Here is a 55,798-nt window from a genome sequence, read left to right on the forward strand (position 1 = left end):
TTGCGATAACCAACCTTGGCACATCGATGCCGCAAGGGGGCCATCCACCCCATCAAGTCCGGGCATGACAGCAGAGTTTAAGAAACGAGTGTCAAGCATTTGATCAGATACGATTTCTCCGGTCAGGTGGCCGTCGTCACCGGCGGGGCGCAGGGCATCGGCAAGGCCATCGCCGAGGGCCTCGGCCGCTTCGGCGCCGTAGTGCGGGTCTGGGACCTCGAGGCGCCGGAGTCCGAGGACCTGATCGGGCAGCGGGTCGACGTGACCGATCCCGACGGCATTGCCGCGGCGCGCGACGGCCTTCTGGCGGAGCAGGGCCGGATCGACATCCTGGTCAACTGCGCCGGCATCGCCGGCTCGACCCGGCCGGTGGTGGAGACCGATCCGGCGGAGTGGCGCCGGGTGGTCGAGGTCAACCTCTTCGGCGTCTATCACGTCAGCCGCCTGGTCGTGCCGGTCATGCAGACGGTCGGGCGGGGCCGGATCGTCAACGTCGCCTCCCTGGCGGGCAAGGAAGGCACGCCCAACGCCTCGGCCTACAGCGCCGCCAAGGCGGGGGTCATCGCCTTCACCAAGTCCCTGGGCAAGGAGCTGGCGGCGACCAATATCCGGGTCAACGCCATCGCGCCCGCGGCCGTGAAGACCGCGATCCTCGATCAGATGGCGCCGGCCCACGTCGAGACCATGATCGCCAAGAGCCCGATGCAGCGCCTGGGCAGGGTCGAGGAGGTAGCAGCGCTCACCCTTTGGCTCTGCTCCGAGGCCTGTAGCTTCAACAGCGGCGCGGTTTTCGACCTCTCCGGCGGCCGCGCGACCTACTGACGCCGCCGGTCAGTTGCGCGACAGGGTCAGCCGCAGGTAGTTCAAGAGGCTGATCACCGCGAAGCTGCGCAGGCGGCGGCGGTCGCCGGGCAGGGCGATGCTGGTCGCCTGTTCCGCCTCGGCGCTCGAGATCGCCAGTGCGACGGTCTTGCTCGGCCCGTCGTCGCCGCCTGCGACGAGAAGGGCGGCGAGGCCGAAGTCGCTGCCGAAGGCCTCGCGGACAGCGCGGGCGGCGGCGAGCGCCCGGTCTTCGCCGGCCGTGTCGCTGTCCTCCGCCGGCGCGATACGGGCGCCGCGGAAGACCGCCATCGCTGGGTCGATCTCGCTCAGGCGCAGGGCCATGAGGCCGCCGGTCAGGCTCTCGGCCACGGCGAAGCCCTGACCGCGCGCGCGCAGCATCTCGATGACCACGTGCTCCATGGTCTCGCCGTCGACGCCGAAGACGATGTCGCCCAGGGCCTCCCGGATCACCCCTTCTTCCGCCGTCAGGATCTTTTCGGCCGCGGCTTCGTCCCTGGCCTTGACCGTGATCCGGACCTTGATGCCCTCGATGCCGCTGGCCTGGAAGGCGAGGGTCGGGTTGCCGGGGCCGTCCAGTTCCTCGACCCGCGCGGCCAGGATCTCGGCCAGGCCGGACTCGCTCTGGCCCCAGGTTCGCAGGACCCGGCTGCGGATCACCGCGGTCTGGCCCGAGCGTCGGCGCAGGTCCGGCAGCACCGTCTCGCGCATCATCTCCTGCAGCTCGTAGGGCACGCCGGGCAGGGCGTAGATCACTTTGTCGCCGACCGGGCAGATCAACCCGGGCGCCGTGCCGGGCATCTGCGGGATCACCGTCGCGCCCAGAGGCACGTCGGCCTGGCGGCGGTTGTTGTCGGCCATGACCCGGCCGCGTGATTCGAACATGACCCGGATCTTCTCGACGATGGCTTCGTCGCGCCGCATCTCGACGCCCATGATCCCGGCGACGACCTCGCGGGTGATGTCGTCCTGGGTCGGTCCCAGGCCGCCGCAGCAGATCACCGCGTCGCTGCGCTCAAGCGCCTGGCGCAGCGCCGCCTCCATGCGCGCGAAGTTGTCGCCGACCTTGACCTGGAAGTGGGAGTCGATGCCGGCCAGGGCCAGTTGCTCGCCGATCCAGGACGAATTGGTGTCGACGATCTGGCCGAGCAGCAGCTCGGTGCCGATGGCAACGACTTCGCAGCGCACGCACCTTCCTCTCTTCGAGCCGGGGTCTTATCCCCCGCCGAGAGGGTCCTGTCCAGCCGGCGTCGCCGGCATCGCGCTGCGCGCCGATCGCTGCGTCGGTGAGCGGTTGCGCCGGCCTGCGTCAAATCTGTGGCATTGGAGATTCCGCTGCAGGCGACGGGCCTTTTGCGATTAGAATGACTCAAAACAAACGTTAAGACGATTGATATACAACTTAAAAATGATGTCTAACGTCAAATCCACAACCATAAAGATCTGCGTCGATGAAGCGCAGGCGATAAACACGGGAGGTTGTCGGAAATGCGAAACTTTGCAGGGTTCTGCAGCGTTCTAGTCTTTGGAACGACCCTGGGGATCGGGCTGGCGGACCCGTCCGCGACGCGGGCCCAGGACTATTACACGAAGAAGTTCGAGTCCTTTCCCCAGTGCTGCCGAGTGCTGCGCGAGCATTCCAAACAGATGGGTGCCGAGGGCAAGCTTGCGACCAAGGTGGTCGACAACCAGGCCCTCTTCGTCGGGATGACCTTCGAAGGCTTGCCGAAGGTCTACACCTGCACGCCGACGGCCGATGGGGGCGGCATTCTCGGCAGCAGCCACGCGAACACAGATCTGGGTCTAGCCCCAATCGAGTAGGCGCCGCCTCTTGCGCCAGGGTCTCGCCTGCAAGGGGGGGCAGGCGGACCTGGCGGCGGCGGGGCGCGGCCGCGCGAAGGCTTGCGGCTTCCGCCCGATCCGGGAAAGCGAGATCTTCTGACCATGGGAGGGGGTCCTGAGATGTCACACAGTCTGTCCAAGGCCTTGGTTCTGGCCGTTGCTACCGCAGCGGTTTCGATCGGCTTCGCCGCCTCGCAGCCTGCCGAAGCGGGCAGTGCCGCGAAGCTGCGCGAGCAGGTCAACCGCGGCACCGTCGGGATCGTCGCCGGCGACATGCACAGCGCCACGGTCCGCATGTCGAGGGACCTCGCGGCGGTTCTCGACGACGGCGACAACCGGCGGGTCCTCACCGTGGTCGGCAAGGGCTCGGTTCAGAACATCCTCGACCTGCTCTACCTGCGCGATATCGACGTCGCCATCGTACAGTCGGATGTCCTGGAGTATTTCAAGGCCCGAAGCGTCCATCCGGATGTCGAGAACGCGATCCGCTATCTGGCCAAGCTGCACAACGAGGAACTGCACCTGCTGGTCCGCGACGACATCCAGAGCATCGACGATCTGGCCGGCAAGCCCGTGAGCTTCGGCGCCCTCGGCAGTGGCACCTACATCACCGCGTCGATCCTCTTCGGGGCCCTGAAGGTCGGTGTCCAGCCGCTGATGCTCGACCAGTCCCTGGCCCTGGAGAAGTTGAAGGCCGGCAAGATCGCCGGCCTGGTCTCCGTCGTCGGCAAGCCTGCCCGCCTCTTTACCGAGATCACGTCGGAAGACGGCCTCAAGCTTCTGCCGGTGCCGCTGCCGCCGAAGCTCCTTGAGGCCTACCTGCCGGCCAAGCTGACCAGCGACGACTATCCGGATCTGATCGCGGCAGACGCGCCGCTCCAGACCGTCGGCGTCGGCAGCGTCATGGCGGTCTACAACTGGAACCCGAACAACTGGCGCTACGCCAAGGTCGAGAGGTTCACCGAAGCCTTCTTCGCGGAGTTCGAGTCGCTCCACGGCCCGGGCCGCCATCCCAAGTGGGCCGAGGTCAACCTCGCCGCCGAGCTGCCGGGGTGGCAGCGCTTCGGGCCCGCGCAGCGCTGGCTGGAGGACCACAGGGGCAAGCGCTCGGTCGAGGTCGCCGAGGGCGAGCTGCTGCTCGAGTTCCAGCGCTTCCTGAGTCAGGCCAAGATCGGCGAGGTGCCCCCTTCGCAGGAGTCGAAGGAGACCCTCTTCGAGGAGTTCGAGCGCTGGATGAGCGCGACCAGGAACTGATACCAAGGAGCGCTGATTGAGGCGGAGCCCCTCTAGATCAAACTGCGCTCGATTGGACTCAATTGAGCGCAGTTTGATCTATTCCATATAGATAGAGCAGCTTATCTGCGTTCGAATGAACGCAGGCTGCTCTAGGCGGGTCCTGCCTTTCGCTCCTGCCTACCAGCAGGTGTAGCCGCCGTCGACCAGGACCACCGAGCCGGTCATCAGGCTAGCGGCGTCGGAGGCCAGGAACAGCACGGCCGAGGCGATCTCGTCGACCTCGCCCATGCGGCCCATGGGCGTGCTGGCCATCCAGACGTCGTAGAGCGCCGGGTTCTCTTTCACGAAGGCGGTCAGCGGCGTGTTGATATAGGTCGGCGCCACGGCGTTGACCCGCACCCCGCGGCCGGCCCACTCGGCGGCCAGGGACTTGGTCAGGTGGTGCACGGCGGCCTTGGAGGCGTTGTAGTAGGACTGCTCCTGCGGCTTGTTGACGATGAAACCGGACATCGAGCCGATGTTGACCACCGCGCCCCTGCCGGCTTGCAGCATGTGCCGGCCGAAGGCGCGGCAGCACCAGAAGACGCCGTTGAGGTTGACGTCGACGACGTTCAGCCAGTGCTCGTCGGTCACCTCTTCCGCCGGGGTCTCGCTGCGCGCGATGCCCGCATTGCAGACCAGGATGTCGATGCCGCCGCGGGCGGCGGCGATCTGGTCGGCAACGGCTGTGACCCGGTCCGGGGCCGTGACGTCCATCTCGACGATCTCGGCGTCATAGCCCTTGCCGCGCAGGATGTCGCGGCCGGCCTCGGCCTCGGCCATGTCGACCTCGGCGATGACGACCTGCGCACCGGCCTCCGAGAGGGCCTCGCAGCAGGCCAGGCCGATGCTGCGGCCGCCGCCGGTGACAACGGCGCTGCGCCCCGACAGGTCGTATTTCTCCAGATACATTTCCGCTCCCCGGTCAGCTCATCCAATTGCCGCCGTCGACGTTGAAGGTCTGGGCGACCACGTAGTCGCTCTCCGCCGAGGCCAGGAAGACCGCGGCGCCGACGTGGTCCTCCGGCCGCCCCATGCGGCCGAAGGGCACGGCCTCGCCGACCAGCCGCTTCTTCTCGCCGATCGCGCGCCCCTCGTACCTGGCGAAGAGCGCATCGACCTCGTCCCACATCGGCGTGTCGACCACGCCCGGCGAGATCCCGTTGACGTTGATCCGGTACCGGATCAGGTCCAGGCCGGCCGACTGGGTCAGGCTGATCACCGCCGCCTTGCTGGCGCAGTAGACGGCGACCAGGGCCTCGCCGCGACGTCCCGCCTGGGAGGCCATGTTGATGATCTTGCCGCCGCGGCCCTGGGCGATCATCTGCTTGGCGGCCGCCTGCAGGGTGAACAGCAGGCCCTTGACGTTGACCCCGAAGACACGGTCGTAGCTCTGCTCGGTGATCTCGACGATCGGCGCCATGTCGAAGACCGCCGCGTTGTTGACCAGGATGTCGATCGGCCCGCTTCCGGACACGGCCTCGACCATCGCGTCGATCGAGGCCCGGTCGGTGACGTCGAGGGTGAGGCCCGCGGCCCTGTCGCCGACGGCGCGGGCGGTCTCGGTAGCGGCGGCGCCGTCGAGATCGGCGACGAAGACCTCGGCGCCCTCGGCGAGAAAGCCGGCGGCGATGGCGCGGCCGATCCCCCGCGCACCGCCGGTGACGATCGCCCGTTTGCCGTCGAGCCTCATCGGGTCACTCTCATCGGGCCAGGGCCTTTCCCTCCGGGTCGAAGCGGTGCAGGCGTGTCGGGTCCGGGCTGACGAAGACCGCCTCGCCATGGCTGAGCGCGAACTCGCCGGGAGTCCGGACCGTGATCGGGCCGGTTCCTTCCGCCTCGACATGGATGAAGGTGTCGGAGCCCAGGTGCTCCGCAACTCCGGCGGTGCCCCGCCACTTGCCAGCCTCGCGCGAGAGCGTCAGATGCTCAGGGCGGATTCCGATCGTCGCGGCGCCGAACTCCGCCGCCGCCGCACCCTCGATCAGGTTCATCCGGGGCGAGCCAATGAAGCCGGCGACAAAGAGATTGGCCGGCGCGTTGTAGAGCTCCAGTGGGGTACCGCTTTGCTCGATCTCGCCGCCGTTCAGGACCACGATCTTCTCGGCCATAGTCATGGCTTCGACCTGGTCGTGGGTGACGTAGATCATCGTGGTCTTGAGCGACTGGTGCAGCTCGCTGATCTCCAGGCGCATCTGCACCCGGAGCGCGGCATCGAGGTTCGACAGGGGCTCGTCGAAGAGGAAGGCGCGGGGCTGGCGCACGATGGCGCGGCCGATGGCGACGCGCTGCCGCTGGCCGCCGGAGAGCTCGCGGGGCTTGCGCTCGAGGTAGTCCTCCAACTGCAGGGTGCGCGCGGCGGCCCGGACCTTCTCCGTCCGCTCGGCCTTGGCGACGCCGGCCAGGCGCAGGGCGAAGCCAAGGTTGTCGGCCACGGTCATGTGCGGGTAGAGGGCGTAGGACTGGAAGACCATGGCCAGGCCGCGGCCGTCCGGCGGTATGTCGTTGACCCGCTCGCCGTCGATCCGGATCTCGCCTTCGGAGATGTCCTCGAGGCCGGCGACCATGCGCAGCAGGGTCGACTTGCCGCAGCCCGAGGGGCCGACGAAGACCACGAAGGCGCCGTCCTCGATCTCCAGGTCGACGCCCTTGATCACCTCGAGGTCGCCGTAGGTCTTGCGCAAGCCTTGCAGGGTGAGCTGTGCCACGGGCCGCTCCCGTCCTACTTCACGGCACCGAAGGTCAGGCCGCGTACCAGCTGGCGCTGGCTCATCCAGCCGAAGATCAGGATCGGCGCGATGGCCAGGCTGGAGGCGGCCGAGAGCTTGGCCCAGAACAAGCCTTCAGGCGCCGAGAAGGAGGCGATGAAGGCGGTGAGGGGTGCGGCATCCGAGGTCGTCAGGTTGAGACTCCAGAAGGCCTCATTCCAGCAGAGGATGATCGACAGCAGGGCGGTCGAGGCGATGCCTGGCAGCGCCAACGGCATCAGCAGGAAGAGCAGCTCCTGCCGCGGCCGGGCGCCGTCCATGCGGCCGGCCTCGAGGATGTCCTTCGGCACCTCCTTGAAGAAGGTGAAGAGCATCCAGATCACGATCGGCAGGTTCATCAGCGCGTAGACCAGGATAAGTCCGAGGTGGGTGTCGATCAAACCGAGGTCGCGAAAGATCAGGTAGATCGGCACCAGCACGCCGACCGGCGGCAGCATCTTGGTCGAGAGCATCCACAGCAGGGTGCCCCGGGTCCGGCGGCTGGGATAGAAGGCCATGGCATAGGCGGCCGGCACGGCGAGGAGCAGCGCCAGCAGGGTCGCGCCCAGGGAGATGACAGTGGAGTTGAGGGCGAACTTGACGTAGTCGGCGCGCTGCTGGACCGCGGCGTAATTCTCCAGGGTCGGCTCGAAGAACAGGGAAGGAGGGGTCGAGACGGCCTCGACCTCGGTCTTGAAGCCGGTCAGCAGCATCCAGAAGATCGGGAAGAAGAGCAGCGCCGAGACCAACCAGGCCAGACCTGTGACGATCAGCTTGTGGCGGGTCTTGCGGGTCATGGTCGGCCTCAAGTCTCCAGGCCGCGCGCGATCGTGCGAATCAGAAAGACCGCGACGACGTTGGCCAGGATGATGGCGACGACTCCGCCGGCGGAAGCGCCGCCGACGTCGAACTCCAGCAGCGCCCGGATGTAGATCAGGAAGGCGAGGTTGGTGCTCGCCAGGCCCGGCCCGCCCGAGGTGGTCACGAAGATCTCGGCGAAGACCGTCAGGAAGAAGATGGTCTGGATCATGACCACGACGCTGATCGCGCGGCCGAGGTGCGGCAGGATGATGAAGAAGAACATGGCGAGGGGCCTGGCGCCGTCCATGCGCGCGGCCTCCTTCTGCTCGTGGTCCAGGGACTGGATCGCGGTCAAGAGGATCAGGGTCGCAAAGGGGATCCACTGCCAGGCAACGATGATGACGATCGAGGTCAGCGGCAGGTCGGCGAACCAGTCGATGGTGCCGAGACCCAGGGCGTTGGTGATCGCCGCGAAAAGCCCGTTGACCGGGTGCATCAGCATGTTCTTCCAGACCAGGGCGCTGACCGTCGGCATGACGAAGAAGGGCGCGATGGCCAGCAGGCGCGCCACCGGACGGCCCCAGAAGTCCTGGTCGAAAAGGACCGCCAGCAGGATGCCGCTGACCACCGTGATCAGCAGCACGCCGCCGACGAGCAGCAGGGTGTTCCACAGCACGGGGAGGAGCGCCGGATCCTCCAGCAGGAAGACGTAGTTCTCCCAGCCCGCGAAGCCGGTCATCAGCGGATTGAGAAGGTTGTAGCGCTGGAAGGAGAACCAGAGCGTCATGCCCAGCGGCACCAGCATCCAGAGCAGCAACGCGCCGACCGAAGGCGCCAAGAGCGGTAGGGTCCTGACGCTGCGTTGCGTGCCTATCGCCGTGGTTCGAAGCATGTTCTGGCGGGATTCTCCGGAGCGAACCCTCACCCGCTCGCGGCTCTCGCCGCTTCCACCCTCTCCCCGGGGGAGAGGGTTGTGGAGGCTTGGCGAGGCGATAGCCGCGCCCTAGCCGGAGCCGGGTGAGGGGAGCGAACTTAGCCGAAACGGATCGAAACCCCGGCCGGTCATTTCGGGTAGCCGGCCTGCTTCATGGTCCGCTCGGTCGCCCGTTGCGCGGTCTCCAGCGCCTGATCGACCGACATCTGACCGGAGAGGGCGGCCGCGACCGACTGACCGACCTGGGTGCCGATTCCCTGAAACTCCGGAATGGCGACGAATTGGATGCCGGTATAGGGCACCGGATCCTTGGTCGGTTTCGAAGGATCGGCGGCCAGGATCGAGCCGACCGTGAACTCTGCGAAGGGCGCCGCCTTGATGTAGGCTGGATTATCGTAGGTCGATTTTCTCGTGCCCGGCGGTGCGGCGACCCAGCCCTCGGTCTCGCCGACCAGCTTGACGTAGTCCTTGGAGGTCGCCCACTTCATGAAGTCTTTCGCCGCCGCAACCTTCTGGGAGCTTGCCGGGATCGCGAGCGCCCAGGCCCAGAACCAGCCGGCGCCGTTCTCGGTCGCCTCGACCGGCGCCTTGGCGAAGCTGGTCTTGTCCGCAACCTTGCTCTCTGAGGGATTGTAGATGTAGCCGGCGGCCGAGGTCGCATCGACCCACATCGCGCAGTTGCCGCTGGCGAAGAGGGCGCGGTTCTCGTTGTGGCCGTTGGAGCTGGCGCCCGGCGGGCCATAGTTGTTGAGGATGTCGACGTAGTAGTTGATCGCCTTCTTCCAGGGCTCGGAGGTCAGCTGCGGCTTCCAGTCCATGTCGAACCAGCGGCCGCCGAAGGTGTTCACCAGGGTGCCGACGAAGGCCATGTTCTCGCCCCAGCCCGGCTTGCCGCGGAGGCAAACGCCGTACTGCTGCTTGTCCGGTTTATGCAGCTTCTTGGCGAAGTCCAGGAACTGCGCGTAGGTCGGCTGGTCCGGCATGGTCAGGCCGGCGGCCTCGAAGAGGTCCTTGCGGTAGAAGGTGAAGGAGCTCTCGGCGTAGAAGGGCACGGCGTAGAGCTTGCCGTCCGCGGAGAGGCCGTTGCGCACGCCCTCGAAGATGTCCTCGTAGTCGTAGTCGTCGCCGAAGTCGTCGAGCTGGACCAGCCAGTTCTGCCGGCCCCAGATCGGAGCCTCGTAGGCGCCGATGGTGATGATGTCGAACTGTCCGCCCTTGGTCGCGATGTCGGTGGTCACCCGCTGGCGCAGGACGTTCTCCTCCAGGACCACCCATTCCAGCTCATGGCCGCTGTCCTTCTCCCACTGGGGAGAGAGCTTCTGCATGATGATCATGTCGGAGTTGTTGACCGTGGCGATGGTGATCTTTTCGGCCTGCGCGGGCAGGGCGGCGGCCAGCAGGCCGGCCAGGAACGCGCAGGTCGTTGTTGCTTTTTTCATTCTTGCCTCCCTCATATGGCCTTCGACTATAGGACAAGTGTCGAGGCGGGTCATAGGTTTCCGGCCGAGTCTTCAGCGCCCGTTGAATCCGCCCCGCGGCCTTTGTCACGCGCCCCAGCGCAGGGCCGCGGTGTGGACCGGCGCGTCCCAGAGCCGGAGCATCTCGTCGTCGAGCCGGGTGAGGGTGATCGAGCAGCCGGCCATGTCGAGCGAGGTGCAGTAGTTGCCCACCAGGGAACGGGCGATGGTGAGCCCGCGGTCCCGGCAGAGCGTCGCCGCGGCCTGGTAGACCAGATAAAGCTCCATCAGAGGCGTGCCGCCCATCCCGTTGACGAACAAAAGAACCCGCTCGCCGTTTTTCGGCGCAAGGGCCTCGGAGATGGCGCCGACCATCTCGGCCGCGATCTCCTCCGCGCTCGCCAGGGCGACCCGGCGCCGGCCCGGCTCGCCGTGGATGCCGACGCCCATTTCCATCTCGCCCTCGCCGAGCTCGAAGGTCGGCTTGCCGGCGGCGGGCACGGTGCAGCTGGTCAGCGCCACGCCCATCGAGCCGGTCGCCGTGTTGACTCTCGCGCCCAGGGCCTGACAGGCGGCAAGGTCGGCGCCGTCCTCGGCGGCGGCGCCGACGATCTTCTCGACCACCACGGTGCCGGCGACACCGCGCCGGCCCTGGGTGTAGAGCGAGTCCTCGACTGCGACGTCGTCGTTGGTCAGCACCGTCGCGACCTCGCCGTCGAGCATCTCGGCGGCCATCTCGAAGTTCATCACGTCGCCGGAGTAGTTCTTCACGACGAAGAGGACGCCGGCGCCGCCATCGACCGCCTGGGCGGCCGCCAGCATCTGGTCCGGGGTCGGCGAGGTAAAGACCTCGCCGGGGCAGGCGGCATCCAGCATGCCCTTGCCGACGAAGCCGGCGTGCAACGGCTCGTGCCCGGAGCCGCCGCCGGAGACCAGGGCGACCTTGCCCTGGCTGGCGCCGCCGGCGCGGGTCACGAACTTCGGCGCCAGGCTGACCCTGACCAGGTCGCCGTGGGCGGTACCGAAGCCGCTGAGGCTGTCGTTCAGGACGTCGTCGACGGCGTTGATCAGCTTCTTCATCGCTTCTCTCCCCTAACGCTCCGAAAAAGGGATCAGAGTCATTTTCGGGTTCGCTTCGCTCCGGCGCAACGAGCCGCCCTCAGCAGGCCTCGAAGATGATCGCTTGCGAAAAATGACTCTGACCCCTTTTTCATGGCTCCTCTGACTAGAATCACTCGTCCTTGCGTGCGAGCGCAATCATGCGTCGGGCCATCTCCTCGATGGCTTCGGCGACTTCGTTCTGGCGCTTCGGATCCTCGAAGGCCGGGATCTCGATCTCGAGCACGCGGCGGCCGGACGGGGCGACCTCCTCCGGGAAGACCGCCTGCTGGGGGTGCGCCTTGCGGTAGGCGGCCAGGAAGGCGCGGCGCTCCTCCGGCGAGAAGTGGCAGATCTTCATGATGCTGGCGACGTGCTGCGCCGGCAGGGGAACCCGGTAGTTGGGATTGGTGATCTGCGAGACGAAGCTCTTGTGGGTGCCGAGAGCCTCGGCGATGCGCTGCCGGGTGCCGGAGGGCCGGCGTTCCAGGAAGGTCTTGAGGAGGCTCTTATAGGCCCCGACCGCCTGGCCCGTATCCGGCCGGTCCTCGGCGGCGTCGGTCATGGGGCAGCCGCCTTTCCGCGCTCGCCGCGCAGCGCCAGCTTGACCCGGCCGAGCTGCGCCGGCGCCACGGACAACGAGCGCAGGCCGCAGTCGAGCAGCAGCGTGACCAGGGCGGTATCGCTGGCCAGGTCGCCGCAGAGCCCGATCTCGACCCCGCGCGCCCGGGCGGCCTCGACGCTGCGCGCGATCAGCTCGAGCACCGCCGGATGGTCGGCAAGGGCGAGGGCGGCTAGCGCCGGGTTGTCGCGGGCCGCCGCCATGACGTACTGGATCAGGTCGTTGGAGCCGATGGAGTAGAAGTCGGCCGCGAAGTCTCCGGCGGTCAGCGCCGCCGCCGGCACCTCGATCATGATGCCGAGCGCCGGCCTGCCGTGCGGCAGGCCCTCGGCGGCCAGCTCGGCCAGGACCTCGTCCAGCAGGCGCCGGGCCCGGTCGAGCTCCTCCGGCAAGGTCACCATCGGCAGCATGACCTTCAGCGGGCCCTCGGCGGCGGCCCGCGCCAGGGCGCGCAGCTGGACCCGGAAGACCTCGGGGTGGGCGAGGGAGAGCCGCAGGCCGCGCTGGCCCAGGAAGGGATTCGTCTCGGCGTCCATGGTGATGCCGGGGATCGGCTTGTCGCCGCCGGCATCCAGGGTGCGGATGGTGACCGGCTTGCCGCCGGCCCAGGCCAGGATCCGTCGGTAGACCGCGAGCTGCGCCGCCTCGTCCGGCGGCTCGCTGCCCGCGAAGAGGAACTCGGTGCGAGTCAGGCCGATGCCGTCGCAATGGGCCGGCGAAAGGCCCTCGAGGATCGCCGGGTCGTCGACGTTGATCAGGACCTGGACCCGTTCACCCTCGGCGGTGACAGCGTCCTCGGCGAGCGCCTCGGCCGCGGCCGCGTCGCCCTCGGCCCGGGCCTGGATGCGGCTCTGTACCTGTGCCAGGGTGCCGTCGCTGGGCGCCAGGATCAGCCGCCCGGCCTCGGCGTCGAGCACCGCCGGCGCGTCCGGGGCGAGGTGATCGAGCTCGGCGTCGAGGCCGACGATCAAGGGGATGCCCCGCGCGCGGGCCAGGATCGCGACGTGGCTGGTCTTGCTGCCGCCGCGGATCGCGCCGCCACCGAGGCGCTGCCAGTCGAGCTCGAGGAAGCGGCTCGGAGTCAGGTCTTCGGCGACCAGGATGGCGCCCTCGGCCAGGGCCGGCCGGCTGCCGCTTTCCTTGCTCGCCAGCGCCCGCAGCACCCGGTCCTTTAGGTCGGTCAGGTCCTCGGCCCGGGCCGAAAGGTATTCGTCCGCGCCGCTGCGGTACTCGGCGATCTCCCTGTCCAGGGCCTGGTCCCAGGCGCCGTGGGCGCTGCCGCCGGCCTGGACGTCCTTGAAGATCGGCGCCAGGAGGTCGTCGTCCTCCAGCAGCGCGAGCTGGAACTCCAGGATTCCGGCGGCCAGCTCGTCCTCGCCGGCGATCAGGGCGGCCAGATCCTCCTTGGCCCGCGCGACGGCGGCCAGCAGGGCCTCGCATTCCTGGGCGATGCTGCCGACCCGGCGCCCGCCGAGGCGGACGCCGCCGTCGCGCGCGATGCGGCCGATGACCAGGCCTTCGGCGGCCGGAATGCCCGCGATCACGCGCTCGCTGGTCGCTTCAGCCATCGAAGTCCCGTTCCACCAGGTCCACCAGGGCGGCCACCGCATCCGCGGCGTCGTCGCCGCTGGCCCGGAAGCAGAGGGTCGCGCCGTGGCCGGCCTTCAGCTTCATGACCGCGTTGGGCGACTTGGCGTTGACCCAGTCCGCCTCGGCCCCGACCCGGACCTCGACCGCGGCCTGGTAGGCCTTGGCGAGCTTGGTCAGCTTGACCGCCGGCCGGGCGTGGAGGCCGGTCGGGTCCCGGACCACCGCCTCGCCCAGCGCCTCGGTCAGGTCCTTGGCTGCGTCGCTCATGACAGGAACTCCTCGGCCGTGGCCCGGACCTCGGCCAGGGTGGAGCCGCCGGCGGCCTCGGTCGCGGCCATGACCGCGCCTTCCACGATCGGCGCGTTGCAGATCACGACCCGTTCCTGCATCTCGGCGGGCAGCATCTCGATGGCCATCTCGCTGTTGGTTTCCGCGCCGCCGAGGTCGATCAGCAGGGCCACGCCCGGAGGACCGAAGACCGACCGGATGGCCTCCATGATCGCCGGCACGCTGGTGCCCAGGCCGCCCTCGGGGTTGCCGCCGCAGTGGGCGACGCGGACCTCGTCGCCGACCATTTCCCGCACCATGTCGGCCGCGCCCTTCGCGACCTCGGAGGAATGCGAGACGATGACGATGGAGACGCAGTCGCTCATGTCTTGCCCTCGATGACGTCACAAACGGCATGGACCAGCAGCGTGGAGGATCGGGCCCCTGGATCCAGGTGCCCGACCGAGCGCTCGCCCAGGAAGGAGGCGCGGCCCTTGGTCGCCAGCATGTCCTTGGTCGCGGCCAGGCCTTGGTCGGCGGCCGCCCGGGCCGCCGCCGGGAGGTCGTCCCCGGCCGCCTTCAGGGCCGCCGCGACCGGGACCAGCACGTCGAGCATGGTCTTCTCCCCGGCCTCCGACTTGCCGCGCTTCTTCACCGCCTCCACGCCCTCGGCGAGCATCGCGGCCACGTCGGCCCCGCCGCTCGGGCTCTCCTGGCCGGCCGCCTTGCCCATGCCCATCAGCAGCGAGCCGTAGAGCGGACCCGAGGCGCCGCCGACGGTCATGACCAGGGTCATGCCCGCCTTCTGCAGCGCGCCGGGCAAGGGCAGGGCGCCGATCTCCTCGGCGGCCGCGGCGATGGCGTCGAAGCCGCGCTTCATGTTGACGCCGTGGTCGCCGTCGCCGATCGCCTGGTCGAGGGCGGTCAGCTCCTCGGCGTGCGCGGCGATGGTCGTCGCCGTCCGGGCGATCAGGCGCTGGAGCAGGTCAGGTGCCATAGGCGGCCTCCACCTTTGCCTTGGTTTCCGGTCCGGTGATCCTCCGGCCCGCCTTATCGAAGAAGAGCGCGGCGCCGGGGCGGACGGCGATCCGGGTCTTCTCGCCCTCGGCCACGGGATCGTGGGCGCCGAGCAGGGCCCGCAGGGTCAGACCCTCGACCGAGAGCAGGACCAGAGTCTCGACGCCCAGGTGCTCGACTGCCAGGACCTCGGCTGCCACCCCGTCCTCGCGATGCAGCAGGACATCCTCGGGCCGGACCCCGGTGGTCGCCGCCTCCGCGGGCAGGTCCTTCACGCCCAGGGTCCCGCTCGGCACCAGGTTGATCTGCGGGCTGCCGAGGCGGCGGGCGACGTGGATGTCGTTGGGCCGCTCGTAGACCTCGCGCGGCGCGCCAACCTGGACCAGGCGTCCCTCGGAAAGCACGCCGATGCGGTCGGCCAGGGTCATGGCCTCGAGCTGGTCGTGGGTGACGTAGAGGATGGTCGCGCCCAGGTCGCGCTGGATGCGCTTGAGCTCGATCCGAAGGTCCTCACGCAGCTTGGCGTCGAGCGAGGACAGCGGCTCGTCCATCAGGTAGATCGACGGGCGGCGGACCAAGGCGCGGCCGATGGCGACTCGCTGCATCTCGCCGCCGGAGAGCTGGGTCGCGCGGTTCTTCAGCTTGGACTCGATCCGCAGCAGGCGGGCGATCTCCCGCACGCGGGCCTCGATCTCCGCCGCCGGCCGCTTGCGGCCCGGCGCGCGCAGCGGAAAGGCGAGGTTGTCGAAGACCGTGTAGTGGGGATAGAGCGAGTACTGCTGAAACACGAAGCAGACGTCGCGCTCGGCGGGCGTAGTCTTTGTGACGTCGCGGCCGTCGATCTCGATGCGGCCTTGCTCCGGTCGTTCCAGGCCGGCGACCAGGCGCAAGGTGGTGGTTTTGCCGGCGCCGGTCGGGCCGAGCAGCACCACGAACTCGCCGTCGGCGATCGTGAGCGAGAGGTCGGAGACGGCCACCGTCTTGTCGAAGCGCTTGGTGACGCCGGTCAGCGCGACTTCAGGCATGACCACCTCGCTGGCCGGCTCCGGCGTAGAGGTCGCTCATCACCGCCTTGTCGCTCTCCGGATGGAAGACCACGAGCCGCTCGGTCTCGAAGTCGAGCCCGACCGCCTCCCCGTAGTCGACCCGCACCGTGTTGGGCGCGCGGATCTTCAGCCGGCCGGCGTCGGTATCGACCGTGACCAGCTGGCGCGTGCCCATGTACTCGACTCCGAAGACGCGGCCGCGCAGCGGGCCATCCTCGGCGATCCGGATGTGCTCCGGCCGGACGCCGAGGACCGCGTCCGCATGGTCGAGACCTTCGTGCAGCTTCGGTATGGCGATCTGGCCGCCGTTGACCTCAACGCCGCTGGCACCGGCCTCGAGACCGCCCTTGGCTTGGAGAAAGTTCATCGCCGGGCTGCCGATGAAGCTGGCAACGAAGCGGGTCGCCGGGCGCTCGTAGACCTCGACCGGCGGGCCGACCTGCAGCACCTCGCCCTCGTCCATGACGCAGATCCGGTCGGCCATGGACATGGCCTCGATCTGGTCGTGGGTCACGTAGACCGTGGTCGCCCCGATGCGGTTGTGCAGCAGGCGCAGCTCCTCGCACATCAGCTCGCGGAACTCGGCGTCCAGGGCGCCCAGGGGCTCGTCCATCAGGAAGGCCTTGGCCCGGCGCACAATGGCCCGGCCCAGGGCGACCCGCTGCCGGTCGCCGCTGGACAGGCCGCTGACCGGACGATTGAGCAGGTGATCGATGCGTAGCAGCCTGGCCACCTCCTCGGTGCGCTCGCGGATCTCGCGGCGCGGCAGGCGCTGGATCCGGAGCGGGAAGGAGATGTTCTTGCGCACGTTCATGTGCGGGTAGAGCGCGAAGAGCTGGAACACGAAGGCGATGTCGCGCTCCGAGCCGCGGTTGAAGGTGACGTCCTCGCCGTCGAGGAAGATCTGGCCGGCGCTCGGCATCTCCAGGCCGGCGATCATGCGCAGGGTCGTGGTCTTGCCGCAGCCCGAGGGGCCGAGCATGACGAAGAACTCGCCGTCGCGGACAGTGAAGGACGAATCCCGCACCGCGACGAAGTCGCCGAAGGCCTTGTGCAGCTTCTCGATGCGGATCTCGGCCACGGGGTCACTCCGGGAAATGGCTGACGACGACGAAGCCGATCGTGCCGGCCAGGATCACGGCGAAGGAATAGCCGAAGAGGGTCAGCGAGAAGGGTTGCATCAGCATGACCACGCCGGCCGCGATGGCCGCGGTCGCCGCGTTCTCCCAGGGCCCGCGGCGGAAGAAGCGGGCCGGGCCCTTGGCCGTTTCCTGGTGATCGCTCATTTGCGCACCGCCCCGAAGGTGATGCCGCGCAGCAGCTGGTTGCGCAGCACTACGGTGAAGACGACGATCGGCAGCAGGAACAGGGTCGTGCCCGCGGCCACCGCCGGCCAGTCCAGGCCGCCCTCGCCGATGATCAGCGGGATGTAGGGCGGCGCGGTCTGGGCCTCGCCGCTGGTCAGCAGCAGGACGAAGGCGTACTCGTTCCAGGCGAAGATCAGGCAGAAGATCGCGGTCGCCGCGATGCCGGTGCGCGCCTGCGGCAGCACCACCTTCCAGAAGGCCTGCAGGCGGGAATAGCCGTCGACCACCGCGGCCTCCTCGTACTCCCGCGGGATCTCGTCGATGAAGCCCTTCAGCAGCCAGACCGCGAGCGAGATGTTGACCGCGGTGTAGAGCAGGATCATGCCCAGCGCGGTGTCCGAGAGCCCCAGGGTCCGGTACATCAGGTAGATCGGAATCGCCACCGCGATCGGCGGCATCATCCGGGTCGAGAGGATGAAGAACAGCAGGTCGTCCTTCAGCGGCACCTTGAAGCGCGAGAAGCCGTAGGCCGCGAGGGTCCCGAGGAAGACCGCCAGGAAGGTCGAGCCGAAGCCGATGACGATGGAGTTGATATAGCGGTCGGCGAACTTCGACGGCCCGGCGATGACCATGTTCCGCTTGCGCACGATCTCGTCGTACCAGGTCTGGGGCGGACCCAGGCTCTCGATGTACTCGGAAGTCTGCCGGGTGCGGGTGGTGAAGAGGTTGACGTAGCCTTCCATCGAGGGCTCGAAGAAGACCTTCGGCGGATAGGCGATGGAATCCGGCGGCGACTTGAATCCGGTCAGGAAGATCCAGACCAGCGGGATCATGGTGATCAGGGCGTAGGCCGCGACCAGGCCTCCGGCGAGCCACTTGCCGCCGCTGCTGGCCTCGACGACCGAATGAGCTGTGCTCTTGGCGCTCATTGCTTCACCCGATTCAGGGCTTTGACGTAGATGTTGCCCAGGCCGAAGACGGTGACGAAGAGAATGACCGCGAAGGCCGAGGAGTAGCCGGTGCGCCACTTCTCGAAGGCCTCGCGCTTCAGGTTGATCGAGGCCAGCTCCGTGGTCGATCCTGGCCCTCCGGAGGTCAGCTCAACCACCATGTCGAACATCTTGAAGTTCTCGATGCCGCGGAACAGCACCGCCAGCATGAGGAAGGGCAGGACCCGGGGCAGGGTGATGTGCCAGAACTTCTGCAGGGCGTTGGCGCGGTCGATCTCGGCGGCCTCGTAGAGGTACTCGGGGATCGAGCGCAGCCCGGCCAGGCAGAGCAGCATGATGTAGGGCGTCCACATCCAGGTGTCGACGATGATGATCGACCAGGGCGCCAGGCCGACCGAGCCGATCATGTCGATGGGGCCGAAGTCGCCGAAGAGGTTCAGGATGTAGCTGAAGATTCCGGTCTGGGGCTGGTAGAGGTAGGTCCAGAACACGCCCACCACCGCCGGCGAGAGCATCATCGGGATCAGGATCACCGTGGTCCAGAAGCCCGCGCCCTTGAAGTTGCGGTTGATCAGCAGGGCCAGGCCGAGGCCGAGCAGCACCTGCAGGGCCATGGTCCAGCAGACGAAGTGCGCGGTCGCCTGCAGGTAGCCCCAGATGTCCTCGCTCTCCAGCAGGCGCTCGTAGTTCCGGGTGCCGACCCACTTGATCGGCCGTCCCGGACGGTTGGCCCGGTAGTTGGTGAAGGAGAGGTAGACCGTCCAGATCAGCGGAAAGATGTTGATCGCCAGCAGCAGGACGATGGTCGGCGAGATGAAGAGCCAGGCGATGGCCCGGTCGGAGAGCCCGCGGAAGCGGCTCGCCAGGGGCTGCGGCGTGCCGCGCGCCACCTGTCCCGCAATACCGTTGATCGGACTGTCCGTCATCTGGCCGCTCGCCTAGTGGGGCTATCGCCCGGAGATTGACCCCTCACCCTGCTCCGGCTAAGGCTCGTCTGATCGCCTCGCCAAGCCTCTACATCCCTCTCCCCGGGGGAGAGGGAGGGGCCCGCCGCGGAGCGGTGGGAGGGTGAGGGGCCCCTCATCTGTGCCAGCGCTAAAGCTTGCCGTCGTCCTCGAAGGTCACGGTCCAGTCCTCGATCAGCTTGTCGAGGGCTTCCTGGGCCGTGCCCTTGTCGGCCACGACGTAGTCGTGCACCCGCTTCTGCATCGACTGCATGAGCTCGGCGTAGGTCGGTTCCTGCCAGAAGTCCTGGACGCCGGACATGGCCTTGAGGAAGTCGGCCGCGAAGGGCGCCGTCTTGGCGAAGTCGGGATCTCCCAGGACCGCGGTGTGGCAGGAGTAGCCGCCCAGCGACCACCACTTCTTCTGGACGTCGGGCTTGGCGAACCACTTGATGTACTGCAGCGCAAGGTCCTTCTTGTCCGAGTAGGACACGACCGAGATGCCCTGGCCGCCGAGGGTCGAGGCCTCGATCTTCTGGCCCGGGTTGACGAAGAAGCCGGTCTTCTCGCCGCCCACGGCCTCGTCCTTGGCCAGGCCCGGGAAGAAGGCGAACCAGTTCATCATCATGGCCACCTGGCCCGACTTATAGGCGTCCAGGTTGGCGACCATGTAGGAGTCGGAATAGCCTGGCGGCGTGCAGCACTCGTACATGGTCTTGTAGAACTCGAGGCCCTCCACCGCGTCGGCCGAGTTGACGAAGCCCTTCATGTCGTAGGGCTTGTCCGGGTTCTGGTACTTGAAGCCCCAAGAATACAGCGCCGAGGTCACACCCATTGTGATGCCCTCGGAGCCGCGCTCGGTGAAGATGGCGGCGCCATAGACCTTCTTGCCGTCGATCTCGCGTTCTTGGAAGAACTCGGCAACCTCTTTCAGCTCGGTCCAGGTCTTGGGCGGCGCGAGGTCGCGGCCGTGCTTGGCCTTGAACTCGGACTGAAGCTCTGGCCTGGCGAACCAGTCCTTTCGGTAGACCCAGCCCAGCGCGTCGCCCATGGCGGGCAGGGCCCAGTACTCCGGGGCGCCCTTGGGCCAGGTCGAATAGGCGTAGACCGTGGCCGGCAGGAAGTCATCCATCGAGATGCCTTCCTTCTCGAAGAAGTCGTTCAGCTTGACGTAGTGGCCGTAGGTCGCGGAGCCGCCGATCCACTGGCTGTCGCCGATCAGCAGGTCGCAGAGCTTGCCGCCGGAGTTCAGCTCGTTCAGGAACCGGTCGGCGAAGTTGGTCCAGGGCACGAACTCGAACTTCATCGAGATCCCGGTCTCGGCCGTGAAGTCCTTGGACAGCTCGACCAGCGCGTTCGCCGGGTCCCAGGCCGCCCAGCAGAGGGTGATCTCCTTGTCTTGAGCGTTGGCACCGGTCGCGGCCGCAGCCGTGAGTCCCACGGCGGCCAGACACGCCTTCCATGTCCGCATGGCTTCCTCCCTAAAGAACGGCCGTCCTTCTTGCTTGTCCTCGGCATCCGCTCGGGCGGGCGCTCGCAACCGGCGAAAGCGAACGGCCTTCGGCTTGGGTTCGCCGGTTTAGTTCAACTAAACCTATTTACTAAACTCCTGTCAAGCGGCGACTGGACGGCGGCGACGGATTATGAACGTTTACAGGGCCAAGCGGGACATTTAGCATCCTGAAAGGGATCATCCGCGCAGCAATATTGCTGCATTGCACCAATCATTGCTGCGCCGCAAAACCGGCAAGCGGACCAAAAGTTTAGTTCGTCTCAAGCCTCGGCCGGACCAGGGCACAGGAGAGCAAGCCATGGCAGACCTGCAGTTCACCAACGTGCGCGTCATCGACGGCAGCGGCGCGGAGCCTTTCGACGGCAGCGTCCTGCTGCGCGGCAACCGCATCGTCGAGGTCGCCAAGGCCGGCGAGCCGCTGGCCGGCGAAGGGGCGGAAGTCATCGACGGCGGCGGGGCGACCCTGATGCCCGGCCTGATCGAGCCGCATGCCCACATCAGCTTCTGCGACACGGCCGACCTCGAAAGCCTGGGTGACATCCCGCCGGAAGAGCACACGCTGCTGACGATGAAGTACGCCAGGAAGATGCTCGACCAGGGCTTCACGGCGATCTTCTCGGCGGCCGCCGCCAAGCCGCGGCTCGACGTCGTGATCCGCAACGCGATCGAGGCCGGCGACATCCCGGGGCCGCGCATGCGCGCCGCCAGCCCCGAGCTGACCCCGACCAGCGGCCTGGGCGACGTGCGCCGCTGGCACATGCACCGCGAGACCTTCGCCCTGACCTGCGACGGCGCCGACGAGTTCCGCCGGGTCGCCCGCGAGATGGTCCGGGAGGGCGTGGACACCTTGAAGATGAATCCCTCGGGCGACGAGTTCATCCCCTTCGCCCGTGCCCATGAGACCATCATGAACGAGGCCGAGATCGCCGCCGTCTGCGAGGTCGGCAAGAGCCGCGGCAAGAACATCGCCGCCCACGCCCGCTCGGCGCAAAGCGTCAAGCTTTCGGTCAAGCACGGCGCCCAGGTGCTCTATCACTGCACGCTTTCGGACGACGAGGCCTTGGACATGCTGGAGGCCAAGAAGGACGAGGTCTTCGTCGCACCGACCGCCGGCATGGCCTACGTCACCTCGATCGGCGAGGGCCGGGACTACGGGATCGATGCCGATCACCCGGTCGCCCAGTTCTTCGCGGCCGAGCTGGAGACCGGGGCGCGGAACATGAACGAGCTGAAGCGCCGCGGCGTCCGCGTGCTGCCGGGCGGCGATTACGGCTTCGCCTGGAACCCCATCGGCACCAACGCCCGCGACATGGAGCATTTCGTCAACCTGCTCGACTTCACGCCGTTGGAGGCGATCCGCGCCGCCACGCAGTACAGCGGCGAGCTCTTCGGCGAGGCCATCGGCCTGGTCAAGGAGGACTACCTCGCCGACCTGATCCTGGTCGACGGCGATCCCTCAAAGGACATCAAGATCCTGCAGGACGCCGACCGGCTGCTGGCGATCATGAAGGACGGCGCCTTCCACAAGGCCCCGGCCGAGGGGCTCGGCGCCGGCCGGGCGGCGGCGGAGTAGCGACCGCCGCCCACGCGAGGGGCGGGGCCGAAAAAGTTGCGTCCTTTCCGGCCCGGCTGCGTCTAACCGGACGAAGCCCACCGGCAAGGAGAAAGACGATGCGCCTTCAACTGGCCCTCAACGTGCGCGATATCGACGAGGCCGTGGCCTACTATGGCCGACTCTTCGGCGTGAAGCCGCACAAGCGGCGGCCGGGCTATGCCAATTTCGCGATCGCGATGCCGCCGCTGAAGCTCGTACTCTTCGAGAACCCCGAGGCCGCCGAGCGCCTGCACCATCTGGGCGTCGAGGTCCTCGGCCAGGGCACCCTGGCCGAGACCCAACGGCGTCTCGAGACTGTCGGCTTGCTCGACGACGTTCAGCTGGAGGAGACCTGCTGCCACGCGACCCAGGACAAGCTCTGGTCCCAGGAACCCCAGGGCCTGCGCTGGGAGTGGTATCGGATCACCGACGATGCGCCCGCCGAGGCCCAGGAGACTCCGGCGCCGGGCTGCTGCACCGGGGACAGCGCGGCGCGGCCGGTGGCCGCGACCTGAAGGGCAGGTGAGGCATGGCGGAGCAGAGCAGTGCGGATCAGGTCTCCTGGGTGGCCTTCCAGGCCCGTCTGCGCGCCTATCTGCGCCGGCGGGTCGATCCGGCCGCGGTCGACGACCTGGTCGGCGACATCCTGCTCCGCCTGGTCCGGCACCGCGAGGCCCTCGAGGCGGCGCGCGATCCGGTGGCCTGGATGCTCCGCCTTGCGGCCAATGCCGTGACGGACCATCACCGCCGGCGCGACGTCGAGAAGCGTGCCTTGTCGCGTGCCCGGATCGAGTTCGTGACGGAAGCCGCGGCGGAGGCGGCCGACGAGGGCGCCACCGAGGAGATCGGCCACTGCCTGCGGCCGCTCGTCGAGGCCCTGCCGGCCCGCTACCGGGAGGCCCTGCTGCTGACCGAGATCGAGGGCCTGACCCGGGCCGAGGCCGCGCTGCGCCTCGGCCTCTCGCCTTCGGGCATGAAGTCCCGGGTTCAGCGCGGCCGCGCCAAGCTGAAACAGGCGCTGCTGCGCTGCTGCGAGATCCGGACGGATCGGCGCGGCGGCGTCCTGGACTACCGGCGGCGGCGCGCGGACGTCGGACTGACGGGTTGCCGTCCTTGCTGAAATTCTCGCGCCCCGCGCAGTTGCGAGACAGGCAATCGGTTGCCTCGGCGGCCGGTCTTCGATCACCAAAACTTGATCGGCGTAAAAATAATTAAGTATAAGCCCGGCCAAGATTTCCCAATCTGCCAAGTATTTCTGGGGCTTCCAGGAAAAACCTAGGCCTTTACTGTTGCTTAAGGAACCGGGCGCACCGTCTTCGCGCTGGCCTCCGGAACCCGGAGGGCCCCTGCCTGCCGGTGCTCCCGGCGGGCCGTGGCCCGCCCGAAGCGGCGGGATTCGAGAGCCTTCGGACCGGGACCAAGGAGCGTCGGCGGAGCCGGGCCTGTAGCAGGGCCCGGCCCCGATTGGTGACAGCAAAACGGGGGATCGGTGAGATGTTCTCGGAGTTCTTCCTCACGGAACAGCATGCCCAGTTCTACGACGTGGAGCAGAACTACACCTTGTGGTTGGTGCTGGTGTCCTATGCGATCGCGGCCTTCGCCGCCTTCGTGTCCTTCTACGTGGTCGAGCGCGTCGTCGCCGCTCCCTCGGCCGGCGTCCGTATGCGCTGGCTGATGACCGGCGGGGCGGCCATGGGGGCCGGGATCTGGTCCATGCACTTCTCCGGCATGATGGCCTTGAGGATGCCGGCCTGGTTGTGCGGCAACGCCAATGGCGACATCCACTACGATCCTTTCCTGACGATTTTCTCGGCCGTTTTCGCCATGCTGGCCAGCGGCTTTGCCTTCTACTTCGTCAGCAAGCGCTCCAAGAACATCGGCCTCCTGCTGGTTGCCGGTACGATCCTCGGCGCCGGCATCGGCCTGATGCACTACACCGGCATGGCGGCAATGCGGATGTACGCGATCATCCGCTACGATCCCCTCTGGTTCGCGGTTTCGATCCTGGCCGCCGTGATCCTGGCCAGCTATGCGCTCTGGCAGATGTCCTACACCCTGGAGGCCCGGCGCCAGGAACGCAGCAACAACCGCGGTGTGGCGGCCATGATCATGGGCCTGGCGATCACCTTGATGCACTACGCGGGCATGGCGGCGACCCATTTCCTGGCGGTTTCCGGCGAGCCGGCCAAGGCGCCGCTGGATGGCATCGCGCTCGACGGCACGCTGGTCGGCGTGGCGATCACCGGCGTCGCGGTGCTGATCCTGGGCATGGCGCTCTTCGCCGCCAACAAGGAGGCCCAGCGGCAGGGGCATCCGATTCCGGCGGTGCAAGGGAGCTGACCCCCGTCCGCGACGACCTTTGGACCCAAGTTCTTCGGGCGGCGGCCTAAGGGTCGCCGCCCGTCGCGTTGCCGCTGGCTTGAGGCCGGGCGGACCCGCGCGAGCCCCGCCGTCACCGGCGCCTGTGAGGGCCGCTCACCCGTCGCGTCGTCCCGATCCTGCGGAGCGAAGATCCCGCGAAGGGCCCATCATGGCTATTCGGCGGGCGAGGGCGCTTCGCCCTCCGCGGGCTTCGGTCGCCGGAACTCGCTCAGGCGCTGCATCACCAGGTAGAAGACCGGCGTGAACAGCAGGGACATGATGGTCGCCGCCGCCATGCCGCCGACGACCGCGGTGCCGACGGCCTGGCGGCTGGCCGCACCGGCGCCGGCGGCGACCACCAGCGGCATGAAGCCGGCGATGGAGGAGATCGCGGTCATCAGGATCGGCCGGAACCGCAGCCGGGCGGCCTCGGCCGCCGCCTCCAGGATGCCCTTGCCGGCCTCGCGCTCGGCCTTGGCGAACTCCACGATCAGGATCGCGTTCTTGCTGGCCAGGCCGATCAGCAGGACGATGCCGACCTGGGTGTAGACGTTGTTGTCGAACTCGCGGGCGATCAGCGCCGCGACCGTGCCGAGCACCGCCAGGGGCACGACCAGGATCACCGCCGCGGGGCTGGTCACGCTCTCATATTGGGCGGCCAGCACGAGGAAGACGAGGAGGATCGCCAGGGCGAAAATGGCGATGGCTTCATTGCCGACTTGGCGCTCCTGGAAGGACACGCCGGTCCACTCGAAGCCCATCGAGGACGGCAGCTCCTCGCGGGCCATGTCCTCCATCAGATCCAGGGCCTGTCCGGAGCTGAAGCCGGGCGCCGCCTGTCCGGTGATCGAGGCGGCGGGGTAGAGGTTGTAGCGCAGGATCGTCTGCGGGCCGGTCACGTAGTCGACGGAGACGAGGGTCCCGACGGGCACCATCTGCCCGGCCCGATTGCGCACCTCGAGCTGCCGGATGTCCTCGGGTCTCAAGCGGAAGGGATGATCGGCCTGGATCTTGACCTGCCAGGTGCGGCCGAACCTGTTGAAGTCGTTGACATAGGCCGAGCCCAGGTAGGCCTGGAGGGTGCCGAAGACCTCGTTCAGGGAGATCCCCAGCGTTTTCGCCTTGGTCCGGTCGACTTCGGCGAAGAGTTGCGGCACGTCGGCGCGGAAGGTGGTGTTGAGGTTAGCGAGGCCCGTCTGCCCCTCGCCACGCGCGAGGAGTTCCCGCGCCGCTTTTCCCAGTTCGACCAGGCCCGCGCCGCCGCGGTCCTGGAGCTGGAACTGGAAGCCGCCGGCGACTCCGAGGCCGCTGATGGCCGGCGGCGGGAAGGCGAAGGCGATCGCTTCTTGGATGCCGGCGAGCTGGGCTTGCAGATTTGCCAAGATCGCCCGCTGGCTGAGCGAGGGGTCGCTGCGCTCGTCCCAGGACTCCATGATGATCCAGACCGTCGCGGCGTTGGCGGCATTGGTGCCGTCGATCACCGAAAAGCCGCCGAGCGAGACCCAATCCTGCACCCCGGGCGTCTTCTCGAGCATCGCGTCGACCTGATTGAGAACCTGCTGGGTCCGTCCCAAGGAGGCGCCGTCGGGCAGCTGGATGCTGGCGATGACATAGCCCTGGTCCTCTTCGGGCAGGAAGCCGGTCGGCAAGCGGCCGAACTGCCAGCCGGTCAGGCCGAGGAGCGCGAGGAACAGCAGCATCACCAGCGCCGATCGACGGAGCAGGGCCCGGGTGAGCGCGCCGTATCCGGCGCCGGCCTTTTCGAATCCCGCATCGAACCAGCGGAAGAAGATGTTCTTCTTCTCCTTCTGCGGGCGCAGCAGAAGCGCGGCAAGTGCTGGGCTCATGGTCAGGGCGTTGATCGTGCTGAACACCGTCGCCACGGCGATGGTCAGCGCGAACTGCCGGTACATCTCGCCGGTGATTCCGGGCAGGAAGGCGGCCGGCACGAAGACCGCCAGGAGCACCAGGGTCGTCGCGACGACCGCGCCGGAGACCTTGGACATGGCCTTGATCGCGGCCTCGCGGGAATTCATCCCCTTGGCCATCTGAACGTAGGTCGCCTCGACGATGACGATGGCGTCGTCGACGACCACGCCGATGGCCAGGACCAGGCCGAAGAGCGTCAGCATGTTGAGGGAGAATCCCATGGCCCCCATGACGGCGAAGGTGCCGATCAGTGAGACCGGGATCGAGACGGCCGGGATCAGGGTCGCGCGCCAGTCCTGGAGGAAAATGAACAGGACCAGGAACACCAGCCCGGCCGCCTGGAACAGCGTCGAATAGACCTCGTCGATCGAAGCCTCGACGAAGAGCGTGGTGTCGTAGGGAATCCGGTATTCCATCCCCTCGGGGAAGCGGTCGGAGAGCTCCTTCATCGTTTCGCGAACGGCGACCGCCATATCGAGCGCGTTGGCGCCGGGCAGCTGATAGATGACGACGCTGGCCGAGGGTGCACCGTTCAGGCGGGAGGTCAGGTTGTAGTCCTTGCCGCCGAGCTCGACCCTGGCAACGTCTTTCAGGCGGACGATGCGGCCGTCCTCCGAGGACTTGACGATGATCTCTTCGAACTGCCCGATCTCGCTCAGGCGGCCCAGGACGTTGATCGACAGCTGAAAGTTCTGTGATTCCGGGGCCGGCGGCTGACCGATCTGGCCCGCGGCGACCTGGACATTCTGCTCGCGGACTGCGTCGAACACGTCCTTGGTGGTGATGCCCCTTGATCTGAGCTGCTGCGGATCGAGCCAGATCCGCATGCTGTAGTCACTCGCCGGGAAGACCGTGACCTCGCCCACGCCGTCGATCCGGCTCAAGGTGTCGCGCAGCTGAAGCGTTGCATAGTTGCTGAGAAAGAGGTCGTCGTAGCGGCCATCGGGCGACACCAGCGAGATGAACTGGACGATGTTGGTCGACTTCTTCTTGGTGTTGATTCCCTCGCGCTTGACCTCCTCCGGGAGCTTGGGCTCCGCCAGCGTGACGCGGTTCTGGGTGAGGATCTGCGCCAGGTCGAGGTCGCTGCCGACCTCGAAGGTCACGGTCAGGGTATAGGTGCCGTCGCTGGCGCTGGTCGAGGACATGTAGATCATGCCTTCGACGCCGTTCACCTCTTGCTCGATCGGCGCGGCGACCGTCTCGGCGATGACGCTGGCGCTGGCGCCGGGGTAGACGGCCCTGACCTCGACCGTGGGCGGCGTGATGTCCGGATACTGCGAGATCGGCAGGGTGCCCAGGGTCACCCAGCCGGCGATCACGATGACGGTCGAGATCACGCTCGCGAAGATCGGCCGCTCGATGAAAAACCTGGAGAACATGCCCCGACGCCCGTCAGATCATTCCTTGGCCGGTTCCGTGGCGGCCGCGTCCGAACTCGTCTTGGCGGCGGCGGCGGCTCCATTCTCTTCCCTCCGGCCGGCGGGTTCGGCTTCCGCTTGGGTTCCCTGGTCGGTGCTTTCGAGACCGGCACTGACGTCATCCGACTTCGCACGCTGCGATTCCCTGTCATCCGGTTTCGCGTCGCTCTCGGCACCCAGCCGCTCTTTGATCGCCGAGGCCTTGAGGGTCGCCATGTCGATCTCCCTAGCCTTGACCGCCGCGCCTTCACGCGCCCGTTGAAGCCCCTTGACCACGACCATGTCGCTGGCTTCGATGCCATCGGTGATGACGCGCAAGCCGTCGACGATCGGCCCCAGGGTGACGTTGCGCTTCTCGACAATGTTCTCCGAGTTCACCAGCAGGACGTACTGTCCGCTCTGGTCGAAGCCGACGGCCCGCTCCGTGACCAGCGGCATATCCGGACGCGTTTCGAAAGGGAGACGAACTCGGACGAAGAGACCTGGCACGAAAACCGGTTGCTCTCCCGGATTCTGGACGATGCCGCGCACGCGGATCGTTCCGGTGTCTGGATCGACCTGGGACTCGGCGAAATCGGTGAGCGCAGGGTGCGGATAGCCGTCCTCGTTCGCCAAACCGATTTCAAGCGGTACGGGCTGTCGCTTGCCGGCCCGACCTTCGTCGACAGCTTCGGCCGCTTGGCTTTGGCCCCGCGCTTCGGCGCGGCTCTTGTTCATGTAGCGCAAGAGGTCGCGTTCGTTTACCTCGAAGTAGACGTACATCGGGTCGAAGGTAGTGATGTCCGTCAGGATGGTCGCTTCGCCCTGGCCGACCAGGTTTCCGACATCGACCAGGTCCCGCCCGACGCGGCCGGTGATCGGCGCCCGCACCTGAGTATAGCCGAGGTTGATCCGGGCCTGGGTGAGGTTGGCCTGGCGGACCAGGATTTCGGCCTTCGCCGAGAGGAAGTTGGCGCGGGCCTCGTCGACCTTGGCCTGCGAGATGTTGCCCCGCTTGATCAGCGTCTCGGCCCGCTCCAGGGTCTTGGAGGTCTCGGTCCGACGCGCCTCGGCCCGCGCCAGCTCGGCCTCGGCGGCCTTGACCTCGGCCTCGTACTCTACCGGATCGATGGTGAACAGCAGGTCGCCCTCGGTGACCGGCGTTCCGGGCTCGAAATGCAGGTTCTGCAGCACGCCCGGGACCCGGGCCGGGACCTCGACCCGGGCGTAGGCGACCGTCGTGCCGGTGAACTCGAGATACTCCGTGACGTCTTTCACCAGGGGCCGCGCGACCGTGACCTCGGGCGCGGGCGGAGCGACGTAGGTGTTCTGATCCTCGCAGGCGAGCAGGAGCGCGGACAGGCCAAGCCCAGCCAGCAGCAACAGCGCTCGCCCGCAATTCCTCCCTGGCATCCGCGCCTCCCATCTCAGGGCGTGAAGCTCTTCGAGTGTCGTCTCCGAGACACTACTTCGGGACGCGACCCGGTTCCACGGATTCCTGGGCGCTCGTGACAAACGCGCGGGGCCGGCTCAAAATGAAGCGTTCGGAGGGCCGACGGTCTCCGCGCCGGCCCTCCGGGCTGCCTGGCTTCCGATGGCGCCTGTTTCCGGCGTTTGCCTAGTTCGGCGTGGCTTCGCGGATCACGATCAAGGCGCGGCGGTTCATCGCCTCCGGCCGGCGCTCCGGGTTGGCGACGGCCGGGGCCTGGTCGCCCCTCGGGATGATGGCGTCCGGCTTCACGCCGTTGGCCTCCAGTTCCTTGGCCACGACGTTCGCTCGCCGGCCCGACAGATCGACGTTGTAGTCCGTGGCGCCGACCTGATCGGCGTTGCCAAGGACGGCGACGACCGGCCTCTCGTAGGTGCGGGTGATCGCCGCGATGGCCGCGAGATGCTCCTTGGCGACGGCGCTCAGGCTGTCGCTGTCGAAATCGAAGAACACGTCGAAGACCAGCCGGTCCTCGCTCACGGCCCGACCCGTATCCGAGAGGGCCGCCTCGAGCTTGACCATCGCCGTCTCGAAGCCGTCACGGCAGGCGGCGATGTCCTTCGGCTGGAAGTTTTCCTCCTGTTCCTGCATCCAGCAGTCGAAGCGGACCTGAGCCTCTGCGGAGGTGACGGGCAGCTTCTGGACCGAGCCCCGATAGACCGCCGTGATGTACTGGCCGCGTGCGGCGGCCATCTCGTTCAGCTTGTCCGCCGGCAGGTCGCGCGCTTCGATCAGCTGGGGCTCGAACTTCTGGTTGGCCCCGGCCATCATGGCGCGCTCCGCGAAGTAGTCGGAGTCCCGATAGTCGCCCTCCGAATACTCGAGTCTGGATTGGCCGAGATAGCCCTGGTAGAGCGCGTCGCCGTGCTCGTCGGTCGCCGGCTCGATCTTCTCGGCTTTTTGCAGCTCCAGTCCGCAGGCGGCGACGCCGATGGCGCAGCCGAAGGCGCAGAGCAAAATAAGGGGTGTTCTGCGATTCATGAAGTTCCTCCCGCCGAATTCCTGAGATGCCTCCGCACGTTGGACCCGACCTTCAGTCGCTGGAGACCAAGCATGCAACAGAACTATGTCGCATAATCTACAGATTTGCCACGACCGGGTTGTCGGAGACTTGAACTTTTTCAACTCTCCTCAACCGCGGGAGCACGACGGGCGCAGAAAGGCGGCGGAGCGGCGCCGCCCGGGTCCTAGAAGGGCGTTTCCGACATCTCCAGATGCAGGGCGTCGCCCTTGTATGGGTGCTTCGCGGCGACCACCTCGTCCAGTTCGACGCCCAGTCCAGGCGCCTCGGACGGGATGACGTAGCCGTCCTCCCAGCGGATTGGTGTCTTTAGGATCTCGGCGTGGAAGCCGCCCCAGGTCTGGATGCTTTCCAGGATCAGGAAGTTGGGGCTGCAGGCGCTGATCTGGATGTTGGCGGCGCCGACCACCGGGCCGCAGTAGAGGTGCGGGGCGATCTGGGCGTAGTGGGTCTCAGCCATCCCGGCGATCTTCTTGGCCTCGAGCAGGCCGCCGACCCGGCCCAGGTTCATCTGCAGGATCGAGGCGGCGCCGCAGTTCAGAACCCGGGCGAACTCGTACTTGGTGGCCAGGCGCTCGCCGGTGGCGATGGGGATCGAGGTGCCGCGGGCGACCTTGGCCATCCCCTCCGGCATCTCCGGCGGGGTCGGCTCCTCGAACCACAGCGGATCGTAGGGCTCCAGCCGGCGCGCCAAGCGCAGAGCGCCGCTGGCCGTGAACTGACCATGGGTGCCGAACAGGAGATCGGCCTTGGTGCCGACCGCCTCGCGCAGCTTCCTGACGAAGCGCTCCGAGCGCTCCAGGGCCTCCAGATCCGGCTGGCGGCCGTCGTAGACCGTGTAGGGGCCGGCCGGATCGAACTTGACTGCGGTGAAGCCCCGGGCGACGCAGACCGCGGCCCGCTCGGCGGCGAGATCGGGGTCGCTGTAGACGCGATCGTCCTCGCCCGCTTCCGGATAGAGGTAGGTGTAGCTGCGCAGGCGCTCGTGGACCCGACCGCCGAGCAACTCGTAGACCGGCTTGTCCAGGGCCTTGCCGACGATGTCCCAGCAGGCCATCTCGATCCCGCTCAGGACCCCGACAAGAGAGAGGTCCGGCCTGAGGCTGTAGCCGCGGCCGTAGACCGCGCGCCACAGCTTCTCGATCTTGAAGGGATCGGCGCCGACGACATGGCGTTGGCAAACGTCCTCGATCATGCGTGCCAGGGTCTGCGGACCGAAGGTCGCCGCGTAGACCTCGCCGATGCCTTCGATCCCGCCGTCCGTCGTCAGCTTGACGAAGACGAAGTAGCGGCCGCCGAAGTGCGGCGGCGGGTTGCCGACGACGAAGGTCTTGAACTCGGTGATCTTCATGGTGCTGGCTCCCGTCGCTGGTCCGGCATCGGCCTGGGCGGGCGCAGCATAGGCAGCTTCCTCGACGCCGGATAGGGTCACGGCGTCGTGACTGTCGCAAAGGCGCCGCTGGGCGGCCTCCGCGGGCTTGCCAGGACCGTCGGCGGGCACGATCCTGCAGCCATGACGACGGAGCTCGACGACCTCCTGCAGCGGATCGCAGGCGCGACCGGTGCCGACAGCGAGCTGGACCGGGAGATAGCCGACCGGCTGGAGCGTGCGGACCGACCGAACCCGGTCCCGGACTATACGGCCTCGGTCGACAGCTGCCTGGGCCTGATCGGGCGGATCCTGCCCGGATGGCACTGGCACATCGGTTTCGGCCCCCGGGGGATCTTCCCGTACGCGACCCTGCAGGACGGCGAGGATCTCTTCGAGGCCATGGCCCCAACGGTGCCCTTGGCGCTGCTGCACGCAGTGGGGCAGGCCAGGCGGGCAATCGGGCGACGCGCCAAGGGGCGGCCAAAGCCCTCCGCAGGGTGAGGCTGTCGCCGATCTCAGGCGGACTGCGCGGCAATCTCGGCGATCAGCTGCCCGCTGTCCCGCTGGCGGCAATAGCCCTTGATCGTGCGCAGGCTGTTGTCGTGGCGCTCCGGACTCATGGTCGCGCAGCCGTCGGTCACCAGGGTCACCAGGTAGCCCAGGTCGCAGGCGTCGCGGACCGCCGATTCCACGCATTGGTCTGTCAGGCAGCCGGCGATCATCAGCTGCCGGACGCCGAGGTTGCGCAGCAGGTAGTCGAGGTTGGTCGAAATGAAGACGCTGGAGGAGCTCTTGGGCAGGACGATCTCGTCCGCCTCGGGGGCGATCTCCTCCAGGACCTGGGCCTCGCGGCTGCCCCGCGGCACTTTGAAGCCGGTGATCTTGTAGTCCAGGCTACGGTCGCGGCCGTCCCGGGTCAGGCTCTCGATCACGGTGAAGATCACCTCGATGCCCCGCGCCCGGCAGGCCTCCTGCAGGCGCCGGATCGCCGGCAGGGTCACCTCGGAGAGCTGCCGGAAGAAGTAGCCGCAATCCCGCTCGACCTCGTCCGGGCCGCGACCGGCGAAGTGTCCGCCCTCGGGCCGGCAGAAGTAGGTCTGGACGTCGATCACCAGCAGCGCCGTCGCGCCCGGCGTGATCGGCACCTCGCGGCTGAGTTCTGGGCTTTCCATCGCCTCGCTCCGCCTGCTTTTCCCTGCCGAACAGGCCTATCACCCTTCTTGCCGGCAAGAAAGCGCCCCGGTGCGCGCGAGCTTGCCCCTCTATCCGCGGCCGTCCAGGAAGGCGGCGACGATCGGGTTGATCAGGTCGGGGTGCGTCAGGGGCGCCATGTGCCCGCCCTCGGCGAGTTCGCGATAGCGCCAGGCCGGGCAGGCTTCGCGCAGCAGCTCGACGATCTCGCGGATGGGCCGGACGGTCCGGCGCGCCGAGACCACCAGGGTCTCTTGCGGCAGCATCTCCGCCCAGTCGTCGAGAGCGGTCGCTTCGCCCATGACGGCATCCCATTCATGGAGGTTCGGCCTGAGCGCCTCGGCGAAAGCGGCCCTGCGGGCCTCGGGCATGGCCGTCCAGGTGCCGGCGCCGCCCCAGTAGTCCGCGAAGCTTTCCGCGGCCGCCGTCCATTCGCGGGCGGCGCCCGCCTTCTTCACCCGGGAACGGAGCGTGGCGATCTCGGCGAAGGCCTCCTGCCGCCCATGCCGCTTCAGGAGGTAGAAGGGGTTGGGCTCCAAGAGGACGAGCCGCGCCACGCGGTCGCCGAGCTTTGCGGCGGCCCGCATGGCGACCGAGGCCCCGAAGGAATGCCCGACCAGGCAGAGGCGGCCGTCGCGGTCGGGCAGGGCAGCTTCGACCAGGGTAGCCTGGTCCTCGAGCGTCTGCTTGTTCGGGCCGGACCAGGCCGGCGTGCTGCCGTAGCCGAAGAGGTTCACGGCGACGAGGCGGAAGCGATCTTCCAGGTCGGCCATCAGCCGGCGCCATTGCCGGGCGCCGGAGACGCTCGAATGCACCAGCACGACGAGCGGACCCTGGCCGGCCTCGACTCTGTCGACAATCGCCACACGAGCCGTCATCTCTCGTTCCACCGGGCTTTTCGCGGGCATGGCCGCGATCCTTCGGCGCGAGGCGACGAAGGTGAGGCGCTGCGCGCCGCGCCGCCTATGACATTTCCCACTCGCCCGGCAGGTTTAGGCGGCGGAGGCGGCGCGGGCCTCGCTGCCGCTCAAGTCCTCTTCGCCGGCTTCGCCCAGGTCGGCCTCCGCTTCAAGCAGAAGCTCGTAGACGCCTTCGCCCAGCACCGTCTGGGCGCCGTGGATCAGCCTGCGAGCGATGTTCTGGGCGTAGCCGTTGTCGTTGATCAGGGAGGTGCCCATGTCGCGGGTGATCTTGTTGTCGCGGATCAGGCCGTCGAGCGTGCCGTCTTCGACGATGTCTTCGGCATCGATCTCCTGGGACAGCTCATCGAGCTTCTTCAGCGACGCCGCGCGGTCCTCCACGACGTGGCTGACCGCGCGCAGGACCTCGGCGATCCGCCTGCGGATCGTGGCGTACTGGATCCGGATTTCCGCGTTCTCGGATCTGGCGTAGCGCGCTACGTTCTTCTCCAGGTGCTTCACGTCCTTGACCGCCTGCACGATGTCGCGCGCGACCATTTTCGCGGCGTTCAGCGCCTCGACCTGTTCGGGCAGCATCTGCGCTTCCGCCTTGCTGGAGAACTCGACGATGGCGCCGTGGAGGCCCTTGATGCGCCGTTGGTAAAGGTCGTTGAAATCGATCTCCGCTCTGGGTCGGTCCTGACGCAAAAGCTCTCCTAGATCCCGGTCGGCGTGCAGCTCGTCGTAGGACACGCCGAGGCCCTTGGCAATAAAATCGGCGGCGTTGTCGAAGAGGTGCCCGACCTCGGCGAAGACCGACTTCAGGGCGGTATCGGGGAAGTCGAGCACGGCCTCGTTCAGGTAGCGCGGCTGGGCGACGTCCAGCACCTGCTCAGGGATCAGCCGTTCCAGGTGGCGGACCAGCAGCGGGATCAAGGGCAGCATCAGCGCGACGCCGGCGACGTTGAACAAGGTGTGGAAGACGGCGAACTTCAATGTGAAGTTATCGGCGGCGATTCCGATCGCCCCGCTGATGGCGTCGACGGCCACGGCGACGTAGCTGAGCAGGACTACGGCCAGCACGCCGGTCGTCAGGTTGAAGATGAGATGGGCGCCGGCCAGCCGCTTGCCGGCCGCGTTCGCCCCGAGCGCGCCGAGCAGGGCGGTTACCGTCGAGCCGACGTTGGAGCCGATCGCGATCGCCAGGCTGTTCTCGTAGGTGATCTGGCCGGCGGCCAGGGCGGCGATCGCCAGGATCAAGGTGGCGTGGCTCGACTGCATCACCACCGTCGCGGCGATCCCCACGGCGGTGTAGATCAGGACGCCGGTGAAGCCGGGCACGGCGAACTGCGTCAGGTCGAGGCTCTCCTGGAAGGTCTCGAAGCCGACCTTCATGAAATGGATGCCGAGAAAGAGGAAGCCGATGCCGGCGAGGATGAAGCCGGCGCCCTTCAGGACCTTGGCGCTTTGGAAGTTGAGCACCACGCCGAACACGATCAGGGGCATGGCATAGGCCGAGATGTTGATGTTCAGCCCGATGCCGGCGACCAGCCAGGCCCCCGTCGTGGTGCCGATGTTAGAGCCGAAGATGATGCCGATACCGGCGGCGAGGCCGATCAGCCCGGCGCTGAGGAAGGAGATCGTGATCACCGAGACCAGCGAGCTCGATTGCATCAGGGTCGTGGTGACGAAGCCGAATGACAGGCTCTTCCACGTCCGGTCGGTCGAGACCCGCAGCACCTTCTCGAGAACGCCGCCGGTGAAGGCCTTGAAGCCTTCCTGCATCGCCATCATGCCGAAGATGAAGATCGCCACTCCGGCCGCGATCTCCTTGAACTGCGGGCTGACCCACAACCCCCAGGCCAGGACCAGAAGCGCCGCGAGCAGCAGAGCCTTCTTCGCCATCCCTAGCCTCCCTCTCACCGTTCCTCCCTGCGCCCGACACGCGGCCCGCGCAGACCCAGAAGCCTATCGCTGTGCTCCGCGGTGTCGCAAGACTGTAACAAACGACGGTCTGCGGTCTGCCGGACTGCGGAATCCCGACTTACGGCCCTGGAGAGACTGGGGGGCACAGCGAACTTCACCCCTCCGTAATGCAGTCAGGGGGCGCAGCCGCTTGCAGGATTTGCGCGCGGGGGTGTAAGCTTTTCAAGCTCCTTCTTACCAGGGGAGCGAGGTCACCCAGGCGCTCGGTCGGGGCGCTGAAGGAAAGGGTGCAAAGACTCCAGGAAAGGAGGTTAGCCATGGGTCCGCCGGGCCATTGACAGCCCCGCCAAAGGCGACTTTGGCGGGGCTTTCGCTTGTCCGCAGCCCGGATCGGAGGTGCTTGACGAGCGGAGCCAGCCGATGAGTGACCAGAGTGCGATGGCGGTGGCACGCGCGGATCTCGAAGCTTGGCGCGCGGGGCTCTGGCGCAACCGCCTGGATCAGGACCCGGTCTTCCTTCGCCTGCTGCGCCGCTATCTCGGCGAAGGTTACGCCGGGCTGGTGCCCGAGCTGGAACGCCTTGCCGAGGCGAGCGGTGCGGCGCTCGATCGCCTCGTCATCGAGAGCAATCGCGACGAGAACCTGCCGGTCCTGCGTCGCCACGACGCCGACGGCCGCCCGGTTGAGGCGGTGGTCTTCCATCCCAGCTATCACGCGGCCGGCCGGGTCTTCTGGGGTAGCGGCGTGCTTTCCGTCCTCGGCGAGCCAGGATCCGAAGTCCTGTCCGGGGCCCGCGCCTACCTGCTCGACCAGCATGGCGAAGGCGGGCATGCCTGTCCGGTCGCCTGCACCGCCGGGGCGATCAAGCTGCTCCGCATCCTGGGGACGGAGGATCAGCGAGCCCGCTACTTGCCCGCCCTGCTGGAGCGGGACTACGACCGCCGGCTCCACGCCGCCCAGTTCGTCACCGAGGTCCAGGGCGGCTCGGACGTCGGCGTCAATGCCTGCCGGGCGGTCCCCGAGCCCGGGCGGCCGGGCTGGTACCGGATCAGCGGCGAGAAATGGTTCTGCTCGGTGGCCGACGCCGGGCTCTTCGTGGTCAGCGCCCGCCTCGAGGGCGCGCCGGCCGGGACCCGGGGGCTGGGCCTCTTCCTGGTGCCCCGGACGCTCGACCGCCGGGTCAACGGCTTCGCCCTGCGGCGCCTGAAGTACAAGCTGGGCACCCGGTCCATGGCGACCGGCGAGATCGAGTTCGAGGGCGCGCTGGCGGAGGCGATCGGGCCGACCGACCAGGGCTTCCGCAACCTGGTGGGCATCGTGCTCGACGCCTCGCGGGTGCACAACGCCCTGGCGGCCTGCGGGATCTCGCGGCGTGCGCTCATGGAGGCCCAGGGCTACGCGCGCAGCCGCCGCGCCTTCGGCGCGCGCATCTTCGACTTCGCGCCGGTGCAGGAGGTCCTGGCGCGCATGCGGCTGCGCAGCCTCGCCGGGCTGGCGACGACCTTCCGGCTGCTGGCCATGACCGATCGCTGCGAGCGCGGGGAAGGGGGCGAGGCCCTGGTCGCAGCGCGGCGGATCGGAGTGATGATCAACAAGTACTGGACCTCGCTGGCCGCGACTCGCAGCGTCCGCGACGGGATCGAGATCCTCGGCGGCAACGGCACCATCGAGGACTTCTCGGTGCTGCCGCGCCTCTACCGCGACGCCATCGTGATCGAGAGCTGGGAAGGCACCCACAACACGCTCTGTGCCCAGGTGCTGCGCGACTTCGCCGAACGCGGCCTGCACCACCCTTGGCTCGAAGGGCTTACGGCGGAACTTGGCTTGGTCGTGCGGCCCGAGCTCGACACGCAGGCCGGCGTCGCGCGCGGGCTTCGGGACGATGTGAAGGCGCGGATCGAGACGCTGCTGGGTGCGGAGCCCGGCGCCGCGGCCGCCGGAATCCGCGCCGTGGTCGACCGGATGTGCCGCCTGACCGACCTGGTGGCCCTGCTGTCCCAGGCGCAATGGGATCTCGAAAACGGGGAGGGCGAAGACCTCTTGCCGGTGCTCGAGCTCTATCGCCTCTTGGAGCTCGAGCGCAGCGATCCTGCGGATCGTCCCGAACTCGCCGCGCTCAATGCGGAGCTCGCATCCCGGCTTTAGCTCGGCCCGTGAAAGCCGATGATCTGGCCGGTCGAGCCTTCGCTGAAGCGTTGCATTTCCTCGAAGGCGGCGTCGAAGTCGCCGTGTTGCAGCTCGACGCGCGTCTCCGCGTCCTCCAGGCGTTCGCAGCCGATCTGTATCGCCCGATGGACTCATTCCTTGAGGAAGGCCTGGGTCGCACCCTCGGAGCGCATGACCAGCCTCCCGAACTCCAGCGCCCCGGTCGCGTGGTGACGCAGGTAGTGTTCGAGGTAGCGCTTGCGGAGCTCGGCGTCCGGCGGTCCGAAGAAGATGCACTGACTGATCCGGCCCGGCCGATCCTTGATCGCAGCTTCCATGCGGTCGATGGAGTTGGTGGTCAGCACGATGCCGATGTCCTCGAAGGGCCGCAGGCCGTCCATCTGGTCCAGCAGATCGCCCAGCACCGAGCTGTAGAGGTTGATCTCGCGTGCGGCGAAGACCAGGTCGACGTCCTCCAGGATGACCAGCGCCGGCTGGAGCATGCGGGCGAAGCTGAAGACCGCGCTGACCTTGAGCAGAGCCGTGCCGGTAACGATGATCCGGGTCGTCTCAGTCAGCTTGCTGCAAAGGTAGCGGCAGGCGAAGGTTTTACCGGTGCCGGGCGGGCCGTAGAGCAGGACGCCGCGCCGCACCGGGACCCGGTTGGCCTTCAGGATGTCGCGCCGCAGGTGCAGGTCGATGACGTTGCGGCGCAGGATCTGCCGCACGTCTTCGTCGATGACGACGTCGCGGTCCCCCAGCGGCTCGTGGGCCTTGAACAGGATCCGGAAGCGCTCGGGCTTCTCGACGTCGCCGTACTCGTCCTTGGTGCCGCTCTCGAAGGCCAGCTCCAGGACGTGGTTGCGATAGATCGAGCCCGCCAGGCTGAGGTCCAGGATCTCCTTCAGGCAGGCCTCGCCCAGATCCGGGCTCTCCGCCGCCGCCTCGAGGATCGCCGTCTCCCCGTAGGCGTTGTAGCGCAGGCGCAGGACCAGCTCGCCCCGGGAATCGCCCTCCCGCGCCCGGCAGAGCCAGAACTGGTCGACCGGGAGGTAGGCTTCCTCGTCGGGGCCGGCGGGCCAGGGGACGGTTCCAGATCTCTGGATCCGGCGGTTGACAAAGCGCGGCCTCTTGCCGTGAAGCAGGGCGTTGAGGGGCTCGTTGTGCTCCGAGCTGACCGCCCGCACCCGGTAGTGCTCTCCGGTGTAGGCCTCGATCGCGCGGAAAAGGTCGACGTAGCGGTAGGCGGGCAGGTCGCGGGTATGGACGCGGAAGGACTCCATCGACCCCCGGCCCATCTCCGAGAGGATCAGGGTGTCGATCTCTTGCGGCTGCGGCGCAAGGAGCTGCCGTAGGAAGGCTCGCATGAGGTGACGTCCGTCCCCTGGGTTTCGATCGGAGCGAAACAAGAACGTCTTGCCCTCCGATGCAAGCGGCAAGATCATCCGCAGCGCCGGATCGGGCGTAAACCCTTCCACAGTCCCGGAGAGCCCCCGCATGACCGTCACGCCGCTCTACGCCGCGCTCTGCGGCCTGCTGCTGATCCTGCTTTCGCGACGCGTGATCCAACAACGGCAGCGTTTCAAGGTCGCCCTGGGCGATGCCGGCGAGCCGCAGATCCAGCGCGCCATGCGGGTCCAAGCCAACTTCGTCGAATACGCCCCGATCGGCCTGGTGCTGCTCGCCCTGGCCGAGCTGCAGGGCCATGCCGTCTGGCTGCTCCACGGTCTCGGGCTGCTGCTGATCTGCGGCCGCCTGCTGCACGCCTTCGGGGTCGCGCGCGAGCCGGAGAACATCCGCTTCCGCGTCGCCGGCATGGCCCTGACCTTCGCGGCCATCGCGCTTGGGAGCCTCGCCAACCTGGCCGGCGTGCTGCTGCTCTGGTAGCGGCAAACTCTGCTGGGCCGCGCCGGGCCCGGTGCTATCATGCCGCCGGATTTCAAGGGAGGAGGGGTTCCATGGAGTTGAGGTTCTGCACCTGGCAGGAGGTCGAGGCCTATCTCGAGCGCAGCCGCGCGATCATCGTCCCCATCGGCTCGACCGAGCAGCACGGCCCCAACGGCCTGATCGGGACCGACGCGCTCTGCCCGGAGGCCCTCGGCCAGACCCTCGGCGAGAAGCTGGAGGCGCTGGTCGCGCCGACCATCTCGGTGGGCATGGCCCAGCATCATCTGGGCTTTCCCGGATCGATCACCCTCAGGCCCTCGACCCTGCTGGCGGTGCTGCAGGACACGGTGAACTCGCTGGTCCGCCACGGCTTCGACTCCTTCTATTTCCTCAACGGCCACGGCGGCAACATCGCCACGGTCAGCGCCGCCTTCTCGGAGATCTACGCCCAGACCAGCCTGCAGCCCGGCCCGCACAACCGGCCCTCGATCCGCTGCAAGCTGACCAACTGGTGGGACGCGCCGGGGGTCAAGGCGCTCTGCGACCAGCTCTTCGGCGATCAGGACGGCGGCCACGCCACCTGCTCCGAGATCTCACTGACCCAGTACGCCTATCCGGACAGCATCAAGACGGCGGAGATGACTCCGGGCAAGGCGCCGGTCGGACCGATCTACGACGCCGAGGACTACCGCCGCCGCTTCCCGGACGGCCGCATCGGCTCCAACCCAGCCCTGGCCAATCCCGAAGCCGGCGAGAAGATCTTCAAAACCGCCCTCGCCGGCTTGGAGAGCGACTACAAGAGATTTGTCGCGAACGGGGCAGGGGCTGCGTAGACCGGTGGTCGCGCAGGCCCTGCCGACCGCGAGATAGGCTTGGATGCGTCACTTGCCCGTTGAGTTGGGCCCGCCTTACGCCGGTGCGGCCTCTGCCGCCGCCCGCTTCATGGTGTCGGCCAAGGCGGTGTAGGCGCCGATCCAGGCGGCCCTGACCTCCTCGGTGAAGGCTTCTCCCAGTCCTCTTTCCAGCGTCCAAATCAGAGCGGCGGCCACCGCGTCGTAATCGGCATCCTTGACGCCGTATCCGGCGTGGCGTCTGCCGAGCGCCTGCAGCGCCGGGACGAGCTGATCCCACCGCTGCAGTTCCTTGACCGCGGTGTCGATCATGTTCATCAGGCGTTGCCCCTGGGCGCGCATGTCGCCTTTGAACAAGGCCTTCAGTTCCGGTGAAACCTCGAACAGCCGGCGATAGAACATCTCCGCGGCTTGCGTCGAGATCGGGCGGACTTGCGCCCAGCTGGCTTGGACCAGATACAGCTCCTCGCGCGTCATGGATGGCGTCTCCTCTGTCGAGTCGATGGAAGTCGGGGATCGGAGCCTTTCCGGCTCGTACTCCGGATCACCGGGACGGCTACGCAGGATCCGTACCAAGGCGGAACGCGTTCATAACAAGCGGACACACAATGCTTTTCTCGCGAGGCGCCATCGGCCAGGCGGCCGCAAAATTTTGCGGTTCCACATTATTTTGGGACAAGGCCGCAAAATCTCGTGGTCCTGTGCTAGTCTGGAGCGCGGTTTCGGGACCGTCGCACCCGACCGCACGTCGAAAGGAGCCTCCGGCGATGCTGGGCTACCCGTTCAGGCCGATGCTGCAGGCGATCGAGGCCAAGGGCGGCGCGGCCGCCGTGGCCGAGGTGAAGCGACGGGCCGGCGTGCCGCCGGAACGGGTCTACCGGATGAGCGAGACCTATCCGGACGCGGAATGCCAGCGCCTGCTGGCCGCGGCGGGCGAGGTCCTGGCGCTGAGCGTGGAGGAGACCTGCGATCTCTGGGCGGCGGCCTTCCTGCAGGACACGCAGAAGCGCTTCCCCGCCTGGTACCGGATGTGCGCCGATTCCCGCGCGCTGCTCGAGTACCATCCCGAAATCCACAGCGGCTTTGCCGCGAGCCTCCGGGATCCGAAGGCCAGCCAGGCGGTCACGGACAAGTTCCGCCTCGAGAAGCTGGAGCAGGAGCTCGTCGTCCACTATCGCTCGCCCAATCGCCTCTGCAAGCTCTACCGCGCCCTGGCGCGCCGGGTGATCGCCCACTACGGCGACGAGGCCGACATCGAGGAGAGGCGATGCCAGCATCGTGGCGACCCCGAATGCGAGATTCGCATTCGTTGGATGCCCTAAGCTCGGAGAGTCCCATCATGCCGGATCGCGAAACCGCCGAAGACGCAAGGCTCCGCGCCCTGATCGAGCAGATCGCCGACCAGCTCTGCCTGACCGTCGGGGGCCAGTTCGACGTCCTGGTCACCATCGACGGCGAGGACGACACCGCCGAAAAGCTGCAGATGCTGACGAACTTCGTGCTCGCCACGGCCCGCCGCTCGATCGAGGAGGTCCAGAAGGTCAAGGACGAGCTGCAGGAGGAACTGGAAGAGCGCAAGCGGGTCGAGCAGCAGTGTGCCTATCTCCAGGAAGAGGTCGAGACCGCAAAGGCCTTGGGGCCCATGGTCGGCAAGAGCCTGGCCCTGAGGAACGTGCGGCAGCAGATCGATGTCGTGGCGCCGACCGACGCCAGCGTCCTGATCATCGGCGAGTCGGGAACCGGCAAGGAGCTGGTCGCGCGCGCCATTCACGCCGGCAGCCGGCGCAGGGACCAGCCCCTGGTCAGCGTCAACTGCGCGTCGATCCCGCGCGAGCTTTTTGAGAGCGAGTTCTTCGGCCATCTCAAGGGCGCCTTCACGGGCGCGGTGCGGGACCGCGTGGGCCGCTTCGAGCTGGCCGACGGCGGCACGCTCTTCCTCGACGAGGTCTCGGAGATCCCCCAGGCGCTGCAGAGCAAACTGCTGCGTGCGCTGCAGGAGGGCGAGTTCGAACGGGTCGGCGAGGCGAAGACCCGCAAGGTCGATGTCCGGATCATCGCCGCCACCAATCGCGACCTGGCGCGGGAAATGGACGACGACCGCTTTCGTCCGGATCTCTATTACCGCCTGAACGTCTTTCCGATCGAAGTCGCACCCCTGCGCCGGCGCAAGGACGACATTCCTCTCCTGGCGGGGCTCTTTCTGGAGCGCGCCTGCGCCAAGCTGAACCTGCCCCGATCGCGGCTCACCCCCGACGACCTCCGTCAGCTCGAGCACTACGACTGGCCCGGCAACGTCCGCGAGCTGCAGAACATCATCGAGCGGGCGGCCATCACGTCGCAAGGCGGTGCCCTGCGCTTTGCGCTGTCGCAGGACGCGCCGGCGCCGTCGCGCGCGCCGCCGCCGAGCGATCCTACGGCGGTCGTTTCCGAAGCGGAAATGAAGCGCCGGCAGCGGGACAACATGATGGCGGCGGTGCAGCGAGCGGGTGGCAAGATCTACGGCCAGGACGGTGCCGCGGCTCTGCTCGGCATCAAGCCGACGACCCTCGCGGCGCGCCTCGAGAAGCTGGGGTTGAAGGGGGCAAAGGCTTCTTAGCGGCGCCCTCGGCCGCAGCCGATGCGACAAGGTTCCCTAGGCATCCCCCGCCGTGCCATGATCCTGCGCCTGTCCGGCGCGACCGAGGCGTTACGGGGGTAGGGAGAGAAAAACGGTGACGGCGGATATCGCCTACGTCTTCGGCGTGCTCGCCATCGCCATCGTGCTCTTCGCCAGCGGCAGGGTCCGCCTTGACGTCGTGGCCCTGCTGGTCGTCTTCGCTCTCGTTCTCGGCGAGGTCGTGACCCTGCGCGAAGCGCTCGCCGGCTTCAGCGATTCGGTGATCCTGATGATCGCCGGCCTCTTCATCGTCGGCGAGGCCTTGGTGACCACCGGGATCGCCTTCGCCATCGGCGAATGGCTGATGCGCATCGGCGGCGCCAGCGAGACGCGCCTGCTCGTCTTGCTGATGCTGGTGGTCGGCTGCGTCGGTGCCTTCATGAGCTCGACCGGCATCGTCGCGCTCTTCCTGCCGGTCGTGCTCAGCATCTCGGCCAAGACCGGCTACCCCAAGACCCGCCTCCTGATGCCGCTGTCCTTCGCCGCCCTGGTCAGCGGCATGATGACCCTGATCGCGACGCCGCCGAACCTGGTCGTCAGCGCCAAGTTGCAGGAGCAAGGTCTGGAACCCTTCGGCTTCTTCGACTTCACGCCGATCGGCATTGCCGTTCTCGTCGTCGGCACGCTCTACATGCTCCTCATCGGTCGCAGGCTGCTCTCGGCCGGCCATCCCGAGGACCGGGGACGACAAGACGAGATGACCATCGAAGCCCTGATCGATCGCTATGGATTGAGGGACCGCTTTCTGCGCCTGCGCGTTCCCGCCGGCTCGCCGCTGGTCGGCCATGCCGTCGGGGCGGTCGAGCTGCGCACGGTGTTCGACATCGCCGCCGTCGCGATTGAACGTCGCAGGGGGCGTCAGTACGTGATCAAACCGGTCCTTCCCCATTCGGAGCTTCGGGCCGGCGACGTTGTCTATGCGGTCGGGACGGAAGCGGCCGCGGCGCATTTCATTTCCGATCAAGGCCTCGAGCGCCTGTCGATGGAGACCGCCCCGCTCCGGGACATCCAGCGGGAGCTGGGCTTGGCCGAGGTGATGATTTCGCCGGACTCGAATCTCGTCGACCAGACCCTCCGGGACGCCGAGTTCCGTTCCCGGCATCGCGTGACCGTGCTGGCGATCCGCCGCGGCGGCGCGCCGATCGAGGCAAGCTTCGCGGAGGAGGCCCTGGAGGTCGGCGACACCTTGCTGGTCGGCGGCGGGTGGAAGGACCTGGGCCTCCTTCAGGCTGAGAAGAAGGACATGGTCCTGCTCAACCTGCCCATCGAGCGCGAGGACTTCGCGCCGGCGCGCCGCCGGGCGCCCTGGGCGCTCGGCATCCTGGTCGCGATGATCGCGACCATGACCTTGGGTCTGATCCCCAACGCCATCGCCGTCCTCATGGCGGCCTTGGCAATGGTCGCGGCCCGTTGCCTGACCATGGAAGCCGCCTACAAGGTGATCAACTGGCCAAGCCTGGTCCTGGTCGCCGGCATGCTGCCCCTGGCGACGGCCCTGATGAACACCGGGGCGACGGATCTCATCGTTGACAGTCTGGTTACCTTGTTCGGCGACTACGGTCCAACGGTGATGATGAGCGGACTCTTTCTCATGACCGCGGTTCTGGGGCTGTTCATCTCCAACACCGCGACCGCCGTGCTCCTGGCGCCCATCGCCATCGGGATTGCCGGCGACATGGGGGTGGCGCCCTATCCCTTCGCGATGACCGTGGCCGTGGCGGCTTCCGCGGCCTTCATGACGCCTGTCTCGACGCCGGTGAACACCCTGGTCGTGGCCCCGGGCGGCTACACCTTCAAGGACTTCGCGAAGGTCGGCATCCCTATGACCCTCCTGGTCATGGTCGTCGCCGACCTGCTGATCCCGCTGCTGTTTCCGTTTTAGGATCCTGTCCGGGTCCGGCCACCGGTCTCGTCGAGCCACTCCATCGTCCGGTTCTCGAGAAAGTCGTAGAAGGGATTGTGCCTCAGGCGCAGCAAGCGGTCGGATGAGAACAGCAGGAGCCCCAGCTCGCCCTGGAGGTTGATTTGCCCGAGGAACACGAGCTCGCCGTCTGCAGGCGCACGCCGGCCGTAGAGGGGATCGTCCGGGGGAAAGGGCAGGGCCACGTGGGACAGCGAGATCAAGCCCAAGGGCCAGGAGAGCCCGAGCGGCTCGGTCACCGAGGCCGTCGAAAGCGTTGCCTTGCGCCGGCTGACCACGGCATCGGTCCCCGGGTCAATATTGGTGACGAGGACCAGTTCGAAGGGCAGGCTCTCGTTCCCCATCAGCCGTTCGATCAGCGGGCTCGGGTCGGAGATCAGCAGGGTCGACTTGGCGCTCTTGCGGTTGATGTCGAAGAGGACGAGTTCGTGGTCGCCAGGCGCCAGGTGCTCGAGCAGATTGTCGACCACGGCGTCGACCGAGACCGTCGCATCGACGCTCGACAGGAAGATCAAGGTCGGCGGAAAGCCCTCGATCGGCCCGGGCTCCGCCAGGGCCTCGACGCGCTCGGCGAGGGAGACCGTCAGTCGGCGAACCTGCACGATGGAATTGGTCGTGAAGGAGTTGTACTTGAAGGGATCGAACTCCGGCACGACGTCCGCCCAGGCGAAGCTTTCCAGGCCGGGCAGGGCTGCCAGGCGGGCCTTCCACTTGGCCAGCGTCGCCAACGGGCTGATGCCGATTGCCGGGGACACGAGGGTCAGGCTGGCCGGCGGCGGCGCGACGACCCCCGCCATGGCGTCCAGTCCGTATTCGACGGCCAGGGCGGAGCCGGTCGAATAGCCGATCATGTGGACCGGGCCGTCTCCGACCTTGGATGCAAGGTGCGCCATGCCCAGCCGCACCGCCGCGGTGGTGTCTTCCCAGCTTGCGGCCAAGAGCCCCGAGGGAATGGTCCCGTGGCCGGGCAGGCGGAGCCCGAGCACCCAGTAGCCCTGTCGGTTCAAGGCCTCGCCGATGGCCCGCAGACTGTAGGGCCCATCGGACCTGCCATGGAGCAGAAGCACGCCGCCCGCGGGCCGATCTGCGCTGAGCTCGAAGCTGCGGTTCCAGTTGGTCTCGCGGCGCCGCGGGTCCGCGGCGCTGCCGGCGCTGTAGCGGACCAGGTCGTTGGCCGGTCCGGTGTCGACCCGCGCGACGACCTGCCGCTCCAGTTGCGCGAAGAGCTCGTCCTCAAGCCGCCGATAGTCCTCGAAGCTGCGAATCTCCTCCGCCCGATCCAGCGTGAACTCGGCGTCCAGCCTCTCGGTATGCCAGAGCTGCAGGTCCGGTCTGCCGGGCGCCACCAGGTTGTGCATCACCACGGCTCCGAGTGCGAAGGCGACACCGCCGAAAGAGAGAACCAGTGCCGCACGTCCGAGCAGTGAGAGGGCAGATCTCATGCTTGCTTCCTCCGAACGCGAGATGGACCGCTATCGGCCACGGGTCAGGACCCAATAGAGCTTGCCGTCCGGTGTTTCGACCTTGTACAGCAGCCGGCTGCGGGGCAGACCCGGGTTGGTCAAACGCAGGAACAGGTCGTCGAAGAACTCCGGCGTCTCGAGGCTGAAGTTATGGAAGTTGCGTGTGCGGTTTACCGGGGTGACGTCCACCAGGGTGATCAACTGGCTGTCGGGCTCGATAAGATCCACGACCTGGATTGCCTCTTCCAGCTGATCCACGTCCAAGGTGCTCTCGCCGCGCCGCCGCCCCCAATTGACGATGCGGCTCATCAGCAGGGCCCGGTCGTTCGAGGAGACGTAGACCGTCAACTGATCGGCGAGGGCGCTGATTTCCCGCTTGAAGCGCTGATCGAAGGCGTCCCGGTCGACATCCGGCGCGGTCAGGATCACGTGCTCGATCTCGGTCTCCGCATCGGCCAGGTCCGCCTGCTTCGACAGCAGGCTGAAGGCGTCGGTCACCACCTGGGCCCCCATGCTGTTGGCGACGAGCCAGAGGCGTTCGGGCCGGACATCGCGGATGACCATCTCGATGGCGGCGGCAAGTTCAGCGCCGGACTCCTTGGCCACCCGTTGCGCGCGACGGTAGCCGCGCAGCGAGGTCCCCTGGTTGCCAGGCCAGTCGAAGACCAGCACCGGGGTGTTGATATCCAGGACATGGCCCAGAAACGCCGTCTTGCGCAGGGCCGAGGGGAAGGCCTCCCGGAAGCCGTGCACGACGACGAGCACCGAGCGGTAGGGCGATGCCTGGACCTGATCCCGCAGTTGCGCGACGAAGGCCGCCCGCTCCACGGTCGCCACGTCCTGCAGGTTGATGGCCTTGTTCTGGAACCACTCGGTGGGATTGATGATCATGCCGATGCCCAAGGTCGGCTTGATCCTCGTGTCGAAGGACCCGAAGGTGAGCGCATCCGATACTTCGATGCCGAAGCGCTCCTCCACCGCTTCGCCCTCGGCCTTCGAACGACGATTGGTGACGAAGAAGAACCTGTAGACTCCCCGCTCGGCCAGCTGGGCGACCGTCATGCGTCGGAACACGAAGGTCTCGGCGCGCTCCAGGGCGGCTTCCAGGTCGAGAAAGACGACCATGTAGAGCCAGATCCCGAGCGCCAGCACGAGAAGCGAGATCGCCGCCAGAGCGAGCCACAGCCGCCGTTTCAGCACTGCCATCGTCTTCGACTACTTCCGCTTCCGCCGGTCCTGACTTGTCCTGATGGTGGCAGCGTCACCAGCCATTGATCCTGGTCCAGACGGTCTTCGGTTCGCCGTCCTCTAGGACCTGGTAAGCCGGATAGGCGGCGGCGCTGCCGGCGCTGTAGCGGACCAGGTCGTTGGCCGGTCCAGTGTCGACCCGCGCGACGACCTGCCGGTCCAACTGCGCGAAGAGCGCGTCCTCCAGCCGCCGATAGTCCTCGAAGCTGCGGATTTCCTCGGCCCGTTCGGCCGTGAACTCAGCGTCCAGCCTCTCTGTGTGCCAGAGCTGCAGCTCCGGTCTGCTGGGCGCGGCAAGGTTGTGCATCACCACGGCCCCCAGTGCGAAGGCGACACCGCCGAAAGAGAGAACCAGAGCCGCACGTCCGAGCAGCGAGATGGCAGATCTCATCTTCGCTTTCTCCCAACGCGAGACGGACCGCTATCGACCACGGGTGAGAACCCAGTAGGTCTTGCCGTCGGGCGTCAGGACCTTGTAGAGAAGCCGGCTGCGGGGCAGACCGGGGTTGGTCAGGCGCAGGAACAAATCGTCGAAGAACTCCGGCATGTCGAGGCCGAAGTTGTGGAAATTGCGGGTGCGGTTGACCGGGGTGACGTCCACCAGATTGATCAGCTCGCCGCCAGGTTCCATAATGTCCACAACGTTGATCGCCTCTTCCAGCTGTTTCGGTCCCAGGGGGGTCTCTTCGCGACGCCGTCCCCAGTTGACGATTCGGCTCAGCAGGAGGGCTCGATCGTTGGAGGAGAGGTAGACTGTCAGATGATCGGCCAGGGCCTGGAGCTCCTGCTTGAAACGCTGGTCGAACTCCTCGCTATCGACATCGGGCCCGGTCAAGATCACGTCTTCGAATTCGGCTTCCGCGTCGGCCATATCCGCCTGCTGGTAGAGCAGGCTGAAAGCATCGGCCACAACCCGGGCGCCCATGCCGTTCGCGATGAGCCACAGGCGTTCGGGTTGGATGTCGCTGATGATCAGCTCGATCGTGGTTGCGAGCTCCGCCCCGGACGCCTTGGCCACCATTTCCGCGCCGCGCCGATACCCATCCCGCGAAGTGCCCTGGTTGCCGGGCCAGTCGAACAGGAGTACCGGGGTGTTTATGTCCAGGACGTGGCCCAGGAACGCCGTCTTGCGAAGGGCCGAGGGGAAGCGCTCCCGGAACCCGTGCAAGACGATCAACATGGATCGGTAGGGCGATGCTTCGACCAGCTCTCGCATCTGCTCGACAAAAGCCGCCCGCTCCAGAACCTTAGCGTCCTGCAACTTGATCGCCTTGTTCTGGAACCAGTCGGTGGGATTGATGATCATGCTGATGCCCAAGTTCGGCTCAATCCTGGTGTCATAGGATCCGAAGGTCACTGCGTCTTCTCGCTCGCGCCCAAAGCGGTCTTCCACCGACCCGTCCTGGACCTCCGAACGACGATTGGTCGCGAAGAAGAAGCGGTGGTCTCCCTGCTCCGCCAACTTGGCCACCGTCATGCGCCGAAACTCGAAGGTCTCGGCGCGCCGTAAGGCAGATTCCAGGTCCAGGAATACGACCATGTAGAGCCAGATCCCGAGCGCGAGTAGCGAGATCGCCCCGAGAGCGAGCCAAAGCGGCCGTTTCAAGACGGACATGGTCTTCGACTACTCCCGCTTCCACCAGTCCGGCAGAGTCATCATGCTAGCATCTTCACCAGCCGTTGATCCGGGTCCAGACGGTCTTCGGCTCGCCGTCCTCTAGGACCTGGTAAGCCGGATAGGCGGCGGCGGTGAAGCAGGCGTGGTTGGGCAGGACGCGGACCAGGGTGCCGACCGGCAGGCGGTCGTACCAGGCCGGATCGGGGACCGCGATGCGGCCGTGCTCCTGGCTGACGCCGATCACAGCGAGCCCCGGCAGCCGCTTGCCGTCGGCGTCGCAGACGTAGCCGAAGCCGGCATCGGGCAGGAAGGTATTGGCGCCGAGATCCTTGGACAGGGCCAGGCCGCCGGCGTCGATCAGGACCGTGCCCGCCGCCCGGTTGTGGCCGATGACGCTGGCCAGGACCGAGAGCGCCAGGTCGTCCGGCCCGCAGACGCCGCGGCCGAGCTGGTCCAGGTCGAAGAAGACGTGGACCCCGCAGCGCACCTCGGTGACGCCAGTCAGGTCCTGGGCGAAGGCCACGGTCGGGGTCGAGCCGAGGCTGACGATGTCGACGGCATGGCCGGCAGCGCGCAGGCGCTGCGACGCCCGGACCACCGCGGCCCGTTCCTCCTCGGCGATCTTGGCGATCTCGGCCGGGTCCTTGGTCCCGTAGGACTGGCCGGCGTGGGTCATCACCCCGCGCAGGGTGATCCTGGGGCAGGTGCCGAGAACCTGAGCGACGCTCAGCAGCTCCTCGCTCTCCGGCGACAGACCGGCGCGGCGGTCGCCACAGTCGATCTCGATCAGGAACTCTAGGTCGACCTCTTCGCCCTCGGCGTAGGCCGCCGCCGCCTCGGCCAGAGCGAGGTTGTCGGTGACCAGCTTCAGCCCTGTGCCGTACTCGAGCATGACCCGCACGGCCCGGGCCAGCTTGTTCGGAGACAGGCCGACCGCATAGAGGATGTCCTTGAAGCCGGCGCCGGCGAAGTACTCGGCCTCGGCCAGGGTCGAAACCGTGATCGGCGCCCCGGCTTCCGGGTCGGTGACACGCCGCGCGACCTCGATCGACTTGGCGGTCTTGAGGTGCGGGCGCAGGGTGACGCCGTGCCGCTTCGCGATCTCCAGGAAGCGCCGGGCGTTGGCCTCCATCACGGCGCGGTCCAGCAGAAGGCAGGGAGTCTCCAGGGACTCCAGGGTCATGGCTGGCTCCCCCGTTTGCTGCATATCCCCCGGTGCATATCTCCTGTATAGCGCACTTGGACCGCCGGGATAGAGCGAAAGCGGGCGGCAAGGGCGCGGCGCGGCGCGGCGGGAGGTCTCGCCGACCCGGGCCTTTCGGCGCTAGTCTGCGCTCGGTGGAATCGGGCGAGGGCGCGTCGAGCGATGAAGACTTGCGATTTCCTGGTGGTGGGCGGCGGCATCGCCGGCGCCTCGGCGGCGTACGAGCTGGCGGCCGGCGGCACGGTGGTCCTGCTGGAGCGCGAGGACCGGCCCGGCTACCACAGCAGCGGCCGCTCGGCCGCCCAGTTCATCGAGACCTACGGCAACGCCAGCGTTCGGGCGCTGACCCGGGCCAGCCGGCCCTTCTACGAAGCGCCGCCGGAGGCTTTCGCGGGCCAGCCCCTGCTGAGTCCCCGTCCGCTGCTCTTCATCGCCCGGGCGGACCAGCGCGCGGCCCTCGCCGCGCACATTGCCGAGGTCAAGCCGCAGGCCGCCGCGCTGGAGGAACTCGACGGTCCCCAGGCCGAAGCCCTGGTCCCGGTGCTGCGGCCCGGCTATGCCGCCGCCGCGGTGCTTGAGCCGGGGTCCAGCGACATCGACGTCCACGCCCTGCACCAGGGCTACCTGGCAGCCTTCAAGCGGCGCGGCGGTGAGCTGGGCCTCAAGGCAGAGGTCGCCGGACTGGCCCGCGAAAACGGGGCCTGGCGGATCGAGGCCGGCGGCGAGACCTATCACGCCGCGGTGGTCATCAACGCCGCCGGGGCCTGGGGCGACGAGCTCGCGGCCCTGGCCGGCGCGGCGCCGGTCGGCCTGGTCCCCAAGCGGCGCACGGCCGTGACCTTCGATCCGCCGGCCGGCCTCGATCCCGCCCCCTGGCCCCTGGTCGCCGACGTCGAGGAGGACTTCTACTTCAAGTCCGAGGCCGGCCGGATCCTGGCCTCGCCGGCCGACGAGACGCCGAGCCCGCCCTGCGACGCCCAGCCGGAGGAGCTCGACGTCGCGATCGTCATGGACCGCCTGGAAAAGGCGACCACCTTGGCGCCGCGCCGCCTGGCCCACCGCTGGGCGGGCCTGCGCAGCTTCGTCGCCGACAAGTCCTTGGTGATCGGCATGGACGACCGGGTCGAGGGCTTCTTCTGGCTGCTCGGCCAGGGCGGCTACGGCTTCCAGACCGCCCCCGCCGCCGCCCGCGCTGCCGCCGGCTTGTTGCTGGAGGGTGCGCTCCCGGCCGACATCGCCGCCGAAGGCGTCACCGCCGAGGAGCTCGCACCGACCCGGCTGCGCAGCTGAAGCCTCTCCCGCCGGGTGAGGGGTCAGGCCGCGTCGTGGAAGATGATGCCGAGGGTGTGGCGGCGGCCGCAGCGCAGGCGGCTGACGCCGTGGCGCAGCTTGACCCGGTAGGGGCCGCGGCCGCCCTGGACCGGGCGCTCGTTGACGGCGAAGATCACGGCCTCGCCCCGAACCAGCGGCACGACCTCGGCGCGGGACTGCATCCGGGGGCGCTGCTCGGTCAGGACGAACTCGCCGCCCTCGAAGTCCATGCCGGGCCGATCGAGCAGGACGGCGAGCTGCAGCGGGAAGGCCAGGTCGCCGTAGAGGTCCTGGTGCAGGCAGTTATAGTCGCCCGTCCCGTAGCGCAGGAGCAGCGGCGTGGGGCGCTCCTGGCCGGCGGCGTGGCAAGCGGCGAGGAAGTCCGCCAATTGCTCTGGATAGCGCTGCGCCTGCCCGGTGACCTCCATCCAGCGGTTGGCCAGGGGCACGATGCGGGAGTAGGCGGCCTGGCGCAGGTCCTCGACCAGGCCGGGAAGGGGATAGCGGAAATAGCGGTACTCGCCGGAGCCGAAGCCGTGCCGCTTCATCACCACGGTGCTGCGGTAGAGCGCGTCGTCGTCGTAGACGGCCGCCAGTTCGCGGCATTCGGCCTCGGTCAGAAGGGGGCCGGTCAGGCCGTAGCCCCGGTCGTCGATCTCGGCGGTGATCCGCTCCCAGTCGAGGGCCGCGACCCGTTCGCCGATGCGGTGCGGCCGGCGGGCTCGCTGGCGCCTGGCGTCGGGTCCCTGGTCGGGGCGGCAGCGCTTGCAGGGCCGGAAGCCGGCCCGCTCGGCCGCCTCCCTGCTGTCGTAGAAGGTGATGTTGGCGCGGTGCGGCAAGCGGGCCGGGCAGGAGGGCTGGCAATAGATGCCTGTGGTCCGAACGGCGGTCCAGAAGTGGCCCTCCGCCGCTGCTGATCCGGCCTGGACCGCGGCCCAGCGCGCGGTATCGCTGGAGAAGTCTTCCGCCGTCTCCTCGATCTCTCTCGCACTTTCCATGGCGACCACTCCTGCAGCGAAGCCTGTGCGCCACAATAGCCTTTGGCGGGAGAGCTTTCCGTCCGAAGTTTGCGCTCCCGCCGCGCTCTTCAGTCGTCCGGCAGCGGGATGAACTCGCTCTCCCCCGGCACGGGATCGAAGCGGCCCTCCTTCCAGTCGGCCTTGGCCTGCTCGATGCGTTCCTTGGAGCTGGAGACGAAGTTCCACCAGATGTGCCGCTCCCCGTCCATCGCTGCGCCGCCCAGCAGCATCACACGGGACTCTGTCTCGGCTTTCAGCGCGACCTCGGCCCCGGCTGCGAATACCGCCATCTGCCCGACCTTCAGGGACCGGCCCGCCACGGTCACAGCGCCCTCGGCGACGTGGGCCGCTCGCTCTTCGTACTCCGATGGCAGAGTCAGGGAACTCCCGGCCGGCATCTCGGCAGCCAGGTAGAAGGTCGGCGAAAAGACCTTCACCGGCGAGGTCTCGCCGTAGGCGCTGCCGGCGATGAGGCGCAGCCGGACACCGTCGATCTCCAGGGCCGGCAGGGTCTCGCCCCCGTGGTGGTGGAAGCTCGGCTCGGTTTCCTCGTGGCTCTGCGGCAGGGCGACCCAGGACTGGATGGCGTGCAGGGTCAGATCCCGGTCGCGGGCGTCCGGGCTGCTGCGCTCGGAATGCACGATGCCGCGGCCGGCGGTCATCCAGTTGACGTCGCCCGGGCGGACCTGCTGGGCGAAGCCCAGGCTGTCGCGGTGCATCAGTTCGCCCTCGAAGAGGTAAGTCACGGTCGCCAGGCCGATGTGCGGGTGGGGCCGCACGTCGATCCCTTTCCCGGCCGCAAAGACCGCCGGCCCCAGGTGATCGTAGAACACGAAGGGTCCGACCATGCGCCGCTTGGCGAAGGGCAGGATCCGTCGTACCTCGAAGCCGCCCAGATCCCGCGACCGCGGCTCGATGATCATCGCAATGGGATTGTCCATCATTCCAATCAACACCTTCGACTTAAGACTGCGTCGCGGCCTCGCACGATCAGTCGGGTTCGTCCTCGGAAGGCGACCAGTCGGTGACAACCTGGAATGCCGCCTCGCAGCTCTCGCGTTCGAAGACGGAACCCACGGGCGCCTCGAAGATCATGGCCAGGCTGTCGTCGCCTTCGATCAGTTTCCAAATCGGTACGAGCTGGATTCTCTTCGGATCATTCAGTTCCTCGTCGCTTTCGCTGCCGGCAAAGACGCGCCAACCGCTGTCCTGCTCGCGGTCGGTGGCCTCGCGGTAGAGAAAACGAACACAGCCCCCGTCCTCCAAGACGCGCTCGGAGACGAAAGCCAGCTTCGCGCCTTCGCCGAAATAGCGGTCCTGGACCTTGCGCATTCTGGAGACCGTCTGCTCCGAACCCAGCAGGACTCTGACCCGAGCCAGCCGGTCGGAGGCATCGTAGTCAGCGTAGACCTCGAAGAGGCCGTCGCCCCAGGTGGTCATGAAGAGGCAGAGCTCGGCCTCGCCGAGGCGCAGGACGCCGGACTCGGTATCGCTGCGCCGGACTTGGCTCATCAGGCGCCAGTGATGCGAATGCGGCCGGAGGTCGACCGCGTAGAGCCAGTCGTTTTGCGCCTTCAGACCTTGGAGCTGTCGGGCCCGCTCGCGGGCCGTCCCCTCGTCCAGGTCCGACCAACCGAAATGGCCGTCTTGGTCCGGACCGGGCGGGGCTTCGGCAGCCTCAGCCGCTGCCGCCGCGTCACGCCCCCAGAAGACGACGTCCGCGAGGCCATCCAAGCTGTCGTCGTGCACCCAGCCGCCGAGGGATTCGACGTCGGCGAGGATCAGCCGAGCCTCGTCGACCGCGGCGTAACCGCGGAACTCGGAGCGGAGGATCTCCGCGTCCGGCCGCAGCTCGACATAGACCTCCTGCCAGCGGCCGGCGAACTCCTCGTCCTCGGACCGGCGGCGGCCCATGACCGGCAGCACGGCGTCCTTCGGCAGGCCCGGCGCGACCGCGGCCCAGACGCCGTGAAAGGTGATCCCGTTCTCGACCACGCCGTTCTCGAGATACTGGTCGACTCTCGCGCGATGGCTGACCCTCTGGTCCAGCGGCACGAGCTGCGCCTGAAAACCCCGGTCTCGGCAGAGGGACTCGAAGTCGGCCTTGAACTCTTCGAGGCTCGCACCGGGGACGTCGTAGGCGTAGAGCGGATGGGCGCTGCGATCGAAGGCGAGGCCCGCCGCGCGCGCGTCGGGGCCCTCGAGCCGGAAGTCGCGGGCCGCTTCAGCGCTCGCTCGTGCCTCTTCACTGTTCAGATGGTGGGGCGGCAGCACGGGATCCCGGTCATGGTTCCAGAGGTTCAGAAGGCCGCCGTCGAGCACCAGAAGGATCCCGCTCGGCACCCGGATCCGGCCCAGCCGTTCCGGCGGATCGAGGCGCAGACGTGTCATGGCAGTCTCCTTCTGAAAGCGCCTCGGGTCACCCTACGAGGAAAGCGCCTAATCGACTGGAGCGGTGATCTTTGCACGGATGCAAGGGCCGGGCAGCTCTGGACTGCCTTCCAAGGTGAAGGCGCTGCGAAGCCGCTCGGCGGTGGCTTCGCAATCGCCTGCGCTGCGGGCATGGATCAAGGCAAGAGGCCGCTCCGGACCGACCGCCTCGCCGAGGCCCGCGATCTCGGTCAGACCGACGCTGTGGTCGATGGCGTCTTCGGCGCGGCGCCGGCCGCCGCCCAGGCTCAGCACCGCAAGGCCGACCGCACGGACGTCGATCGCGGCGACCGAGCCCGCGGTCTCCGGATGGGCGGCGAGCGTGCAGGCCGATTGCGGCAGGTGCCGATCCGGGTCTTCGATCAGGTCGCCGGGGCCGCCGAGGGCGGCGACCATGCGCTGGAACCGCTCCGCCGCCGCGCCGCCGTCGAGCGCAGACTCGATGGCGGCCTCGGCTGCCGCGGCGTCGGCGGCCAGGCCGCCGATCTGCAGCAGCTCCGCCGCGAGCGCGGCCACCACTTCGTGCAGGCGCGGGTCGCGCTGTGCGCCGGTCAGGTAGTCGACGGCCTCGCGGACCTCCAGGGCGTTGCCGGCGCTGCGGCCGAGGACCTGG

52 protein-coding genes (1 of these 52 cut by a window edge) are annotated in these 55,798 nt (G+C 67.7%); 15 read left to right on the forward strand and 37 right to left on the reverse strand.

Features of this window, described 5'->3' with window-relative positions; translation table 11 throughout:
• Positions 1–99 precede the first annotated feature (99 nt).
• Positions 100–822 (forward strand): SDR family NAD(P)-dependent oxidoreductase, encoded by a 723-nt coding sequence (locus QNJ30_00005; protein MDJ0941817.1) that lies wholly within the window; start codon positions 100–102, stop codon positions 820–822.
• Positions 823–831: 9 nt separating this feature from the next.
• On the opposite strand, the gene QNJ30_00010 is transcribed toward QNJ30_00005, so the two are convergent.
• Positions 832–2,028 carry a CinA family nicotinamide mononucleotide deamidase-related protein gene (locus QNJ30_00010; GenBank protein ID MDJ0941818.1) on the reverse strand — a complete coding sequence of 399 codons (1,197 nt, stop codon included), beginning with the start codon at positions 2,026–2,028 and terminating at the stop codon, positions 832–834.
• Between the two features lie 300 nt (positions 2,029–2,328).
• On the opposite strand from QNJ30_00010, the gene QNJ30_00015 reads away from it, so the two are divergent.
• Positions 2,329–2,661, forward strand: a complete 333-nt coding sequence (locus QNJ30_00015) for a hypothetical protein (GenBank protein MDJ0941819.1) — start codon at positions 2,329–2,331, stop codon at positions 2,659–2,661.
• A gap of 141 nt (positions 2,662–2,802) precedes the next feature.
• A complete protein-coding gene (locus QNJ30_00020; protein ID MDJ0941820.1) occupies positions 2,803–3,936 on the forward strand; it encodes a TAXI family TRAP transporter solute-binding subunit in 1,134 nt (377 codons plus the stop codon).
• Between the two features lie 159 nt (positions 3,937–4,095).
• On the opposite strand, the gene QNJ30_00025 is transcribed toward QNJ30_00020, so the two are convergent.
• From QNJ30_00025 to QNJ30_00110, 18 genes are all read right to left on the reverse strand, one after another.
• Positions 4,096–4,869, reverse strand: coding sequence for an SDR family oxidoreductase (locus QNJ30_00025; GenBank protein MDJ0941821.1), 774 nt, complete (start codon positions 4,867–4,869; stop codon positions 4,096–4,098).
• A gap of 13 nt (positions 4,870–4,882) precedes the next feature.
• Positions 4,883–5,650 carry an L-iditol 2-dehydrogenase gene (locus QNJ30_00030; protein MDJ0941822.1) on the reverse strand — a complete coding sequence of 256 codons (768 nt, stop codon included), beginning with the start codon at positions 5,648–5,650 and terminating at the stop codon, positions 4,883–4,885.
• Positions 5,651–5,660: 10 nt separating this feature from the next.
• Positions 5,661–6,665, reverse strand: a complete 1,005-nt coding sequence (gene ugpC / locus QNJ30_00035) for a sn-glycerol-3-phosphate ABC transporter ATP-binding protein UgpC (GenBank protein MDJ0941823.1) — start codon at positions 6,663–6,665, stop codon at positions 5,661–5,663.
• A gap of 14 nt (positions 6,666–6,679) precedes the next feature.
• Positions 6,680–7,501, reverse strand: a complete 822-nt coding sequence (locus QNJ30_00040; protein ID MDJ0941824.1) for a carbohydrate ABC transporter permease — start codon at positions 7,499–7,501, stop codon at positions 6,680–6,682.
• A gap of 8 nt (positions 7,502–7,509) precedes the next feature.
• On the reverse strand, positions 7,510–8,397 hold the full coding sequence (locus QNJ30_00045) for a sugar ABC transporter permease (GenBank protein MDJ0941825.1): 888 nt from the start codon (positions 8,395–8,397) through the stop codon (positions 7,510–7,512).
• A 170-nt stretch (positions 8,398–8,567) separates the two neighbouring features.
• Complete coding sequence (locus QNJ30_00050) at positions 8,568–9,878, reverse strand: sugar ABC transporter substrate-binding protein (protein MDJ0941826.1); 1,311 nt, start codon at positions 9,876–9,878, stop codon at positions 8,568–8,570.
• A gap of 105 nt (positions 9,879–9,983) precedes the next feature.
• Positions 9,984–10,976 carry a dihydroxyacetone kinase subunit DhaK gene (gene dhaK, locus QNJ30_00055; protein ID MDJ0941827.1) on the reverse strand — a complete coding sequence of 331 codons (993 nt, stop codon included), beginning with the start codon at positions 10,974–10,976 and terminating at the stop codon, positions 9,984–9,986.
• 151 nt (positions 10,977–11,127) lie between these two features.
• Positions 11,128–11,559: a hypothetical protein gene (locus tag QNJ30_00060; protein MDJ0941828.1), complete on the reverse strand. Its 432-nt coding sequence runs from the start codon at positions 11,557–11,559 to the stop codon at positions 11,128–11,130.
• Positions 11,556–13,184: a phosphoenolpyruvate--protein phosphotransferase gene (ptsP, locus tag QNJ30_00065; GenBank protein ID MDJ0941829.1), complete on the reverse strand. Its 1,629-nt coding sequence runs from the start codon at positions 13,182–13,184 to the stop codon at positions 11,556–11,558. Before ptsP ends, QNJ30_00060 begins: the two co-directional genes overlap by 4 nt.
• Positions 13,177–13,473 carry an HPr family phosphocarrier protein gene (locus QNJ30_00070; protein ID MDJ0941830.1) on the reverse strand — a complete coding sequence of 99 codons (297 nt, stop codon included), beginning with the start codon at positions 13,471–13,473 and terminating at the stop codon, positions 13,177–13,179. Before QNJ30_00070 ends, ptsP begins: the two co-directional genes overlap by 8 nt.
• The gene (gene dhaM, locus QNJ30_00075) at positions 13,470–13,859 is read right to left on the reverse strand and encodes a dihydroxyacetone kinase phosphoryl donor subunit DhaM (GenBank protein ID MDJ0941831.1); all 390 of its coding nucleotides are present in this window, start codon (positions 13,857–13,859) and stop codon (positions 13,470–13,472) included. The genes QNJ30_00070 and dhaM overlap by 4 nt, the downstream gene beginning before the upstream one ends.
• Entirely contained in the window at positions 13,856–14,470 is a 615-nt protein-coding gene (dhaL, locus tag QNJ30_00080; GenBank protein ID MDJ0941832.1) for a dihydroxyacetone kinase subunit DhaL, read from the reverse strand. The genes dhaM and dhaL overlap by 4 nt, the downstream gene beginning before the upstream one ends.
• Positions 14,460–15,515, reverse strand: coding sequence for an ABC transporter ATP-binding protein (locus QNJ30_00085; protein MDJ0941833.1), 1,056 nt, complete (start codon positions 15,513–15,515; stop codon positions 14,460–14,462). Before QNJ30_00085 ends, dhaL begins: the two co-directional genes overlap by 11 nt.
• Entirely contained in the window at positions 15,508–16,617 is a 1,110-nt protein-coding gene (locus tag QNJ30_00090; protein ID MDJ0941834.1) for an ABC transporter ATP-binding protein, read from the reverse strand. The genes QNJ30_00085 and QNJ30_00090 overlap by 8 nt, the downstream gene beginning before the upstream one ends.
• Before the next feature lie 4 nt (positions 16,618–16,621).
• Positions 16,622–16,822 carry a hypothetical protein gene (locus QNJ30_00095; protein ID MDJ0941835.1) on the reverse strand — a complete coding sequence of 67 codons (201 nt, stop codon included), beginning with the start codon at positions 16,820–16,822 and terminating at the stop codon, positions 16,622–16,624.
• Positions 16,819–17,772 (reverse strand): carbohydrate ABC transporter permease, encoded by a 954-nt coding sequence (locus QNJ30_00100; GenBank protein MDJ0941836.1) that lies wholly within the window; start codon positions 17,770–17,772, stop codon positions 16,819–16,821. The genes QNJ30_00095 and QNJ30_00100 overlap by 4 nt, the downstream gene beginning before the upstream one ends.
• Positions 17,769–18,719, reverse strand: coding sequence for a sugar ABC transporter permease (locus QNJ30_00105; protein MDJ0941837.1), 951 nt, complete (start codon positions 18,717–18,719; stop codon positions 17,769–17,771). The genes QNJ30_00100 and QNJ30_00105 overlap by 4 nt, the downstream gene beginning before the upstream one ends.
• A gap of 169 nt (positions 18,720–18,888) precedes the next feature.
• Positions 18,889–20,208 (reverse strand): extracellular solute-binding protein, encoded by a 1,320-nt coding sequence (locus tag QNJ30_00110; GenBank protein MDJ0941838.1) that lies wholly within the window; start codon positions 20,206–20,208, stop codon positions 18,889–18,891.
• Positions 20,209–20,548: 340 nt separating this feature from the next.
• Here QNJ30_00110 and QNJ30_00115 point away from each other — a divergent pair, with 340 nt between their 5' ends.
• From QNJ30_00115 to QNJ30_00130, 4 genes are all read left to right on the forward strand, one after another.
• Entirely contained in the window at positions 20,549–21,823 is a 1,275-nt protein-coding gene (locus tag QNJ30_00115; protein MDJ0941839.1) for an amidohydrolase family protein, read from the forward strand.
• A 98-nt stretch (positions 21,824–21,921) separates the two neighbouring features.
• On the forward strand, positions 21,922–22,359 hold the full coding sequence (locus QNJ30_00120) for an ArsI/CadI family heavy metal resistance metalloenzyme (protein ID MDJ0941840.1): 438 nt from the start codon (positions 21,922–21,924) through the stop codon (positions 22,357–22,359).
• Positions 22,360–22,373: 14 nt separating this feature from the next.
• Positions 22,374–22,964 carry a sigma-70 family RNA polymerase sigma factor gene (locus QNJ30_00125; protein MDJ0941841.1) on the forward strand — a complete coding sequence of 197 codons (591 nt, stop codon included), beginning with the start codon at positions 22,374–22,376 and terminating at the stop codon, positions 22,962–22,964.
• A 374-nt stretch (positions 22,965–23,338) separates the two neighbouring features.
• Positions 23,339–24,184, forward strand: coding sequence for an MHYT domain-containing protein (locus tag QNJ30_00130; protein ID MDJ0941842.1), 846 nt, complete (start codon positions 23,339–23,341; stop codon positions 24,182–24,184).
• Between the two features lie 194 nt (positions 24,185–24,378).
• Here QNJ30_00130 and QNJ30_00135 read toward each other — a convergent pair whose 3' ends face one another.
• The 4 genes from QNJ30_00135 to QNJ30_00150 all read right to left on the reverse strand — a co-directional run bounded on the left by QNJ30_00135 (position 24,379) and on the right by QNJ30_00150 (position 31,395).
• Entirely contained in the window at positions 24,379–27,516 is a 3,138-nt protein-coding gene (locus tag QNJ30_00135) for a multidrug efflux RND transporter permease subunit (protein MDJ0941843.1), read from the reverse strand.
• A gap of 18 nt (positions 27,517–27,534) precedes the next feature.
• Complete coding sequence (locus QNJ30_00140) at positions 27,535–28,947, reverse strand: efflux RND transporter periplasmic adaptor subunit (GenBank protein ID MDJ0941844.1); 1,413 nt, start codon at positions 28,945–28,947, stop codon at positions 27,535–27,537.
• Positions 28,948–29,152: 205 nt separating this feature from the next.
• A complete protein-coding gene (locus QNJ30_00145) occupies positions 29,153–30,004 on the reverse strand; it encodes an OmpA family protein (protein MDJ0941845.1) in 852 nt (283 codons plus the stop codon).
• A gap of 206 nt (positions 30,005–30,210) precedes the next feature.
• Positions 30,211–31,395 carry a mandelate racemase/muconate lactonizing enzyme family protein gene (locus tag QNJ30_00150; GenBank protein ID MDJ0941846.1) on the reverse strand — a complete coding sequence of 395 codons (1,185 nt, stop codon included), beginning with the start codon at positions 31,393–31,395 and terminating at the stop codon, positions 30,211–30,213.
• A gap of 162 nt (positions 31,396–31,557) precedes the next feature.
• Between QNJ30_00150 and QNJ30_00155 the strand changes: the two genes are divergently transcribed.
• Complete coding sequence (locus QNJ30_00155) at positions 31,558–31,917, forward strand: hypothetical protein (protein MDJ0941847.1); 360 nt, start codon at positions 31,558–31,560, stop codon at positions 31,915–31,917.
• Between the two features lie 14 nt (positions 31,918–31,931).
• On the opposite strand, the gene QNJ30_00160 is transcribed toward QNJ30_00155, so the two are convergent.
• The 3 genes from QNJ30_00160 to QNJ30_00170 form a co-directional block, all read right to left on the reverse strand.
• A complete protein-coding gene (locus QNJ30_00160) occupies positions 31,932–32,588 on the reverse strand; it encodes an isochorismatase family cysteine hydrolase (GenBank protein ID MDJ0941848.1) in 657 nt (218 codons plus the stop codon).
• Positions 32,589–32,678: 90 nt separating this feature from the next.
• Positions 32,679–33,515: an alpha/beta hydrolase gene (locus tag QNJ30_00165; GenBank protein MDJ0941849.1), complete on the reverse strand. Its 837-nt coding sequence runs from the start codon at positions 33,513–33,515 to the stop codon at positions 32,679–32,681.
• Positions 33,516–33,599: 84 nt separating this feature from the next.
• On the reverse strand, positions 33,600–35,411 hold the full coding sequence (locus QNJ30_00170) for a Na/Pi symporter (protein MDJ0941850.1): 1,812 nt from the start codon (positions 35,409–35,411) through the stop codon (positions 33,600–33,602).
• A gap of 441 nt (positions 35,412–35,852) precedes the next feature.
• On the opposite strand from QNJ30_00170, the gene QNJ30_00175 reads away from it, so the two are divergent.
• Complete coding sequence (locus QNJ30_00175; GenBank protein ID MDJ0941851.1) at positions 35,853–37,577, forward strand: acyl-CoA dehydrogenase family protein; 1,725 nt, start codon at positions 35,853–35,855, stop codon at positions 37,575–37,577.
• Positions 37,578–37,729: 152 nt separating this feature from the next.
• Here the strand turns inward: QNJ30_00175 and QNJ30_00180 are convergent, their stop codons facing one another.
• Positions 37,730–38,944 carry an ATP-binding protein gene (locus tag QNJ30_00180; protein ID MDJ0941852.1) on the reverse strand — a complete coding sequence of 405 codons (1,215 nt, stop codon included), beginning with the start codon at positions 38,942–38,944 and terminating at the stop codon, positions 37,730–37,732.
• 130 nt (positions 38,945–39,074) lie between these two features.
• On the opposite strand from QNJ30_00180, the gene QNJ30_00185 reads away from it, so the two are divergent.
• Positions 39,075–39,464: an MAPEG family protein gene (locus tag QNJ30_00185; GenBank protein ID MDJ0941853.1), complete on the forward strand. Its 390-nt coding sequence runs from the start codon at positions 39,075–39,077 to the stop codon at positions 39,462–39,464.
• Positions 39,465–39,535: 71 nt separating this feature from the next.
• Positions 39,536–40,297 (forward strand): creatininase family protein, encoded by a 762-nt coding sequence (locus tag QNJ30_00190; GenBank protein ID MDJ0941854.1) that lies wholly within the window; start codon positions 39,536–39,538, stop codon positions 40,295–40,297.
• A gap of 75 nt (positions 40,298–40,372) precedes the next feature.
• On the opposite strand, the gene QNJ30_00195 is transcribed toward QNJ30_00190, so the two are convergent.
• Entirely contained in the window at positions 40,373–40,792 is a 420-nt protein-coding gene (locus tag QNJ30_00195) for a globin family protein (protein ID MDJ0941855.1), read from the reverse strand.
• A 290-nt stretch (positions 40,793–41,082) separates the two neighbouring features.
• Between QNJ30_00195 and QNJ30_00200 the strand changes: the two genes are divergently transcribed.
• From QNJ30_00200 to QNJ30_00210, 3 genes are all read left to right on the forward strand, one after another.
• The gene (locus tag QNJ30_00200) at positions 41,083–41,637 is read left to right on the forward strand and encodes a heme NO-binding domain-containing protein (GenBank protein MDJ0941856.1); all 555 of its coding nucleotides are present in this window, start codon (positions 41,083–41,085) and stop codon (positions 41,635–41,637) included.
• 17 nt (positions 41,638–41,654) lie between these two features.
• Positions 41,655–42,911: a sigma 54-interacting transcriptional regulator gene (locus tag QNJ30_00205; GenBank protein ID MDJ0941857.1), complete on the forward strand. Its 1,257-nt coding sequence runs from the start codon at positions 41,655–41,657 to the stop codon at positions 42,909–42,911.
• Positions 42,912–43,026: 115 nt separating this feature from the next.
• Complete coding sequence (locus tag QNJ30_00210; protein ID MDJ0941858.1) at positions 43,027–44,853, forward strand: SLC13 family permease; 1,827 nt, start codon at positions 43,027–43,029, stop codon at positions 44,851–44,853.
• On the opposite strand, the gene QNJ30_00215 is transcribed toward QNJ30_00210, so the two are convergent.
• From QNJ30_00215 to QNJ30_00235, 5 genes are all read right to left on the reverse strand, one after another.
• Positions 44,850–46,334, reverse strand: coding sequence for an alpha/beta hydrolase (locus QNJ30_00215; GenBank protein ID MDJ0941859.1), 1,485 nt, complete (start codon positions 46,332–46,334; stop codon positions 44,850–44,852). The genes QNJ30_00210 and QNJ30_00215 overlap by 4 nt on opposite strands.
• Positions 46,335–46,364: 30 nt before the next feature.
• Entirely contained in the window at positions 46,365–47,561 is a 1,197-nt protein-coding gene (locus QNJ30_00220; GenBank protein ID MDJ0941860.1) for an alpha/beta fold hydrolase, read from the reverse strand.
• Between the two features lie 55 nt (positions 47,562–47,616).
• Positions 47,617–47,994, reverse strand: a complete 378-nt coding sequence (locus tag QNJ30_00225; protein MDJ0941861.1) for a hypothetical protein — start codon at positions 47,992–47,994, stop codon at positions 47,617–47,619.
• Between the two features lie 30 nt (positions 47,995–48,024).
• The gene (locus tag QNJ30_00230) at positions 48,025–49,143 is read right to left on the reverse strand and encodes an alpha/beta hydrolase (GenBank protein MDJ0941862.1); all 1,119 of its coding nucleotides are present in this window, start codon (positions 49,141–49,143) and stop codon (positions 48,025–48,027) included.
• A gap of 130 nt (positions 49,144–49,273) precedes the next feature.
• On the reverse strand, positions 49,274–50,404 hold the full coding sequence (locus tag QNJ30_00235; protein MDJ0941863.1) for an alanine racemase: 1,131 nt from the start codon (positions 50,402–50,404) through the stop codon (positions 49,274–49,276).
• Positions 50,405–50,587: 183 nt separating this feature from the next.
• Between QNJ30_00235 and QNJ30_00240 the strand changes: the two genes are divergently transcribed.
• Positions 50,588–51,715 carry an FAD-binding oxidoreductase gene (locus QNJ30_00240; GenBank protein MDJ0941864.1) on the forward strand — a complete coding sequence of 376 codons (1,128 nt, stop codon included), beginning with the start codon at positions 50,588–50,590 and terminating at the stop codon, positions 51,713–51,715.
• A 23-nt stretch (positions 51,716–51,738) separates the two neighbouring features.
• On the opposite strand, the gene QNJ30_00245 is transcribed toward QNJ30_00240, so the two are convergent.
• From QNJ30_00245 to deoA, 4 genes are all read right to left on the reverse strand, one after another.
• Positions 51,739–52,734 carry a 2OG-Fe(II) oxygenase gene (locus QNJ30_00245; GenBank protein MDJ0941865.1) on the reverse strand — a complete coding sequence of 332 codons (996 nt, stop codon included), beginning with the start codon at positions 52,732–52,734 and terminating at the stop codon, positions 51,739–51,741.
• A gap of 89 nt (positions 52,735–52,823) precedes the next feature.
• Positions 52,824–53,699 carry a pirin family protein gene (locus tag QNJ30_00250; GenBank protein MDJ0941866.1) on the reverse strand — a complete coding sequence of 292 codons (876 nt, stop codon included), beginning with the start codon at positions 53,697–53,699 and terminating at the stop codon, positions 52,824–52,826.
• A 46-nt stretch (positions 53,700–53,745) separates the two neighbouring features.
• Entirely contained in the window at positions 53,746–55,146 is a 1,401-nt protein-coding gene (locus tag QNJ30_00255) for a DUF2185 domain-containing protein (protein MDJ0941867.1), read from the reverse strand.
• A 48-nt stretch (positions 55,147–55,194) separates the two neighbouring features.
• A protein-coding gene (gene deoA, locus QNJ30_00260) for a thymidine phosphorylase (protein MDJ0941868.1) crosses the window boundary here: on the reverse strand, positions 55,195–55,798 show its 3' end. 734 nt of this gene lie beyond the right edge of the window; only the last 604 of its 1,338 coding nucleotides appear in the window; its start codon lies beyond the right edge, outside the window; the stop codon is at positions 55,195–55,197.

It is taken from the genome of Kiloniellales bacterium (genome assembly GCA_030066685.1).
Classification (GTDB): Bacteria; Pseudomonadota; Alphaproteobacteria; order Kiloniellales; family JAKSBE01; genus JAKSBE01.

Coding starts and splice junctions, on each gene's coding strand:
- QNJ30_00015 (MDJ0941819.1), top strand. CDS start 2,329: ATGCGAAACTTTGCAGGGTTCTGCAGCGTTCTAGTCTTTGGAACGACC.
- QNJ30_00020 (MDJ0941820.1), top strand. CDS start 2,803: ATGTCACACAGTCTGTCCAAGGCCTTGGTTCTGGCCGTTGCTACCGCA.
- QNJ30_00025 (MDJ0941821.1), bottom strand. CDS start 4,869: ATGTATCTGGAGAAATACGACCTGTCGGGGCGCAGCGCCGTTGTCACC.
- QNJ30_00030 (MDJ0941822.1), bottom strand. CDS start 5,650: ATGAGGCTCGACGGCAAACGGGCGATCGTCACCGGCGGTGCGCGGGGG.
- QNJ30_00040 (MDJ0941824.1), bottom strand. CDS start 7,501: ATGACCCGCAAGACCCGCCACAAGCTGATCGTCACAGGTCTGGCCTGG.
- QNJ30_00045 (MDJ0941825.1), bottom strand. CDS start 8,397: ATGCTTCGAACCACGGCGATAGGCACGCAACGCAGCGTCAGGACCCTA.
- QNJ30_00050 (MDJ0941826.1), bottom strand. CDS start 9,878: ATGAAAAAAGCAACAACGACCTGCGCGTTCCTGGCCGGCCTGCTGGCC.
- dhaK (MDJ0941827.1), bottom strand. CDS start 10,976: ATGAAGAAGCTGATCAACGCCGTCGACGACGTCCTGAACGACAGCCTC.
- QNJ30_00060 (MDJ0941828.1), bottom strand. CDS start 11,559: ATGACCGACGCCGCCGAGGACCGGCCGGATACGGGCCAGGCGGTCGGG.
- ptsP (MDJ0941829.1), bottom strand. CDS start 13,184: ATGGCTGAAGCGACCAGCGAGCGCGTGATCGCGGGCATTCCGGCCGCC.
- QNJ30_00070 (MDJ0941830.1), bottom strand. CDS start 13,473: ATGAGCGACGCAGCCAAGGACCTGACCGAGGCGCTGGGCGAGGCGGTG.
- dhaM (MDJ0941831.1), bottom strand. CDS start 13,859: ATGAGCGACTGCGTCTCCATCGTCATCGTCTCGCATTCCTCCGAGGTC.
- dhaL (MDJ0941832.1), bottom strand. CDS start 14,470: ATGGCACCTGACCTGCTCCAGCGCCTGATCGCCCGGACGGCGACGACC.
- QNJ30_00085 (MDJ0941833.1), bottom strand. CDS start 15,515: ATGCCTGAAGTCGCGCTGACCGGCGTCACCAAGCGCTTCGACAAGACG.
- QNJ30_00095 (MDJ0941835.1), bottom strand. CDS start 16,822: ATGAGCGATCACCAGGAAACGGCCAAGGGCCCGGCCCGCTTCTTCCGC.
- QNJ30_00100 (MDJ0941836.1), bottom strand. CDS start 17,772: ATGAGCGCCAAGAGCACAGCTCATTCGGTCGTCGAGGCCAGCAGCGGC.
- QNJ30_00105 (MDJ0941837.1), bottom strand. CDS start 18,719: ATGACGGACAGTCCGATCAACGGTATTGCGGGACAGGTGGCGCGCGGC.
- QNJ30_00110 (MDJ0941838.1), bottom strand. CDS start 20,208: ATGCGGACATGGAAGGCGTGTCTGGCCGCCGTGGGACTCACGGCTGCG.
- QNJ30_00115 (MDJ0941839.1), top strand. CDS start 20,549: ATGGCAGACCTGCAGTTCACCAACGTGCGCGTCATCGACGGCAGCGGC.
- QNJ30_00120 (MDJ0941840.1), top strand. CDS start 21,922: ATGCGCCTTCAACTGGCCCTCAACGTGCGCGATATCGACGAGGCCGTG.
- QNJ30_00125 (MDJ0941841.1), top strand. CDS start 22,374: ATGGCGGAGCAGAGCAGTGCGGATCAGGTCTCCTGGGTGGCCTTCCAG.
- QNJ30_00130 (MDJ0941842.1), top strand. CDS start 23,339: ATGTTCTCGGAGTTCTTCCTCACGGAACAGCATGCCCAGTTCTACGAC.
- QNJ30_00135 (MDJ0941843.1), bottom strand. CDS start 27,516: ATGTTCTCCAGGTTTTTCATCGAGCGGCCGATCTTCGCGAGCGTGATC.
- QNJ30_00140 (MDJ0941844.1), bottom strand. CDS start 28,947: ATGCCAGGGAGGAATTGCGGGCGAGCGCTGTTGCTGCTGGCTGGGCTT.
- QNJ30_00145 (MDJ0941845.1), bottom strand. CDS start 30,004: ATGAATCGCAGAACACCCCTTATTTTGCTCTGCGCCTTCGGCTGCGCC.
- QNJ30_00150 (MDJ0941846.1), bottom strand. CDS start 31,395: ATGAAGATCACCGAGTTCAAGACCTTCGTCGTCGGCAACCCGCCGCCG.
- QNJ30_00155 (MDJ0941847.1), top strand. CDS start 31,558: ATGACGACGGAGCTCGACGACCTCCTGCAGCGGATCGCAGGCGCGACC.
- QNJ30_00160 (MDJ0941848.1), bottom strand. CDS start 32,588: ATGGAAAGCCCAGAACTCAGCCGCGAGGTGCCGATCACGCCGGGCGCG.
- QNJ30_00165 (MDJ0941849.1), bottom strand. CDS start 33,515: ATGCCCGCGAAAAGCCCGGTGGAACGAGAGATGACGGCTCGTGTGGCG.
- QNJ30_00170 (MDJ0941850.1), bottom strand. CDS start 35,411: ATGGCGAAGAAGGCTCTGCTGCTCGCGGCGCTTCTGGTCCTGGCCTGG.
- QNJ30_00175 (MDJ0941851.1), top strand. CDS start 35,853: ATGAGTGACCAGAGTGCGATGGCGGTGGCACGCGCGGATCTCGAAGCT.
- QNJ30_00180 (MDJ0941852.1), bottom strand. CDS start 38,944: ATGCGAGCCTTCCTACGGCAGCTCCTTGCGCCGCAGCCGCAAGAGATC.
- QNJ30_00185 (MDJ0941853.1), top strand. CDS start 39,075: ATGACCGTCACGCCGCTCTACGCCGCGCTCTGCGGCCTGCTGCTGATC.
- QNJ30_00190 (MDJ0941854.1), top strand. CDS start 39,536: ATGGAGTTGAGGTTCTGCACCTGGCAGGAGGTCGAGGCCTATCTCGAG.
- QNJ30_00195 (MDJ0941855.1), bottom strand. CDS start 40,792: ATGACGCGCGAGGAGCTGTATCTGGTCCAAGCCAGCTGGGCGCAAGTC.
- QNJ30_00200 (MDJ0941856.1), top strand. CDS start 41,083: ATGCTGGGCTACCCGTTCAGGCCGATGCTGCAGGCGATCGAGGCCAAG.
- QNJ30_00205 (MDJ0941857.1), top strand. CDS start 41,655: ATGCCGGATCGCGAAACCGCCGAAGACGCAAGGCTCCGCGCCCTGATC.
- QNJ30_00215 (MDJ0941859.1), bottom strand. CDS start 46,334: ATGAGATCTGCCCTCTCACTGCTCGGACGTGCGGCACTGGTTCTCTCT.
- QNJ30_00220 (MDJ0941860.1), bottom strand. CDS start 47,561: ATGGCAGTGCTGAAACGGCGGCTGTGGCTCGCTCTGGCGGCGATCTCG.
- QNJ30_00225 (MDJ0941861.1), bottom strand. CDS start 47,994: ATGAGATCTGCCATCTCGCTGCTCGGACGTGCGGCTCTGGTTCTCTCT.
- QNJ30_00230 (MDJ0941862.1), bottom strand. CDS start 49,143: ATGGTCGTATTCCTGGACCTGGAATCTGCCTTACGGCGCGCCGAGACC.
- QNJ30_00235 (MDJ0941863.1), bottom strand. CDS start 50,404: ATGACCCTGGAGTCCCTGGAGACTCCCTGCCTTCTGCTGGACCGCGCC.
- QNJ30_00240 (MDJ0941864.1), top strand. CDS start 50,588: ATGAAGACTTGCGATTTCCTGGTGGTGGGCGGCGGCATCGCCGGCGCC.
- QNJ30_00245 (MDJ0941865.1), bottom strand. CDS start 52,734: ATGGAAAGTGCGAGAGAGATCGAGGAGACGGCGGAAGACTTCTCCAGC.
- QNJ30_00250 (MDJ0941866.1), bottom strand. CDS start 53,699: ATGATGGACAATCCCATTGCGATGATCATCGAGCCGCGGTCGCGGGAT.
- QNJ30_00255 (MDJ0941867.1), bottom strand. CDS start 55,146: ATGACACGTCTGCGCCTCGATCCGCCGGAACGGCTGGGCCGGATCCGG.